59 protein-coding genes, 1 tRNA gene, 1 other RNA gene and 1 riboswitch (2 of these 62 running past the window's edge) are annotated in these 57,671 nt (G+C 34.6%); of the genes, 21 read left to right on the top strand and 40 right to left on the bottom strand.

Annotated features, from left to right (window positions below; genetic code table 11):
* The 6 genes in view from NF27_RS01655 to NF27_RS01675 are tightly spaced (at most 39 nt apart) and all read left to right on the top strand, a layout consistent with a single transcriptional unit that may run on beyond the window.
* On the top strand, positions 1–162 hold the 3' portion of the coding sequence (locus tag NF27_RS01655; protein WP_039455126.1) for an aspartate kinase. 1,056 nt of this gene lie to the left of the window's left edge; the window shows 162 of its 1,218 coding nt (coding positions 1,057–1,218); its start codon lies off the left edge, out of view; it ends in the stop codon at positions 160–162.
* A 7-nt stretch (positions 163–169) separates the two neighbouring features.
* Complete coding sequence (locus NF27_RS12260) at positions 170–340, top strand: hypothetical protein (RefSeq protein WP_161791764.1); 171 nt, start codon at positions 170–172, stop codon at positions 338–340.
* Between the two features lie 39 nt (positions 341–379).
* Positions 380–802 carry a nucleoside-diphosphate kinase gene (gene ndk, locus NF27_RS01660; RefSeq protein ID WP_039455128.1) on the top strand — a complete coding sequence of 141 codons (423 nt, stop codon included), beginning with the start codon at positions 380–382 and terminating at the stop codon, positions 800–802.
* Positions 803–828: 26 nt separating this feature from the next.
* Entirely contained in the window at positions 829–1,740 is a 912-nt protein-coding gene (locus NF27_RS01665; protein ID WP_039455129.1) for a DMT family transporter, read from the top strand.
* Complete coding sequence (locus tag NF27_RS10980; protein ID WP_053332480.1) at positions 1,737–2,483, top strand: prepilin peptidase; 747 nt, start codon at positions 1,737–1,739, stop codon at positions 2,481–2,483. Before NF27_RS01665 ends, NF27_RS10980 begins: the two co-directional genes overlap by 4 nt.
* On the top strand, positions 2,468–3,118 hold the full coding sequence (locus NF27_RS01675) for a M15 family metallopeptidase (protein ID WP_039455131.1): 651 nt from the start codon (positions 2,468–2,470) through the stop codon (positions 3,116–3,118). Before NF27_RS10980 ends, NF27_RS01675 begins: the two co-directional genes overlap by 16 nt.
* Positions 3,119–3,131: 13 nt before the next feature.
* On the opposite strand, the gene recG is transcribed toward NF27_RS01675, so the two are convergent.
* Entirely contained in the window at positions 3,132–5,219 is a 2,088-nt protein-coding gene (gene recG / locus NF27_RS01680) for an ATP-dependent DNA helicase RecG (RefSeq protein WP_039455132.1), read from the bottom strand.
* A gap of 1 nt (position 5,220) precedes the next feature.
* Positions 5,221–7,011, bottom strand: coding sequence for an ABC transporter transmembrane domain-containing protein (locus NF27_RS01685; RefSeq protein WP_039455134.1), 1,791 nt, complete (start codon positions 7,009–7,011; stop codon positions 5,221–5,223).
* A 124-nt stretch (positions 7,012–7,135) separates the two neighbouring features.
* Between NF27_RS01685 and NF27_RS01690 the strand changes: the two genes are divergently transcribed.
* The 3 genes from NF27_RS01690 (at position 7,136) to NF27_RS01700 (ending at position 10,835) form a co-directional block, all read left to right on the top strand.
* Entirely contained in the window at positions 7,136–8,566 is a 1,431-nt protein-coding gene (locus NF27_RS01690) for a Do family serine endopeptidase (RefSeq protein WP_039455141.1), read from the top strand.
* 5 nt (positions 8,567–8,571) lie between these two features.
* A complete protein-coding gene (locus NF27_RS01695) occupies positions 8,572–9,732 on the top strand; it encodes a glycosyltransferase family 4 protein (RefSeq protein ID WP_039455327.1) in 1,161 nt (386 codons plus the stop codon).
* Positions 9,733–9,830: 98 nt separating this feature from the next.
* Entirely contained in the window at positions 9,831–10,835 is a 1,005-nt protein-coding gene (locus tag NF27_RS01700; RefSeq protein ID WP_039455143.1) for a class I SAM-dependent methyltransferase, read from the top strand.
* Here the strand turns inward: NF27_RS01700 and NF27_RS01705 are convergent.
* The 3 genes from NF27_RS01705 to NF27_RS01715 form a co-directional block, all read right to left on the bottom strand.
* Positions 10,828–13,839, bottom strand: coding sequence for an efflux RND transporter permease subunit (locus NF27_RS01705; RefSeq protein ID WP_039455145.1), 3,012 nt, complete (start codon positions 13,837–13,839; stop codon positions 10,828–10,830). The genes NF27_RS01700 and NF27_RS01705 overlap by 8 nt on opposite strands.
* Positions 13,836–14,819: an efflux RND transporter periplasmic adaptor subunit gene (locus NF27_RS01710; protein WP_039455150.1), complete on the bottom strand. Its 984-nt coding sequence runs from the start codon at positions 14,817–14,819 to the stop codon at positions 13,836–13,838. Before NF27_RS01710 ends, NF27_RS01705 begins: the two co-directional genes overlap by 4 nt.
* A gap of 90 nt (positions 14,820–14,909) precedes the next feature.
* On the bottom strand, positions 14,910–16,223 hold the full coding sequence (locus tag NF27_RS01715) for an MFS transporter (RefSeq protein ID WP_053332481.1): 1,314 nt from the start codon (positions 16,221–16,223) through the stop codon (positions 14,910–14,912).
* A gap of 163 nt (positions 16,224–16,386) precedes the next feature.
* Here NF27_RS01715 and NF27_RS01720 point away from each other — a divergent pair, with 163 nt between their 5' ends.
* Both NF27_RS01720 and NF27_RS01725 read left to right on the top strand, forming a co-directional pair.
* Complete coding sequence (locus tag NF27_RS01720; protein WP_039455152.1) at positions 16,387–17,088, top strand: CoA transferase subunit A; 702 nt, start codon at positions 16,387–16,389, stop codon at positions 17,086–17,088.
* A 7-nt stretch (positions 17,089–17,095) separates the two neighbouring features.
* Complete coding sequence (locus NF27_RS01725; protein ID WP_039455154.1) at positions 17,096–17,737, top strand: CoA transferase subunit B; 642 nt, start codon at positions 17,096–17,098, stop codon at positions 17,735–17,737.
* A 10-nt stretch (positions 17,738–17,747) separates the two neighbouring features.
* Here the strand turns inward: NF27_RS01725 and NF27_RS01730 are convergent, their stop codons facing one another.
* From NF27_RS01730 to eno, 4 genes are all read right to left on the bottom strand, one after another.
* A complete protein-coding gene (locus NF27_RS01730) occupies positions 17,748–18,599 on the bottom strand; it encodes a hypothetical protein (RefSeq protein WP_039455157.1) in 852 nt (283 codons plus the stop codon).
* Between the two features lie 85 nt (positions 18,600–18,684).
* A complete protein-coding gene (gene acpS / locus NF27_RS01735; RefSeq protein ID WP_039455158.1) occupies positions 18,685–19,041 on the bottom strand; it encodes a holo-ACP synthase in 357 nt (118 codons plus the stop codon).
* Entirely contained in the window at positions 19,042–19,719 is a 678-nt protein-coding gene (locus NF27_RS01740; protein WP_039455159.1) for a hypothetical protein, read from the bottom strand.
* Between the two features lie 144 nt (positions 19,720–19,863).
* A complete protein-coding gene (gene eno / locus NF27_RS01745) occupies positions 19,864–21,099 on the bottom strand; it encodes a phosphopyruvate hydratase (protein ID WP_053332482.1) in 1,236 nt (411 codons plus the stop codon).
* 178 nt (positions 21,100–21,277) lie between these two features.
* Here eno and NF27_RS01750 point away from each other — a divergent pair, with 178 nt between their 5' ends.
* Genes NF27_RS01750 through NF27_RS01760 form a run of 3 tightly spaced genes read left to right on the top strand, consistent with a single transcriptional unit; the run spans position 21,278 to position 24,617 of the window.
* The gene (locus tag NF27_RS01750) at positions 21,278–23,122 is read left to right on the top strand and encodes a type II secretion system protein GspD (protein WP_039455162.1); all 1,845 of its coding nucleotides are present in this window, start codon (positions 21,278–21,280) and stop codon (positions 23,120–23,122) included.
* A 9-nt stretch (positions 23,123–23,131) separates the two neighbouring features.
* Complete coding sequence (locus NF27_RS01755) at positions 23,132–23,914, top strand: hypothetical protein (RefSeq protein ID WP_039455164.1); 783 nt, start codon at positions 23,132–23,134, stop codon at positions 23,912–23,914.
* 1 nt (position 23,915) lies between these two features.
* A complete protein-coding gene (locus NF27_RS01760) occupies positions 23,916–24,617 on the top strand; it encodes a hypothetical protein (protein ID WP_039455166.1) in 702 nt (233 codons plus the stop codon).
* A 52-nt stretch (positions 24,618–24,669) separates the two neighbouring features.
* Here NF27_RS01760 and NF27_RS01765 read toward each other — a convergent pair whose 3' ends face one another.
* The 9 genes from NF27_RS01765 to NF27_RS01805 all read right to left on the bottom strand — a co-directional run bounded on the left by NF27_RS01765 (position 24,670) and on the right by NF27_RS01805 (position 31,901).
* Positions 24,670–25,191: an RDD family protein gene (locus tag NF27_RS01765; protein ID WP_039455167.1), complete on the bottom strand. Its 522-nt coding sequence runs from the start codon at positions 25,189–25,191 to the stop codon at positions 24,670–24,672.
* A 118-nt stretch (positions 25,192–25,309) separates the two neighbouring features.
* Positions 25,310–26,494: a phosphoglycerate kinase gene (locus NF27_RS01770; protein ID WP_039455168.1), complete on the bottom strand. Its 1,185-nt coding sequence runs from the start codon at positions 26,492–26,494 to the stop codon at positions 25,310–25,312.
* Positions 26,491–27,504 carry a type I glyceraldehyde-3-phosphate dehydrogenase gene (gene gap / locus NF27_RS01775; protein ID WP_039455169.1) on the bottom strand — a complete coding sequence of 338 codons (1,014 nt, stop codon included), beginning with the start codon at positions 27,502–27,504 and terminating at the stop codon, positions 26,491–26,493. The genes NF27_RS01770 and gap overlap by 4 nt, the downstream gene beginning before the upstream one ends.
* Before the next feature lie 9 nt (positions 27,505–27,513).
* Entirely contained in the window at positions 27,514–27,888 is a 375-nt protein-coding gene (locus NF27_RS01780; protein WP_039455170.1) for a helix-turn-helix domain-containing protein, read from the bottom strand.
* Positions 27,888–28,331 carry a type II toxin-antitoxin system RatA family toxin gene (locus NF27_RS01785; protein ID WP_039455171.1) on the bottom strand — a complete coding sequence of 148 codons (444 nt, stop codon included), beginning with the start codon at positions 28,329–28,331 and terminating at the stop codon, positions 27,888–27,890. Before NF27_RS01785 ends, NF27_RS01780 begins: the two co-directional genes overlap by 1 nt.
* Before the next feature lie 38 nt (positions 28,332–28,369).
* A complete protein-coding gene (locus NF27_RS01790; RefSeq protein ID WP_053332483.1) occupies positions 28,370–29,863 on the bottom strand; it encodes a glycosyltransferase family 2 protein in 1,494 nt (497 codons plus the stop codon).
* 13 nt (positions 29,864–29,876) lie between these two features.
* Positions 29,877–30,854, bottom strand: a complete 978-nt coding sequence (locus NF27_RS01795) for a hypothetical protein (RefSeq protein WP_039455172.1) — start codon at positions 30,852–30,854, stop codon at positions 29,877–29,879.
* Positions 30,820–31,530 carry a heme ABC transporter permease CcmC gene (gene ccmC, locus NF27_RS01800; protein WP_039455174.1) on the bottom strand — a complete coding sequence of 237 codons (711 nt, stop codon included), beginning with the start codon at positions 31,528–31,530 and terminating at the stop codon, positions 30,820–30,822. Before ccmC ends, NF27_RS01795 begins: the two co-directional genes overlap by 35 nt.
* The gene (locus tag NF27_RS01805) at positions 31,527–31,901 is read right to left on the bottom strand and encodes a hypothetical protein (RefSeq protein WP_039455175.1); all 375 of its coding nucleotides are present in this window, start codon (positions 31,899–31,901) and stop codon (positions 31,527–31,529) included. Before NF27_RS01805 ends, ccmC begins: the two co-directional genes overlap by 4 nt.
* Positions 31,902–32,112: 211 nt before the next feature.
* Here NF27_RS01805 and NF27_RS01810 point away from each other — a divergent pair, with 211 nt between their 5' ends.
* Positions 32,113–33,510, top strand: a complete 1,398-nt coding sequence (locus NF27_RS01810; RefSeq protein ID WP_039455176.1) for a sigma-54-dependent transcriptional regulator — start codon at positions 32,113–32,115, stop codon at positions 33,508–33,510.
* 184 nt (positions 33,511–33,694) lie between these two features.
* Here NF27_RS01810 and NF27_RS01815 read toward each other — a convergent pair whose 3' ends face one another.
* Entirely contained in the window at positions 33,695–34,627 is a 933-nt protein-coding gene (locus tag NF27_RS01815; RefSeq protein ID WP_039455177.1) for a hypothetical protein, read from the bottom strand.
* Positions 34,628–34,746: 119 nt separating this feature from the next.
* Positions 34,747–35,114, bottom strand: an RNA gene (gene rnpB / locus NF27_RS11035) — RNase P RNA component class A.
* Positions 35,115–35,391: 277 nt separating this feature from the next.
* On the opposite strand from rnpB, the gene ftsH reads away from it, so the two are divergent.
* Positions 35,392–37,314 carry an ATP-dependent zinc metalloprotease FtsH gene (gene ftsH, locus NF27_RS01820; protein ID WP_039455331.1) on the top strand — a complete coding sequence of 641 codons (1,923 nt, stop codon included), beginning with the start codon at positions 35,392–35,394 and terminating at the stop codon, positions 37,312–37,314.
* 552 nt (positions 37,315–37,866) lie between these two features.
* Here the strand turns inward: ftsH and NF27_RS11990 are convergent.
* From NF27_RS11990 to ffh, 9 genes are all read right to left on the bottom strand, one after another.
* Positions 37,867–38,091, bottom strand: a complete 225-nt coding sequence (locus NF27_RS11990; protein ID WP_152606815.1) for a hypothetical protein — start codon at positions 38,089–38,091, stop codon at positions 37,867–37,869.
* A 358-nt stretch (positions 38,092–38,449) separates the two neighbouring features.
* The gene (locus NF27_RS01825; protein WP_039455178.1) at positions 38,450–39,055 is read right to left on the bottom strand and encodes a YqgE/AlgH family protein; all 606 of its coding nucleotides are present in this window, start codon (positions 39,053–39,055) and stop codon (positions 38,450–38,452) included.
* Positions 39,046–39,885, bottom strand: coding sequence for an oxygen-dependent coproporphyrinogen oxidase (hemF, locus tag NF27_RS01830; protein ID WP_039455179.1), 840 nt, complete (start codon positions 39,883–39,885; stop codon positions 39,046–39,048). Before hemF ends, NF27_RS01825 begins: the two co-directional genes overlap by 10 nt.
* Position 39,886: 1 nt before the next feature.
* On the bottom strand, positions 39,887–40,831 hold the full coding sequence (trxB, locus tag NF27_RS01835; protein ID WP_039455180.1) for a thioredoxin-disulfide reductase: 945 nt from the start codon (positions 40,829–40,831) through the stop codon (positions 39,887–39,889).
* A gap of 3 nt (positions 40,832–40,834) precedes the next feature.
* Positions 40,835–41,434 (bottom strand): peroxiredoxin, encoded by a 600-nt coding sequence (locus tag NF27_RS01840; RefSeq protein ID WP_039455181.1) that lies wholly within the window; start codon positions 41,432–41,434, stop codon positions 40,835–40,837.
* 86 nt (positions 41,435–41,520) lie between these two features.
* Positions 41,521–42,075 (bottom strand): response regulator transcription factor, encoded by a 555-nt coding sequence (locus tag NF27_RS01845; RefSeq protein ID WP_039455182.1) that lies wholly within the window; start codon positions 42,073–42,075, stop codon positions 41,521–41,523.
* Positions 42,076–42,078: 3 nt separating this feature from the next.
* Positions 42,079–42,525 (bottom strand): outer membrane protein assembly factor BamE, encoded by a 447-nt coding sequence (locus NF27_RS01850; RefSeq protein ID WP_039455183.1) that lies wholly within the window; start codon positions 42,523–42,525, stop codon positions 42,079–42,081.
* Positions 42,515–42,637 carry a hypothetical protein gene (locus NF27_RS13130; RefSeq protein WP_267880531.1) on the bottom strand — a complete coding sequence of 41 codons (123 nt, stop codon included), beginning with the start codon at positions 42,635–42,637 and terminating at the stop codon, positions 42,515–42,517. The genes NF27_RS01850 and NF27_RS13130 overlap by 11 nt, the downstream gene beginning before the upstream one ends.
* A complete protein-coding gene (gene ffh, locus NF27_RS01855) occupies positions 42,630–43,973 on the bottom strand; it encodes a signal recognition particle protein (RefSeq protein ID WP_039455185.1) in 1,344 nt (447 codons plus the stop codon). Before ffh ends, NF27_RS13130 begins: the two co-directional genes overlap by 8 nt.
* Before the next feature lie 84 nt (positions 43,974–44,057).
* On the opposite strand from ffh, the gene hemW reads away from it, so the two are divergent.
* Both hemW and NF27_RS01865 read left to right on the top strand, forming a co-directional pair.
* Complete coding sequence (gene hemW / locus NF27_RS01860; RefSeq protein WP_161791765.1) at positions 44,058–45,176, top strand: radical SAM family heme chaperone HemW; 1,119 nt, start codon at positions 44,058–44,060, stop codon at positions 45,174–45,176.
* Positions 45,177–45,180: 4 nt separating this feature from the next.
* Positions 45,181–45,633 (top strand): 23S rRNA (pseudouridine(1915)-N(3))-methyltransferase RlmH, encoded by a 453-nt coding sequence (locus NF27_RS01865; RefSeq protein ID WP_039455337.1) that lies wholly within the window; start codon positions 45,181–45,183, stop codon positions 45,631–45,633.
* A 70-nt stretch (positions 45,634–45,703) separates the two neighbouring features.
* Here NF27_RS01865 and aspS read toward each other — a convergent pair whose 3' ends face one another.
* The gene (gene aspS, locus NF27_RS01870) at positions 45,704–47,533 is read right to left on the bottom strand and encodes an aspartate--tRNA ligase (RefSeq protein WP_039455187.1); all 1,830 of its coding nucleotides are present in this window, start codon (positions 47,531–47,533) and stop codon (positions 45,704–45,706) included.
* A gap of 139 nt (positions 47,534–47,672) precedes the next feature.
* Here aspS and rpoZ point away from each other — a divergent pair, with 139 nt between their 5' ends.
* Positions 47,673–48,026 (top strand): DNA-directed RNA polymerase subunit omega, encoded by a 354-nt coding sequence (rpoZ, locus tag NF27_RS13215; RefSeq protein ID WP_052646492.1) that lies wholly within the window; start codon positions 47,673–47,675, stop codon positions 48,024–48,026.
* Between the two features lie 112 nt (positions 48,027–48,138).
* Positions 48,139–48,600 carry a cytochrome c maturation protein CcmE gene (gene ccmE, locus NF27_RS01880; protein ID WP_039455189.1) on the top strand — a complete coding sequence of 154 codons (462 nt, stop codon included), beginning with the start codon at positions 48,139–48,141 and terminating at the stop codon, positions 48,598–48,600.
* Positions 48,601–48,916: 316 nt separating this feature from the next.
* Here ccmE and NF27_RS01885 read toward each other — a convergent pair whose 3' ends face one another.
* The 8 genes from NF27_RS01885 to NF27_RS01920 form a co-directional block, all read right to left on the bottom strand.
* Positions 48,917–50,194, bottom strand: a complete 1,278-nt coding sequence (locus NF27_RS01885; RefSeq protein WP_152606816.1) for an ankyrin repeat domain-containing protein — start codon at positions 50,192–50,194, stop codon at positions 48,917–48,919.
* A gap of 125 nt (positions 50,195–50,319) precedes the next feature.
* Entirely contained in the window at positions 50,320–50,592 is a 273-nt protein-coding gene (locus NF27_RS01890; protein ID WP_039455192.1) for a hypothetical protein, read from the bottom strand.
* A 55-nt stretch (positions 50,593–50,647) separates the two neighbouring features.
* Positions 50,648–50,923, bottom strand: a complete 276-nt coding sequence (locus NF27_RS01895) for a hypothetical protein (protein WP_039455193.1) — start codon at positions 50,921–50,923, stop codon at positions 50,648–50,650.
* 391 nt (positions 50,924–51,314) lie between these two features.
* Entirely contained in the window at positions 51,315–52,214 is a 900-nt protein-coding gene (locus NF27_RS01900; protein ID WP_039455194.1) for an ankyrin repeat domain-containing protein, read from the bottom strand.
* Positions 52,215–52,330: 116 nt separating this feature from the next.
* Positions 52,331–52,525 carry a hypothetical protein gene (locus NF27_RS01905; protein WP_039455196.1) on the bottom strand — a complete coding sequence of 65 codons (195 nt, stop codon included), beginning with the start codon at positions 52,523–52,525 and terminating at the stop codon, positions 52,331–52,333.
* A 52-nt stretch (positions 52,526–52,577) separates the two neighbouring features.
* Complete coding sequence (locus NF27_RS11560) at positions 52,578–53,180, bottom strand: hypothetical protein (RefSeq protein ID WP_068981992.1); 603 nt, start codon at positions 53,178–53,180, stop codon at positions 52,578–52,580.
* 27 nt (positions 53,181–53,207) lie between these two features.
* Positions 53,208–53,283, bottom strand: a tRNA-Ala gene (locus tag NF27_RS01915).
* A 63-nt stretch (positions 53,284–53,346) separates the two neighbouring features.
* Positions 53,347–54,747 (bottom strand): sodium:solute symporter family protein, encoded by a 1,401-nt coding sequence (locus tag NF27_RS01920; RefSeq protein ID WP_068981993.1) that lies wholly within the window; start codon positions 54,745–54,747, stop codon positions 53,347–53,349.
* Positions 54,748–54,808: 61 nt separating this feature from the next.
* Positions 54,809–54,906, bottom strand: a riboswitch (TPP riboswitch).
* A gap of 162 nt (positions 54,907–55,068) precedes the next feature.
* Between NF27_RS01920 and NF27_RS01925 the strand changes: the two genes are divergently transcribed.
* Positions 55,069–56,619 (top strand): leucine-rich repeat domain-containing protein, encoded by a 1,551-nt coding sequence (locus tag NF27_RS01925; RefSeq protein WP_039455198.1) that lies wholly within the window; start codon positions 55,069–55,071, stop codon positions 56,617–56,619.
* 106 nt (positions 56,620–56,725) lie between these two features.
* Here the strand turns inward: NF27_RS01925 and NF27_RS10985 are convergent, their stop codons facing one another.
* Together NF27_RS10985 and NF27_RS01935 are read right to left on the bottom strand one after the other, a co-directional pair.
* A complete protein-coding gene (locus tag NF27_RS10985) occupies positions 56,726–57,556 on the bottom strand; it encodes a flagellar hook assembly protein FlgD (RefSeq protein WP_053332487.1) in 831 nt (276 codons plus the stop codon).
* Between the two features lie 13 nt (positions 57,557–57,569).
* Positions 57,570–57,671, bottom strand: the end of a protein-coding gene (locus NF27_RS01935) for a flagellar hook-length control protein FliK (RefSeq protein ID WP_039455200.1). 1,425 nt of this gene lie beyond the right edge of the window; 102 of the gene's 1,527 nt are visible here — the last part of the coding sequence; its start codon lies off the right edge, out of view; its stop codon occupies positions 57,570–57,572.

The raw sequence follows: 57,671 nt of genomic DNA on the forward strand, positions 1-57,671 counted from the left end.
CATTCAGGGGTTGCACAAAAGATGTTTCAAATTTTAGCGGATAGAGGTATAAATATATTAGTAATATCAACTTCTGAAATTAAAATTAGCGTGCTTGTTCATGCTGAATATAAAGAATTGGCAGTAAGGGCTTTACATGCAGGATATGGTTTAGATAAGTGAGGGAAAAATGAAAATTAAACAAATAATTTTTTTAACGATGCTTGGGATGATGATTTCATCTTGTGCGGCGGTAGATCCGACCAGGAATGATTTAAAAAGCCCGTGCGTGGCAAATGACGAGGCCGGAGGTGCAAACCCATGTATCAGGAGAAAACCTCTTGAAAACTTTATAGTATAGCATATAATCACGTTCCTTATTTCAAATTTGAGGAAAATTATGGGTTTAGAAAGAACTTTGTCAATTATTAAGCCTGATGCTACTAGAAGAAACTTAACAGGCGCCATTAATGAGCGCTTTGAAAAATCCGGTTTAAAGATTGTTGCACAAAAAAGATTGCAGCTAACCGAAGAACAAGCTAAGCAATTTTACATTGTACATAAAGATAGGCCTTTTTATGGTGAATTGGTAAGTTTCATGATTTCAGGAGCGGTTGTCGCACAAGTACTGGAAGGGGAAAATGCAGTTGCTAAAAATAGAGAAATAATGGGAGCAACCAATCCTAAAGATGCAGCAGACGGTACAATCAGAAAAGATTTTGCTGAAAGTATCGAAGCGAATTCCGTGCACGGTTCAGATTCTTTAGAAAATGCAAAGAACGAAATCAGTTTCTTTTTCAGCGAAATGGAAATTTGCCGATAATTAATAATTAATACTGGATACATTTTATGAAGGGCTTCCGAATCAGTAATTTTTACAAAGAATGGGGAGCCTTTTTTATTATTTCGTTCTTAGGGTTCGGCACTTCTTTTTTCTGGATCAAGGTCGCATTAAGAGAGTTAACGGCACTTGAGCTTGCTACCTATAGAATTACTATTGCTTCTATTGCCTTATGGTGTATTACTCCCCTATTTAGGGTTAAAATTCCGACTAACATTAAGCTACTGGCTAAGATTACCTTTTTAGGTGTGATCGGAACTTTTTTTCCGTTTATGTTGACTGCTTGGGCAGAAGTCTATATTAGCTCAAGTGTCGCAGGAATTTTAAATTCTTTAACCCCGATATTTACTATAATACTCAGCGTTTTTTTCTTACCAGATAAGGAGCTTAATACTAAGTTGATATTAAGTGTAATACTCGGATTCTTAGGTGCGCTACTTATTTTTGCCGATAAGCTTAATGTTGATAGTGAAATGGAAATGATATTACCTGAGCTTGCTTTAATATTTTGTGCACTTTGCTATGCTACCCAAGCTGTTTATGCAAAAATTCATTTTAAAGAACAAAATTTTATTACACTTGCGGTACTTTCCACTACAACTGCAGCTATTTTATTCTGGATAACTTTATTAATGAGCCAGAAGGAGATAACTTTCCCACAAGAGACCAGTACAATTATTGCAATACTATGGATGGCAATTGTAGCAAGTACTATTTCACTAATTTTACTATATTACTTAATTAAAAGTTGGACGCCTACCAGAGTTTCATTTATAACTTATGCAGTACCTATAATTGCTATGTTTTTAGGTGTAGCTGTGCTTGGCGAACAACTAAAAGCACATATGATTATCGGGGCAATAATTATTATAGCTTCTATTATTTTATCTAATCAAAAACTAAAGCGTAAAGCTAAATGATTCTAAATTGTATATTTGCATTAATTATCGGCGTATTACTAGGTAATTTTGCAAGTACAGTGCTTTTTAGGCTTCCGAGAAAAATCCCTATCCACGGATATAATCCGAAACTCGGTAAAGTACCTCATTGTTCAACTTGCGGGCATACTTTAAAATTTTATGAGTATCTTCCCGTGTTAAGTTGGGTTTCTACACGCGGCAGATGTAACTATTGCGGCGTCAAAATCAACCCCGAATATACAATACTTGAAGTTTTTGTATCTATACTTGCTTTTATTTTATATTTTTTTACTTCAGGATTTTCAGAAGAATATATTTTGTTATTATTTTCCGGAGCCGGACTTATTTTATCATGCTTCTTAATCGATAAAGCAAAAACCGATGCTGATAAAACGCTGTTTATGGTGGGTATCTTAGGCTCTATATTCCGCACATTAAATGAAGCAACTATATTCGGTTGGCTTACTTCGTTCTTATTTGCATACTTTATATATGCATTTATTACTTCTAAGTTGGATGGGAAAAAAGTAGCTGAATATTATTCTTTAAGATTTATTTTATTATCTGGGGTATGGTTAAATATTCCTTACCTGTTAGCTTATCTTCTAATATTATTACCACTTACTGCTATAAAGACAATTTCTCAATATAAAAAAAATACATTTCTTATTGCCTTATTATATATTTTTATATTAATTATGGAATTTGACTACTACCAAAAGGTTATATGCTTTCTGACTTAAAACTTTCTGATAATATCCTTCCTAAAGGCTTCGTCTATCTGTATGAAGTAGATGATACTATTGAGCAATATATCATGTATGCCAAAAGTGATAATTTTACGGGAAGGGTAGTAAAAGGCTATGAAAGAGAAGTAGCTATCTGTACATATCAGGCGGCACTTGCTTTAACAGGGGTTCAAAAGGAATTAAACAAATTTAATTTAGGACTTAAGGTCTATGATATATATCGCCCCGTTCAAGCTTGTTTGGATTTTTATGAATGGTCACAGGATGTAAATGACCAAAAAATGAAAGAAAAATTTTATCCGCAAGTTGATAAAAAGGATTTCTTCGATTTGGGCTATGTAGCCAAATACTCAGGGCACAGCAGGGGAAGTACGGTAGATTTAACAGTAATTACTTTAGATGAAAAAGAAGAATTAGATATGGGAACCAGGGTAGATTTTATCGATGAATTATCCAGTACTCAAAACCCCGACATTTCTTTTGAAGCCAAAAAGAACCGCCTTCTGCTTCGTTCAATAATGGAAAAATACGGTTTTGAAAATTATTCTAAAGAATGGTGGCATTACTCTTTAAAAAATGAACCGTTTCAAAGAAAGCCCGAAGATCATTTCGATTTTCCCGTTAAGTAATAACGTTTATAGGTTAATTATTCTTAATATAATTAACGCTTTTATCCTGCTCATAAAGCTCGAGAAGCAGTTTAAGTTTTTGATTTGCGGGATGTTTAAGATCCGGGTCATCTTCAGCTATTTTTCGTGCTAATGCATTAGCTTCAGGAATTAAATTATAGTGATAGTTTAAATTACAGGTTCTAAATGAAGGTAAGCCGCTTTGCTTAGTACCTAAAATTTCCCCGCTGCCTCGAATTTTTAAATCTTCCTCGGCAATTACAAAGCCGTCATTAGATCCTTTCATAATATTAAGCCGTTGTTTAGCGGTTTGGGTTGCCGGATGTTTGTATACTAAAATACAATGGGATTTCTTATTTCCTCTGCCGACCCTCCCTCTTAACTGATGTAATTGTGATAAGCCGAATCTTTCGGCATTTTCTATCACCATGATAGTTGCATCACTAACATCAACGCCTACTTCAATCACGGTAGTTGCAACTAATACGCTAATTTTACCCTCTAAAAACTCAAGCATAGTTTTATCACGTTCTACACCATGCATCTTACCGTGAATAATTCCTGTTCTCGTAGGCAATAATTCATTCAACATAGAAAACCTATCTTCTATATAAGAAAGATCTAAAGACTCGGATTCTTCAATAAGGGGACATATCCAATATATCTTTTCTCCGCTCTCTACCGCACCTTTTATGCGCTCTAAAAGTTCCGGTATTTTATTTGATGAGATTACTGAAGTTTGAATAAGCTCCCGCATAGCGGGTTTATCTTTAATTATTGAGAGATCGAGATCACCGTAATTAACCATGCATAATGTGCGCGGGATGGGAGTCGCCGACATCATTAAAAAATCCGGTGCTATACCTTTTTTACTTAAAGAAGCTCTTTGTTCTACTCCGAACCTATGCTGCTCATCTATTACTGCGAGGCCTAGAGCAGCAAATTGTACATTTTCCTGAAATAATGCATGAGTTCCGATGACAATATGAGCTTTATGGTTTGCAATATTTTCTAAAATTTCTTTACGCTTGGATAGGGGCATTTTACTGATTAATAATTCAACTTTTAATTCGAGCTTCTCGCAAAGTTCAGTCAATTTTGCAAAATGCTGTTTGGCCAGAACTTCGGTAGGGGCCATAAGTGCGGCTTGCTTACCGCCTTCTACGCAATTAAGCATTGCACATAGGGCGACTAAGGTTTTTCCACACCCGACATCACCTAGAACTAAACGTGCCATTCGGTACGGCGATTTTTGGTCACTTTCGATTTCACTTATCGCTTGTTTTTGTCCATCCGTGAGGTCAAAGGGAAGCTGTTCGTAAAGCTTATTAGTCAGTACTCCATGAAAGTTTAATTCCGGCTTACTTTGCTTTTGGTAATGCTTTCTTGCCAGGCTTAATGCAAGCTGAGTAGCAAGTAGTTCATCAAAAGCTAAACGTTGCTTATATTTACTATCTCCGCTAACTTCATCAATGTGCTCGGGATGATGTGCATGTTGTAATGAACTAAGCCAAGAAATCCATCCGTGTTTATCAAGTAAACCCTGAGGCAGCCACTCGGGAAGGGTAGGAATAAATTTTAGGGTATTTTGTATTGTTAAATTTAAGAATCTTGAGTTAAGACCATATGTAGAATGGTAAACCGGTTCTAAAATTTTTACTCTATCTACCTCCGTCGGGTTAGCTACTATATCGGGGTGAACCATTTGCAGCTCTCCACTATTGTACTCGACTTTGCCGCTAACCAAAATTGTTCTACCGATCCTAAAGGTCTCTTTTAGGTGATTCAGGTTGGCATTAAAGTAAATGACGGTAAGCTTGCCGGTCTCATTTGAGCAAATAACTTTCTGAGGAGTTCTTTTGTTACGTGAGATATTAAATTTATGTTCTTCAACCGTGACTACCTCTGTAATTATAGTGCCGTTTAAAACCTCAGATAGGGCGGGAGAATAACGTCTATCAATTATTTGATAAGGAAAATAAAAAATTAAATCACGAATATTTTGAAGTCCCAATCTATGGTAAGCCTCAGCTCTCTTAGAACCAATGTTTTTAAGTTTCCTTACTTCCCAAAACAAGTTTAACAGTAAAGGGTTAGGCATTTTACTCCGTGTTTGTCAGTTGTATTCTTACCAGCCTGTTATATTCTCCGTTAGCAGTGATGAGCTCGTCATGAGTTCCATGCTCAACAAGTTTGCCTTCCTTAAGTACATATATTGTGTTTGCATTTCTTACTGTTGAAAGCCTATGAGCAATGATAATAGTAGTTCTGTTTTGCATAATATTTTCTAAAGCTTGCTGAACTAATTTCTCATTTTTACTGTCAAGCGAGGAAGTTGCTTCATCAAGCAGCAATACTTTCGGGTTTTTAAGGAAAGCTCTGGCTATAGCAATCCGTTGTTTTTGACCGCCTGAAAGCCTCACGCCTTTCTCGCCTAAATAAGTATCAAATCCGTTGGGAAGCTTTTCTATAAATTCTAATGCAGCCGCAGCTTTACTTGCATTTATGACTTCTTCATAGGAGGCTTTAGGGTTGCCGTAAAGTATATTTTCGTATGCTGAGGTAGAAAAAATTAAAGGATCCTGAGAAACATAAGCGAATTGTAATCTTAGGTTCTCAAGTTGAATATCTTTTATATCAGTGCCATCGAGCAGAATTTTACCTCTCTCAGTGTCATAGAACCTGAGCAATAACTGAAATATAGTTGACTTGCCTGCACCGGATTCACCGACGATTGCGGTTACCTTATTTGGGGCTATTGTAAGTGAAATATTCTCTAAGCTTGCTTTGCTTTTTTTAGAAGGATAATAAAACGTAAGGTCTTCAACTTTAATTGCTCCGGTAAAGTTGCTTAAAAGAATTGCATCTTTAGAGCTAACTATTTCAGGAGCAATGCCTAAAAATTCTACTAAGCGTTCGGTAGCGCCGGCTGCTTTTTGTAAATCTCCCATAGTTTCCGCTAAAGCACCGAATGCACCGGCTGCAACTACAGCTAAAAATATAAAAGAGGAAAGTTCTCCGGGGGTGAGCGTCCCATCAAGAACCTGGTGTCCGCCTACCCATAGAATCAATCCGATTGAACCGAATACTAAGCTGATAACGATTGAAATAAGGAATGCTCTGCTTTTTATCCGCTTTAAGGAGGTATCTATAACTTCACCTAGCTTGTTCCTAAAGATTATTTTTTCTTCATCTTCATGGGTATAAGCCTGTATAGTTTTTATGCCGGTTATCGTCTCTTCGGTATGAGCTGAGACTTCCGCAACTTTATCTTGAGAAAGCTTAGAATAAATGCGCATTTTCTTACCGAAAAATACTATCGGTAAAATAACGAGCGGAATAACTAACCCCATCATTCCGGCAAGTTTAGGGCTCGTGGTAATTAATAAAATCACCCCACCGATCAGCATCAAAAAATTACGCATTGCCATTGATAAACTGGTTCCGATTACTGTTTGAAGCAGGGTGGTATCAGTAGTCATACGAGATAGAATTTCTCCTGACTTATTGCTTTCATAAAAACTTGGTGATAATCTTAGGATTTGATGGTAAATATCACGCCTGATATCAGCGATCGCTTTTTCCCCGACTAAGGTGATGAGGTAGTACCTCGCAGCAGTGGAAAATGCAAGTACCAGTATTGTACAAATCAAATAAATTAAGGCTCTGTCCAACATGGCAGGGTTGTGTTGACTTAAACCTGAATCAATGACATATTGTAAGCTTCTACCTATAATTAATACTGATGATGAGGTGAAGATTAAGGCTATTATCATTAAAAATACTTGGTACTTATAGGGCTTAATATATTTAATTAAATATTTTAGGCTTTTAATATTTTTTGATTTAGGCTCTGATGAAAAAGCAGAATTTAAACTATTTTTTTTGGACATATTTTTTAATTTATAAAAGGTATATCTTACCTATTAAACTAAAATACGCTTTTGAAAAAGATAAAGTTTTGTTATAAATTAATTTTTAGGTAAACTTAAAACAAAAGGATAATTTTTTATTATGATGAGATATATTGCGTTTATATTTATAATAGTTTTAAGTGTAGGTGAAATTGTTGCGGCTGCGCAGCCGCCTGCTTCTTTTGCCGATATCGTTGAAAAGGCAATACCTGCGGTTGTAAATATCTCCACAACTCAAAAAGTTGATATGAGAAATAAAAATTTTTCTTTAAATGATCTTCCTGATAATCCGCAGGATTTATTCGAATTCTTTGAAGCTGATCCTAATTCGCGCAAAACTAGAAAAATAAGATCTTTAGGATCTGGTTTTATCATTGATCCGCAAGGTTATATTGTAACCAATTATCATAATATAGCAGATGCTGATGAAATTGAAGTAATGCTCGGCGATGAAAGTCCTGAAAGATATAAAGCTAAGGTTCTAGGGAAAGATCCGAAAACAGATTTAGCTTTACTTAAGATTAATGCTAAAGATCCTCTTCCGTTTGTGAAATTCGGTAATTCGAATGAATCAAAAGTCGGGGATTATGTTATAGCAATCGGTAATCCTTTCGGTTTAGGCGGAACCGTGACCGCTGGAATTATTTCGGCTAAAGCCAGATATTTAAATAATTCGCAGTATGATGATCTTATCCAAACCGATGCCTCAATAAACCGTGGCAACTCGGGTGGACCTATGTTTAATATGAAAGGTGAAGTAATCGGGGTTAATACTCTCATCCTTTCTACAACAACAGGGGGTAATATAGGGATTGGCTTTGCTATGCCTTCTGCAATTGTTGAGCCAATAATTGATCAGCTGAGAAATAAAGGCGAAATAAGCCGCGGTTGGCTTGGGGTTTTAATCCAACCGGTTGATGAGTATGTTGCTAAATCAATGGGGTTACAAAAAATTAAAGGGGCATTGGTTGCTGAAGTTGTTAAAGATAGCCCCGCAGATAAAGCCGGAGTCAAGGTCGGGGATATTATTTCAAGATTTGACGGTAAAGAAGTAAAAAATATTCATAAACTGCCCAGAATGGTTTCCGAGACCCAGATTAATAAACGGGTTAGTATTCAGGTATTCAGAAACGGTAAATATGAAGTACTTAATACCGTTATTGAAAAACCTGCAAACGACTCATTTGGTGAGGAAACTGAAGATACCGAGGCTAATCAGGGAAGTCCTGAAAAAATCGGTCAGGTTATCCTTGGCATAAGAGTTGCCGATCTGAACAATGCTTTGAGGAGCAAGTTTAAAATCGAGCCAACCCTAAGCGGAATTATAGTATTGGGAGTCAATCGTAATTCCCCTGCAATCGAAAGCGGAATTAGTGCCGGAGATCTTATTCAACAGATAGGTAATAAGAAGATTACTACCATCAAAGACTTTGAAAATGAAATAAATAATATTAAGTCTTTAGGTCATAAAAAGGCAATGATATTAATTAATAAAGGCAATGGAACCAGATTTATCTTAATTGACTTAGAGTGATACAAATGGAGAACATTCCCAGGGTGCTGCAAATTTTACCGAATCTTATTTCAGGGGGAGTAGAGCGCGGCACCTTGGAAATAGCAAGTGCTTTAATTAAGAATAATTACCAAGCTTTCGTTTGCTCATGGGGTGGAGGAAAGATGATAAATGACTTAAAGCACATGGGAGCTAAGCATATAAGTTTACCTGTCCATAGTAAAAATCCGCTTAATATAATATTAAATATTTTTAGACTCAAAAAAATTATTAAGGAAAATGCTATTAACATAGTGCATGCAAGATCAAGGGCTCCGGCATGGAGTTGTTATTTTGCCTGTAAGTTGACCGGAGCTAAATTTGTCACCACTTTCCATGGTACGTATACTGCTGATAACTATATTAAAAAATATTATAACTCAATAATGCTTAAGGGCGATAAAGTTATAGCAATTTCTAAATTTATTTATAATCATATACTTAAAACTTATAGTATTTTAAACGATAAATTGATTGTTATAAATAGGGGTGTAGATCAAGCATATTTTTCTCCTTCTCTTGTTAATGAGCAGAGACTATTTTCTTTAAAACAAAATTTAAAACTGAGTAATAATTTTTTAAAAAATAAAAAGATTATTATTATGCCGGCAAGGTTTACTCGTTGGAAAGGGCATTTATATTTACTTAAAATTTTTAAGCTACTCCTGGAAGAAAATTTTTTATGTTTAATGGTGGGTGCGTCTGAAAGCAGACATAAGGAATATTTAAAAGAGGTCAGATTATGTATTAGTAAATATGGCTTAAAAGATAAGGTTATAATTACCGGTGAAGTTAAAGATATGCCTGCACTTTACATGTTAGCGGATTTTGTAATATCTGCCTCCTTAAAACCTGAAGCATTCGGCAGGACTATCATTGAAGCTCAAAGTATGGGTAAAATTATCATTGCAACCAAAGAAGGCGGCGCAACTGAAGAGAGTATTGTTGATAAATCCACCGGGTTTCATATTCCAAATGATAATGAAAAAGAAGCAAGCAAAGTAGTTTTATCTGCGCTAAAGCTAACTCAAGATAAATATAATGAAATAACTTCTAAGGCTTTACATGATGTAAAGAAAAATTTTTCTTTACAGACTATGTGCGACAAGACCTTGGAAGTTTACCAAACTTTACTCGCTAAGCAATAGCTTAGGAATGTTTTTAATATTTAATCAATTTATATATTGAAATAACTAATTTAAAATTTTAAGATAATGTTAAAATTATTTTAAATTATCTTAAATATATGAATAGAGCATATAATTTAAAACATAATAACCACAAATATAAAAAGCTAGAACTTACTTGCAACTTATGTAACTCATCTGATCATGAATTAATAACAAGTAAAGATTATGAGGATTATAAAAGTTTTAAAGTATTGTGCCGTGAATGCGGGTTAATTTATAGTAACCCCGTCCCTACCCTTGAAGGGCTAGAACTTTACTATGAGCAAAAAAGTGAAAGGTATTCCGGTGAAATTTTTATCCCGAAACTAAGAAGAATTTATCGCTCAGCTTTAAGAGCAATTTATCGCTATAACCGAATAAAACATTATTTAAAAAAAGGCATAAATGTCTTAGATAGCAGCGCATGCATCGGGGAATTTGTTTATTTACTCGAGCAGAAAGGAAGCCATGCCATCGGTGTTGAACATAACAATTATCTTATTCAATATGCTAGAAATGAGCTTAAAATTAATATAGAAAGGCATTTTTTAGATAATATTAAAATGCCTGAGGAAACTTTTGACATAATAACTGCATATCACATTTTGAATTTATGTCTTAATCCTTTAGAAGTACTAAAAAAATATTGGAGTTTCTTAAAAACGGATGGAATTTTAAACCTTGAGGTACCTAATATTGATGCAAGGCATATTGCCCCATACCATAGATTTCGGTTTAAATATTTTTATAATTTTAATCTCCACACGATAAAAATGTTAGCAAGGAGAGCAGGATTTGAGGTGGTAAATACAATAATTATCCCCAAGAGCATGCATATAAATATGATACTTAAGAAAGGTGAACCTTATCAAGATGAGGTTAGTGATGCTCAGAATTATGTGATGGTCAGGAATTCTATTATAGGGTATAAAAGCTTAAATTTTCTGGTTTCACCGTTGCCTTATTTAAAAGCAATGGACAATATAAAAAAATATATGGTTTTAAACAAAGCGGTTAAAGAATACTCTTCCGGTAAAGAAATACTGGATGATTGCTTTGCTAAAATACCTGAATTTAAGTAATGGTTAAGCTTTTTTTATTTAATGATTTAAAAACAATATACATAAAAGGAATTATAATTAAGGTAAATATTGTTCCTATGGTTAAGCCGCCAACAAGAACATAACCGATTGCATTTCTTGCTTCAGCGCCTGCTCCAAAGGATAAAATTAACGGGACTGAACCGAAAACCATCGCAAAAGTTGTCATCATTATAGGTCTTAAGCGTAGTTTTGAAGCTTCAATTACTGCTTCCATACAGGAAGCATTCTTCTCTTTTACAATGTTATTGGCAAACTCAACAATCATAATACCGTGTTTTGAAATTAACCCGATAAGAGTAATAATCCCGATTTGACTGAAAATATTTATACTATTGCCGCTAAGCTTAGTAAATAATAGTGCACCAAAGCAACCGAGGGGTACGGTAAAGATGATAATCAAGGGATCGATAAAGCTTTCAAATTGAATTGCCAAAACCGCATAAATAAAAAATATGGCAAGCGCTATAAGGAATAACATTTGTAAATAAGTATGCCGGAATTTTTCCAGCTTTTCACCTAAATCAATAATAATGCCCGGCTCATTAATATTATGTATAAAGTTATTAATTTCTTTATATGCTTGGTCAAAATTAACCTCAGGCTTTAATTCGATATTGATTTTAGCCGCACGCATTTGATTATGATGCCTTAACTCATTTGCTTTAGCGCTTAACTTAAGCTCGGAAAAACCTCCGAGAGAAACCGGTATATTATTATTAAATATATAAATTTCATTAATATTTTTAGGTTTATAATTTAAGGATAAATTAACATTGTAAGAGATACCGTCTTTTAAAAAGTTTTGAACATATTTACTGTCAAAAGAAACAGCTAATAAATCAGATATGTGTTGGGGTAAAATATTAAGTTGAGAAAATTTATATTTATTAAATTTTAAATCATAGCCTATATTATTTAATTCCAGGTTATGAGTTACTTCTTTAAAAAGAGGGATCTTCTTTAAGGTATTAACCATGTCATCAAGTGTTTTGATTAGTTCCCGGTAGCTAAGCGTTGTTTTAACAATAAAATTTATCTCTCCGCGATTATCAGATTCCATGCCCGGTAAGTTACTATCTTCGCTCCAAATGGAGGTTTGCACCGAAGGTATTAATTTTGCTTTTTCCTGATATTCTTCTTTTACTTCTTTTGCGGAACGCTTCCGCTTCGACCAATCGTTGAGCACATTTACAATTTGGCTGCCATGCTTAGAAATAAAAGCAACTTTCTTATTTATTTCACTAATACTATCTGAAGCTCTTTCTACACGTATGCTATAATCATCAAACTCATTCAAAGAAATGCCGGATAATTTTTGTATGAATGCTCCCACTATTCCTCGATCTTCCTTAGGTGCCATTTCTTTCGGAATAAAGTTATATATGATTGCACTTCCTACTATTAATAGAGCAAGTGTAGTTGATAATAATATTTTCTTAGGTAAAATTTTTGATAATAGAGTTTGGTATTTAGTTTCAATTTGATAAATCAGGAGATCAATTTTCGGTAGAATATTGTGGTTGCCGGGTTTTAAAATTTTTGCTGCCAGCATAGGAGAAAGAGTAAGTGCAACTATTCCGGAAACCACAACGCTTCCTGCAAGCGCTACTGCAAATTCAATAAATAGCTTTCCGATACTTCCCTGCATAAAGGCAAGCGGTATAAATACGCTACTTAAAGTAAAAGTCATTGCAACAACAGCAAACCCGATCTCTTTACTTCCCTCTTTAGCAGCTTGGAGAGGAGATTTGCCCATCTCAATATATTTATATATATTTTCTAAGATTACAATTGCATCATCCACTACTAAGCCAATAGAAAGCACCATTGCAAGTAAAGTTAAAGTGTTCAAAGAAAACCCCAACATATCCAAAATAGCAACACATCCTGCCATGCATATCGGGATGGTAATAAGCGGAATTAATGCTGCTCTTATATTTCTCAGGAAAAGGAATATAATAAGCACAACAAGAATAACTGCTTCTATAATAGAGCTTTTTACATTGTTTAAGGAAAAGCGAACAAAATCACTTTTATCATATTCCGAAGTTATTATATAATCGGCGGGGAGAGTTTGCCGGATCTTTTCTAATTTTTTAGTTAGCTGCTCGGAAACTTTAAGAGGATTGGAATTTATAGTTTTCTTAACTGCTATCATAATTCCGGGCTTGCCGTTTATTCTAATCCTAAAGTCTTCATTTCCTTTTAACTTTATGTCTGCAATGTCTTTTAGGGTAATGGTAGTTGAGCCCTGATTTTTAATAACTATATTGCTGAAATCTTGCTCATTAAGGCATGAAATATCTAATGTAATAGGAATCGAATCATTAATTTTTCCGGCCGGAAGGTTGGTCGCATATAATTTCAGCTTATCAAGTATATCAGATACATTAATTTTATATAAATATAATTTATTACGGTTTAGGGTAATTTGCATTGAATAGGAAGCACCCCAAATTTGAGCATCAGCTACGCCCGGAATGCCGATTAAATTATTTTGTATGTTGAGAAAAGCAAAATGTATTAGTTCTTCCGAGCTCTTATTGGGGTTAGTAATTGAGATATAATAAAAAGGATCGTCATCGTCGTTATTTTCATAAATTTGAGGTTCTTTTATATCTTTAGGTAACATGCTTCGCATGGTTGCAACTTTCTCTCTAACATCGGAAAGGGCTTTGCTGAACTCAACTTCTTCGGAGAATTTTAGAGAGATTTTAGCTTCTCCATAAGTAGAAGATGATTTAATCTTAGTTAAGCCGTTAATACCTGCGAGTTCATTTTCCGCAGTAAAAGCTATCTCCGATTCAACTACTTCAGCACTTGCATTAGGGTAAGGAATTCTAATAGTTATTTCAGGAGTGGTTATATCGGGATATTCACGTAGGCTGATGTTTTTAAAGGCCAATAACCCGATAATTACAATTAAGATATTTATAATTGTAGCAAAAACAGGTCTCTTAATAAAAAAAACCGGTAGTTTCATTTGCTGTACACTTCAACAGGGTTGCCGTCTTGGATATTGCTTTGACCGTATAAGATAACACTATCCCCTTCCTCCAGACCCTCAATTATTTCTACCATCTTATCAGTTTGTTCTCCAATTTTTACTTCAAAAGATAAAGCTTTACCTTCCTTAATTTTAAATAGATGACTTTTTCCTTCTTTCATAAAAATAGCGCTTTTTGGTATAACTAAGGCTGCTTCTTTTTTATTCATTATAATAAAAACTTCAACAATATTACCGATCATAAAATTTAAATGATTATCTCCCTCGTCTAAATCAATTTTAGCATCAACCATTCGAGTTTCTTTATTTACAATATATTCAATTGAGCTAATTTTAAATTTTTTACCCAATACTAAAACTTCAGTATTAGTACTAATTTTAGCTGCTAAATTTTCAGGAATATTTAATTCAATCTGCATTTGATTAGGGTTATAAAAAGCCACTATCTCACTTCCTGCTTTTAAGTGAGAGCCTTGTTTAGCTTTAAATATTCCAAGTTTGCCATCAAAGGGAGCTCTGAGGTAGCTATCCTCTAGTTGTTTTTTAGCTTTAGTTAAATTTTGCCTTTCAAGGTGCCATTTTTGCTTTTTATCTTCAAACTCTTCTCGTTTTAAATAACCTTGAGTATGAAGTTTTAAAGCACGATCATATTGTTCCCTAGCTATTTTCTCCGATTGAGTTGCAAGCTGGTAATTATTTGAAGTATCCTCATTTTCTAATTCGGCGATTATAGTACCCCTTTTAGCGGTAGCGCCGTCACTCAAGTATATCTCGGTTAAAATTCCGTTATACTTAGCGGTAAATACCGTCTCCTGCTTTGAAGTTATAGTGCCGATCAGGTTAACTTGCGAGGTAAAAACTTGCTTTTTTGCAATTATGGTTTCGACCAGCTTTGCTTCTTGCGCATATAAATTGAAAGGAAGTAAAGCGCATAACAATAATATAATTCTTAACATTATAAGTCTTACTTTATCTATTAACAGAACATTATAACCAATAAAAAGAAATTTAAAATTAAAAAGTTTTAATTTGTTTTAAGTTCACTTTTATAAAGAGCTTTGCTGGTTTTCCGTATTTATTGAAAATTCTAATTCTTTAAGCCTACGCAGGAAAAAATATTTCTTAAATTTATCCTTTTTAGTTAAGTAAAGAGTAGTAAGGAATAGTGCACACACCCCATCCAGAAAGAATGCTCCGGCGTATATTATTTGAGTTTTCTCAACTAAATATAAACATACCATCGTGCTTGTGCCGCCGAATATAGCTATCCCTATATTAAGGCTAAATGCAATACCGGAATATCTTTGCTCAGGCGGGAATAGATTTATCATTACCGGGTAAAGCGGTGCATAGTTCATTGCGACTAAAGTTGAAAGGGCAAGAATACCGAGTAGGGTAGTAATCATGATCCCACTTGCAATCATTTGATAAATAGGGATGGAAAACAGCATCATTAATACACATGAATATGCCATAGTTTTTCCGTAACCGAACCTATCGGAAAAAACTCCCATAAGCGGCAATAGTACAACTAAACTTAAGTTTGCAAATGCACTGTAATATAATGCTGTATTGGTATCATACCCCACAATCTTATGAAGAAAAATATTCAAAAAAGTCATCACTGAATAAGCGGCAGTGCTGGTTATTGCACCTAAGGCTATAGTAAAAATAACGTTTTTTAAGTTAGTATTCAGCGCAGCCTTGATTGGAAGTTCTACTACTTTATTTTCACTAATAATTTTTTCAAATGCCGGAGTTTCTTCAACCTTAAGCCTAATATATAAACCTGCGATTCCAAGCACGCCGCCGAGTATAAATGCGTATCTCCATGCAGAGCTTTCTACGCCGAATATATTATTAAGTACAATTCCGGTTACTATAGCAAGTAATATACCTAAAGTTAGGGCAGCATTGACGATCCCGCCGATTAAACCCGGTTTAATCTTATTTAAGTGTTCCATAATGAAAATGGAAGCGCCTGCACCCTCACCACCAACGCATATGCCTTGTACTAGTCTACATAATATTAGCAGTATCGGTGCCAGTATACCTATAGTTTGATAATCAGGCATTAAACCGATTAAGAAAGTTGCAACTGCCATTATTACAACCGATACTGTAAGAGCAGTTCTTCTGCCGAGCTTATCTCCAATATGCCCGAAAATAAGGCCTCCCAGGGGGCGCATTAAAAAACCGACGGCAAATATTCCAAGACTTGAAAGTATTTGAATTAAAGGGGAGCTATTCGGAAAAAATAATTCTCCGATTTTAACACTGAAAACTGCATAAATGGTAAAGTCGTAAAATTCCAATATATGCCCTATGGTAGCTGCAGCTACTATATTAAACGCCCTCATTCTTTGTTCCCCTTAACTTATTTTATTTTATGTTAATCAACTGTGTTTTATAAAACAATATAATTAATTAACTAATTTATTATATTACCGTAGACTGGCATAAAATTTGACATATTTGTAAAACATTATATAGACTTAATATAAAGGAACTTAAATCTTTAATATGAATAAAGTATATAAGAATATAAGCGCAGCTCTGGAAGGTATCGTCTTTGACGGGATGACTATCATGGTCGGCGGTTTCGGGTTGTGCGGAATACCGGAAAATGCAATCCGAGTAATTAAGGAAATGGATGTCAAAAATTTAACCATTATCAGTAATAATTGCGGGGTAGATGATTTCGGTTTAGGTATTTTACTGGAAAAGAATCAAGTGAAGAAGTTAATTGCTTCATATGTTGCCGGGAATAAAAAAATACAGCAAAAATATATTGCAGGAGAACTGGAATTAGAGCTTACACCCCAAGGAACTTTAGCGGAAAGAATTAGGGCAGGGGGTGCCGGTATACCGGCATTTTATACGAGAACAGGTGTAGGTACCGTTGTTGCGGAAGGCAAGGAAACACGGGAATTTGACGGTAAAAAATATATAATGGAAAGAGGGATAACCGCAGATTTAGCCCTTATTAAAGCTCATACCGGTGATACTGAAGGTAATCTCGTTTATAGGAAAACTACCAGAAATTTCCACCCCATGATGGCTACAGCCGCTAAATATACGGTTGCAGAGGTTGAACAATTGGTTGAGGTAGGAAAAATTGATCCTGATCATATTCATACACCCGGTATATATGTAAAAAGGATTGTAAAAGAAAAATTTGAAAAACGCATAGAGAGTTTAACTTTAAGTGAAAAAGTAAGTTGAGGGTATAATGGCTTGGACTGATGAAGATATTTGTAAAATCGTAGCAAATTCAGAATTGAAGGATGGCTATTATGTAAACTTAGGTATTGGACTTCCAACTCTAGTTGCTAATTATATTCCTCGCGATATGCAGATAACTTTGCAAAGCGAAAACGGTATTCTCGGTATGGGACCATTTCCGACCAAGGAAACGGTTGATGCCGACCTTATAAATGCCGGGAAGCAAACAATCACCGAGCTGCCACAAAGTTCATACTTTAGTAGTGCGGAATCATTTGCGATGATTAGGGGAGGGCATATAAATGTTGCAATACTTGGAGCATTGCAAGTCTCGGAAGCTGGAGATTTAGCTAACTGGATTATTCCTAATCAAACCGTAAAAGGTATGGGTGGAGCAATGGATCTAGTTGCCGGAGTGCAAAGAATTATTGTGATTATGGATCATGTAACAAAGACCGGTGAACCTAAACTGCTTAAGCAATGTACATTTCCGCTTACGGGTATAAGTTGTGTGGATAAGGTGGTGACTAACTTTGGAGTTTTCGAGTTTGAAGAGCAGCAAATGTATCTTACCTTAATAGCACCAGGTGTTACCTTAGAAGAAATAAAAGCTAAAACCGAAGCTAAATTTACTGTAAGGTTACGCTAATATCTTCTTTTTAAAAAGGATTTGTAATTCTTATACTTTTAATTCTATTTAGAGAATAATTATAAAGATTTGAAAAAAATTGAGATATGGATAGAGAAGATTTGGCAGGAGCAAGCTTGATTTTTTTAGCTAAAAATACTTCGATAATTTGATTAACTTTTCCTCCGATTAAGTCTTCACTACATTTTGGGGTGTTATCTAAAAGTAACTTTATCTTTTTTTTATTCGGAATTATTTTGCCTTCACTGTCCAGGCCGAGTTTTGACATTATGTGCTTGTGGCTGCTTCCTTGCAGTCTTACCTTGTATTTAACCTGAGCATCACGAGCAGCTATTTGCAAAATTAAATTACCGAAACCTTTAGAGAACTTTTCGTTATATTCTAAATATAATCCGTTTAAGACAGATGCTATAGCGCCTGTAACGTAATTAAATATAGAGCCGTCATCCAGTGAAAGTTTTATCTTTTCAAAATTAGCATCTAATATAGTTTTAAAATGTGCTAATATTGCATTAGGTACGGTTTTAGGAATATGCGGAGCCGGAAAGGTAGAGTGTTGCTCGTCAAATATAACTTTATAATTATAGCGTTTAGCTTCTTCGGACATTAATGCTTTTAAGCGCTCATTGCTATGAAGCGGGAATTTTTCAAATATTTCAACCTCTTTAATAATACCTTCAATTAATAAATGCAAAGCCTTATCGCTCATTAAATCGGTAACTGACATAGCAAATGTATAAAAATTATATAAGGGAATGCTTTTGCAAAGGTTATTAAACTTTTCAAATTCTTTTTCCTTTAGTTCACCTTTAATAGCTTTTACAATTAAACTGTAACTCTCCGTTTCGCTATAATTTTTCATTTTGCTATAATAAGTATTGAGCTAATTTAAAAATATAGCAGATATAGATTAACAATTAGTTAATTTTTATAGGATATAAAAGTTGTTATACAATAATTACAAAGGCTTGTGCGTATTCTTTTTCATCGGAAAGGGATAAATGCACTTTAAAATTTAAGTCATTTCTTAAAAAATTAACTAAAGGAGCGCCCTTTTCATCATTTAATATCTCACATTCCTTAAAGCTGAGCGCAGAGCCTATACCTGTCTTTAAAGCTTTGGATATCGCCTCTTTAGCTGCAAATCTTTTGGCAAGATATGCATAATACCCATATTTTCTTTTATTCGCACACTCAAGTTCAGAGAGGGTAAAAATACGGCCAAGGAATTTATCACCCCATGTATCGACTAACTTTTTTATCCTATTTATTGAAACTATATCGCAACCGATGCCTTTAATCATTTATCTGGAATTAGTAGAATGTTGCGTGGATTGATTAGCTTTAGAATCTTTATATATTTCCATATGGCTTTTCTTATAGTCTCTTGATGCTAATGCTTCCCTATTTGATAAAGGCTCAGTAAGTAGCTTGTTATCATTAGCAAGGTGGATGTCACTAATGTTGAAATCTACATTAGGGGTTGTATTGGAATTAACATTTGCTGCTGATGATAAATGGTTAGTAGGGATAATAGAGAGTAGTTTAGCAGTTGCTTCTCTAATCGAATTTTCCTGTTGCGACATTTTTATTGATCGCAATAATGCCTGGCGGTTAAAATCAATTGAACAGTCTTTATTCGGAGATTCTAAATGAATTTCAATTTCGCCGTCAGTTATACTGAAATATAATTTCCCTAGATTAAACCTATTTTCAAAAAATTTATTAGAATAATTATAAGCATTTTGGAGAACTTTGGTTACTTCTTCTAATTTATTTATACTCTCATCATTTAAGTGTTTATGTTCAAAAAAGAAAACAGACCCTTTATAGTATTCAACTTTTATTTCTCCCAGTTCATTAACTAATAACTTTTGAGAGTCATAGAAAGGCTTTAAGTCAATTCGAGAAATGAAATACTTCGCCATTTCTTCAATGGGGACATTTTCAAATACGTTATCCTGATTAAATAAAATTGCCATAAATACTTAACTTCCGAAATTTTAATATAGTTTAATGTAGTGTCGGTTGTTTTCAAATATTATATATTATATAGCTTATAATATACTAATCAATCTAAAACCATTTATATACTATGAAATTTTTAGGAAGTTTTATATATATTTTTACTGTTTGTTAACATATTCTTCAATTCTAAGTAATTCATTATATTTTGCCACCCTATCCGTTCTGCATAATGAACCGGTTTTGATTTGGCCGGCATTTATGGCGACTGCAAGGTGAGAAATGGTAGTATCCTCGGTTTCTCCGGATCTATGCGAAATGATGGCATTATAGTTATTTTTTTGGGCAAGTTTAATAGTTTCCAAAGTTTCAGTTAAAGTTCCGATTTGGTTTAACTTTATAAGTATTGCATTAGCAATTTTACCTTCGATACCTTTTGCAAATATTTTTTTATTAGTCACAAAAATATCATCACCGACAATTTGAACTTTAGAACCCAGAGCATGGGTGATATTTTGCCATCCCTCATAATCAAATTCTGACATCGGGTCTTCAATAGAAATAATAGGGTACTGGTTAACTAAGTGTTCAAAATATTTTACCAGCTGCTCAGAGTTTAATATTTTATTTTCTCCTTTTAGATGGTATGAGTTATTATCATAAAATTCGCTTGCCGCTACATCTAGTCCAAGGCTTATATCTTCTCCCGGTCTATATCCGGCTTTTTCGATCGCTGCCAATATTAAATTTAAGCACTCTTGAGCCGAACCCAAAGCAGGTGCAAAACCTCCTTCATCCCCGACATTGGTGTTATATCCCTTGTTACTTAAAATCTTTTTAAGAGTATGAAATACTTCAGCTCCCATTCTTAGCGCATCACTAAAGCGGCTATATTTAAGAGGGATGATCATAAATTCTTGAATATCAAGAGCGTTATCCGCATGGGCGCCGCCGTTTATAATATTCATCATCGGTCTTGGTATGCTTATTTCTTTACCCGCTAAACTTTGGAATAATTGTTGATCGTTTGCTGCTGCATGAGCTTTAGCATAACTCAAAGAGACTGAAAGAATTGCATTGGCCCCGAGCTTAGATTTATTCTCCGTGCCGTCCAGTTCAATTAAAAATTGATCTAAATCAGCTTGGGAGGCAAATTCTCTGCCGATAATTTTTTTAGCTATTATGGAATTTACGTTATCAACCGCCTTTAATACTCCTTTACCTAAGTACCTGTTGCCTCCGTCCCTAAGTTCTAATGCTTCTTTAGAACCGGTGGAAGCACCGCTAGGCGAAGAAGCTCTGCCTAAACTGCCCTCATTTAAAATGATATCGGTTTCAATAGTCGGATTTCCTCTGCTATCCAGGATTTCTCTAGCTCTAACTGATCTTATTTTCATAACTATCTTTCATGATCTTTTGTAAAAAAGATAGCATTTAAATAGCTGTAGTCAAGGCAAAGCAGATTAAGAGAAAGTTAATTTTTAATTTTTTTACTTGAAGCTTAACGATTTTCAAAATACCTTTATTAAGTATAAGGGAATATACATTGCTATATAAGGGAATAAAGGGGAAAAAATGATTAAGCTCCAGAGGAACAATACAAATAAGGTATTTAAATACTTACTACTTACATCACTTTTTTTGACGCCTTCCTGCTCAAATAAAGAGTTTAATCATACATTTAAAACTAACCTTAAAGACCCTCTCGATAGGGAAGTTAATCTATCCAGAGAAGAATTTAAAGAGGTTTTAAGGCCTTACAAAGATTCATCTAAACTAGTCCCGAGCGTACTTAAAGAAGATGAGGAAGACCTTAATTACTCGCCTGTAATACTTGCGCCTGAAGATCCTTCAATCAGCAGTGCTAAGCTGGTTACTATGTCAATTACCGAAGATGTCCCGATTAAAGATGTATTAATGGAACTTGCAAGGCTTTCAGACCTGGAACTTGCACTGGATCCGAATATTGAAGGAGGTATTATTTTAAAGGTGAAAGATAGACCGGTTAAAGATGTGATCGAAATAGTAGCTGACCAAGCGGCACTCAGATATTCAATAGAAAACGGAATATTAAGGATACAAAAAGACGGAGCATATTTGGTTAGCTATAAAGTTGATTATATAAATCTAACCAGGTCAAGCAAAGGTTCTTTTACCTCAAAAACAAATTTACTTTCCGACAGCAGCAGCTCGAGCGGTTCAGGCAGCTCGAGTGGTTCAAGTGGTTCAAGCGGGTCGAGCGGCGATTCAGCTATTAACTCCGGCTCTTCACACGAAATTTCTACTGATTATGACGGAGATAATTGGAAGTCGATTGAAGATAACGTTAATAAAATTATTTTATTAAGAGACCAGGAGCTATATAAAGGTGTGGACGGTAAAATAGCTGAAGTTACCGGTAATACAAACAGCCAACCTGTTAGCTACTATACGATTAATAAACAGGCAGGAATTATAAATGTGATGGCTGACAGCAAAAAACACAAATCAATTAAAAAGTATTTGGATTCCGTGAAAGCCAGCCTTTCCGCACAAGTGCTGATTGAAGCAAAAATAGTGGAAGTGAGTCTTGATGAGCAATATGCTGCCGGGATCGATTGGGCTAGTTTACAAGGAAAAGATTTTAGAGGGACTTTCAGCTATGCTCCTGATATTGGTACTAATTTCTTTAGCGGATTAGTGGGTAGCTCACAAATCGAACATAGAAATAAGATAGGAGGTGTAGATCACACTTTAAAATTATTGGAAGGGTTCGGCACGGTAAGAACGTTATCCAACCCGAGAATTAATGCGATTAATAACCAACAAGCCGTACTAAGTTTTGCGATTAATAAGCCTTATTTTACTGTGAGCGGAACATTAGAACAAACCCAAACTACTAATGGTACAACAAGTTCCACTCCGCCGACAATCACCAGCACCTTACACTCGGTTCCGATCGGTATAATATTAACATTGCAGCCGTCAATTGATTTGGAAACTCAAGAAGTCACTATGAATATCAGGCCGACTCTTACTACCGATACCGGTGATAATATTAAAGATCCCGCAGTACAGATACTTGCGCTAAGTGCCGGCGGCACAGGAAGTACACTAGCAGATATACTAACGAGTAGCTCTATACCTACTATCCAGGTAAAAGAGCTTGATACTATTTTAAAAGCAAGAAGCGGAGAAGTCATGGTTATCGGTGGGCTGATTAAGCATAATGATCAAAATACCGATGCCGGTCTGCCGCTTTTAAATAAAATCCCTATTTTAGGTAATTTAACTAAGCAAGTTACTAAAAAAGTATCTGTACAGGAAACTGTTATTTTATTACAGGCAACTATTGTCAATAACGGTAATAGTAGTTATCATCCACAAGATAAGAAAGTTTATGAAACTTTTACACAAGATACCAGGCCTTTAACATTTTAAAAAATAGATATGAAAAGCATAATTAAATATACACTTCTTACTGCCTTACGTGATTGGCTCTTTTTGGGTGTCTTCCTGCTGGTAATGCTTGCAACCACACTTTCCGCATTTTTAGGCGGTACTGCAATTGCCGAGCAAGGAATGATGTCAGCAGCTTATATTGGGGGTATAACCAGGATTATAATTATAATCGGTTTAACTTTGTTTGTTTGTTTCCATGTAAGAAGATCATTTGAAAACAAAGAAGTTGAACTTATTTTAACTCGTCCGATTTCAAGAACTAAATTTATTATTTCTTATTTTGTCGGTTTTATGGTTTTAACATTAATAACTATAGTTCCTATAGTGCTTATGCTTTATATCTTAAGCCTAGCCGGGCTGATTACCTTAAATCTGAAAGGGTTGTTAATATGGGGAGTAAGTTTTTATCTGGAGGCTTCAGTTGCTTTGGCCCTGGCATTTTTTGCAGCAGTAGTTTTATCCAGTGCTGTTTTTTCGGTGTTATTCTGTTTTGCTTTTTATTTTTTATCTCGTATATTCGGCTTTTTCCTGATTTCAATAAACAATCCTCATTCAGTGGCAAAAGGCTCAAAACTTTCCGGTGTTATGGAGCAAATTCTAAACACTATCGGAATTGTAATACCAAGGTTTGATATGTTGACTAAGAGTGAGTGGCTGATATACGGGATTAATGATGCTAAGCAAATCTCCTTATTTATATCTGCAGTATTATTATATATCCCTTTTATTTTACTAATGGCATTATTTGATTTTTCAAAGAAACAATTTTAACATGAAGAAAAATTTTTATATCGGCATATTGATTGTAATCTTACTTGGTGTTCAAGTTGGGTTTTGGGCTAAGACTCATAAGATTACGCCTCTCTTAGGTATAGTGCCGAAAGTTCCGAGCATTTGCGATGCTAAAATTTCCGCTCTTGGCGATGAGCAGTTTTATTTCCGCTTTCTTGCACTTTATATACAAAATGCCGGGGATACGTTCGGCAGATTTACCGCGCTTAAAGATTATGATTATAAAGCACTATCCGAGTGGTTTATGCTCCTTGATAAACTTGATAGTAAGTCAAACTTCGTTCCTGCAATTGCAAGCTATTATTATAGTAATACTCAGCGCGTAGAGGATAATAGGTATATAGTTGATTATTTGGAGAGTAATTATGATTACAACCCTACTGAAAAGTGGTGGTGGCTTTCTCAGGCAGTAATCATTTCCAATAATAAATTAAAAGACAAGCCGCTCGCGTTAAGGCTTGCATATAAACTTTCTTCAACTCCGAATGATAAAATGCCGAGTTGGGCACAGCAAATGCCGGCTTTCATTTTAGAGCAAATGGGTGAATTCGAGCAGGCATTAATAATAATTAAAGATCTGGCTGAAAAGCATGATAACTACTCCGAAGGTGAGATGAACTTCATGAACTATTTCATAAGAGATAGGCTAGGCTTCTTAAATGAGCGGATAGGGAAGAGGTGACTGAGTAATAACTGATCAGCTATTACTTGCTAATTAAACTTTCGCGCTAATACTAAAGTTTCCCACCTACCACGTATGTTTTAAAAATTATATCATGCAAAGCAACTTTCTTAGGAGTAAATGCTGGCATAATAAAACCTATGCAAACAATTGCATGTATCACGATTATTATGTGTATATAGAGAATTACCTCATCAAAGGATGTAAATAATATGATAAATAACATAAATGGGGTAATATAAGGAAAAATACTCCTACCCAGCATTTTAGTTTTGGTAAGTTTTGTGCCATCCTGGTTAATAACGTATATACCTGTTATCCTTTTTCCTAAAGTTCCCTGCCATCTTGATGTAATAGGGTTGATGCTATATATGAGATAAGTTATTAGGAAAATTAAAGGATAATACACTAATAAATAAAATCCTGCTATAATACCAATAAATAATTGAGGTTTTAGGATATATTCAATGAACCATAAAGTTACTGGCAAGCTAATAATACCTACAATAGTATAATCTATAATTAAGGCAGTAAATCTTCTGCCCAAACCTGCATATTTATAATTAATTTCCATATATACTGATCTTATTTAAACTTTATTATTATTATATTCAAACTTAGTTAATAAGTTATTAATCGATTAGGATAATATAAGAAAAAAAATTAGGTGTATCGTTCGGATTTTTAGAGTGTTACTGATAAGGTACCTTGAGTGCATCGATTCCCGGTAAACTTCCGCTTTCCAAATATTCTAAAAATGCTCCCCCTGCAGTAGAAATATAACTCATCGAGCTTGCAGTGCCGGACTTCTCAACTGCTGCAACCACGTCACCTCCGCCGACAATACTTTTAAGTTTATTAGCTTTAGTAAGCTTTGCTATAAACCTTGCAATAAAGAAGGTTGAAGTTGAAAACTTCTCATCCTCAAATAACCCGAGCGGACCGTTCCATAGTACAACTTTAGAAGAGGAGAGAATATTACATATATCTATGACTGAGGTTGTACCGATGTCAAATATCTGCGATGAGGGTTTTAGTTGATCAGTATCTAATACCTCTATTTCAGACGATACTGCATCTTTAACCACATAATCATCAGGTATAAAAATTTTTGCTTTATAAGTTTTATTGAAAAAATCTCGTGCTTCATTTATGAAATCCTCTTCGAAGTATGATTTTCCAACCTCACCGCCTTGCGCCTTAATAAATGTATTAGCCATTGCGCCGGCAATAATTAGGTAATCTACTTTATCAGCTAGGAAGCTAAGGATTTTAAACTTAGTAGATACTTTTTTGCCGCCTACTATAGCAACACTCGGTGCGGCTTTAGAATTTAATACAAGGTTTAAGTTACTAATCTCCTCTTCCATCAACAATCCGGCATATGAAGGAAGAAAACGGGTAATACCCGTTATTGACGCATGAGCACGGTGTGAGCAGGAAAAAGCGTCATTTACGTATAGGTCGGCAAGAGAAGCCAGTTTTTCGGCGAACTTAATATCATTATTTTCTTCCTCATTGTAAAACCTTAGGTTTTCCAGAAGTAATATATCTTCTGCCGCCGAACGGTTAATCTCATTTTCTACTTTATTGCCTATGCAGTCATCAATAGATTTTATTTTACAACTTATATGCTTTTCCAAAGCAGGTACAATATTTTTTAAAGACATTTCAGGAATAAACTTTCCTTCAGGCCTTGCAAAGTGCGAGGCAAGTATAATAATTGCACCCTTAGAACGTAAAAAATTAATCGTCGGAATAAGTCGGATGATTCTGGTATCATCTATAACTTTGTTGCCAACGATGGGAACATTTAAATCAGCCCTTAAAAAAACTTTTTTACCTGAGAGATCAAGATTATCACGAATATTTTTCATTTAAGGGATCCAAATAAAGCTGCAACATCCAGCATACGGTTTGAGAAGCCCCATTCATTATCATACCAGGAAGCAACCCGACAAAAATTGTTGTTAACCACTTTAGTTTGTGTTAAGTCAAATATTGAACTTTTGGTATTATGGTTAAAATCCACTGAAACTAGTTCTTCGGCGGTGTAATCTAGAACTAATCCGATATGCCCTTTACAAGCTTCCTTAATAGTCTCATTTATTTCATTCGCGGATGTATTATTGCGTGAAACAAACTTAAGATCAACCATTGAGACATTAGGAGTCGGTACCCTAATTGCAGTTCCATCAAGTTTACCGTTTAGTTCAGGTAGAACTAAACCTAAAGCCTTAGCAGCACCGGTTGAAGTCGGAATCATGGAAAGTGCACAAGCTCTTGCTCTTCGTTTATCTTTATGGATACTGTCTAAAACATTTTGATCGTTGGTATAAGAATGAATAGTGGTCATGAACCCGCTTTCTATACCGATAAAGTCATTAAGTACCTTAGCCACGGGAGCTAAGCAGTTTGTTGTGCATGAGCCGATAGAGATCACCTTATCATGGCTTGTTAAAATATGTTCATTAACCCCATATACTATTGTTTTATCAGCATCATCGCAAGGAGCGGATACTATAACTTTTTTAGCTCCCGAAGCAATATGCTTGGCTGCAGCTTCCCGCTTAGTGAATACTCCTGAGCACTCCATAACGATATCAACATTATATTTATCCCAAACAATTTTTGCCGGATCCGTTTCTAATAAAATAGGAATTTCTCTGTGCCCGATTTTAATAACAGTATCACTAATTTTTTCAACATTTCTAAGTGGGCCGTGGGTTGAATCGTATTTAAGTAAATGCAAATGCAAATCAATATCGCCCATCCCGGCATTGATTGCAACTATCTCGATATCTTTTCTTTCATCGGCAACCAGTGCTCTTAATATGCACCTTCCTATCCTTCCGAAACCATTGATTGCAATCCTTGTTTGTGTCATACTAACCCCTTAAAAAATAAAATATGAAATGAAAAAAATAAATATACTTAAAATTATACTAATAAATAACGTTGAGTAAGAAGGAGCCAAATATTCAGTGGAAATTACTTCCTGAGGTTTCAATTTTAGGTTTTCATTTACCGGCTGAAGATACTCTTTTAACTCTAAAAGATTATTTATTTTTAATAATTGTGAATAAGACTTAAAATATCCTATGAAATATGCATGGGAAGGAAATTTATTTATCTCTCCTTGTTCGATCGCCTTAATGTAAGAAATCTTAATTTTTAACTTGTTGGCTATTTCTTGATAGGAAATGTTCATTTCTATGCGCTTGAGGCGTAGCTCTTCACAAAATTTTGCTAATTCATTGTTCTCAAACATTATTTCCCATAAAGTTCATTAGCTCTTGATACAAAAGCAGCTAACATTTTTTCACATGCCTTATTAAAAAATATACCAATAATTTTTTGAAGTACAGTGGATTTAAAGCAAAAATCTATATTAAATTTAATTAAAGTTCCTTTACCCTTACTGCTTAATTCCCAAGTAGTGTTAAGATATTTAAACGGGCCTGATATTGTGCTTACTTCAATCTTTGCTCTACTCTTTTTAGGAGGAGCAAGTTTTACCTCACTTCTATAGCGTTCGGTCAAGTATTTGAAGCTAATTGATAGATCTGCTATAATTGTGTTATCAAACTTATCAATAACTTTGGCCTCACCGCACCAAGGTAAGAACTCAGGGTAACTTTCAATATCGGTAATTAAAGAATAAATTTGTTTAACGGAATGATCCGATAAGTATTCTTGGCTATGAATAGACATAAAAATTTATTTTTATAAGCTAGATATAATAGAACTTTTTAAAAATTCAACTCTTGGTTTTTTATAATAGTCACTCCATGCTTTGTTTTTTCCCAAAAGTGCAACTTGGTAAAAATCTGATACACAGCCAGCAAGCTCGCAATCGGCAGTAACAAAATATATAACGGATAAGACCACCAACAGCTTATAACTTTAAATTGAGCATTAGATTGCTTTATTTCAAAAGCGCTCCACATTATGCTTAATATACCCGTAATTAAAGATATTATATTTAAATACTTAAGAAAAATAATTTCAGAGGAATTGAGCGGAATTATATTCAAACTAACCAAGTACATAACAATAAATGCAAGGGGTACTAATATATATAAAAAGTTACAAACTCCGAACATTAGGTTAAATGTTATAAAACCTTTTAAACCTAAAGTTCGAAAGAGCTGAGATGGGTTTCTCATATGGACAAAATAAGTTTGAATAAAACCTTTTATCCATCTTGAACGCTGTTTTAGCCAAGCTTTGAGAGTTATTGTTGCTTCTTCCTCCGTGAGAGTAGGTATCATCTTTACCTTAAAACCTGCTCTTGCACATTTTATTCCGAGGTCGGCATCTTCGGTAACATTATAAGAATCCCAGCCGCCTAATTGTCTCAAATTGTTAGTTTTAAAGTGATTGCTGGTGCCGCCGAGAGGGATAGGTAGATTTAAGTGATCAAAAGCAGGTAATATCCTTTGAAATAAAATAGCATACTCTAAACTAAACATTTGAGTTAGCCAATTTTCCTTTAAATTATAATAGCTTAAAACCCCTTGGCAGCATACTAGATTAGAGCTATTGTTTTTAAAATTAGCTACAGCTTTTTTTAATTGTAAAGTTTCCGGTTTATCTTCCGCATCAAAGATTACTAAATATTCTCCTGTTATATGTTTAAGAGCATAATTACAAGCTTTCGGTTTGGTTTGAGGATAAGAATAAGGAACAATTAGGGGGGTAAAATAATTTTTAAGCTTAATTTGTTTTAAAGCCGTTTGAGTTTGTATATCGGTTTCTTCGAGTATAAGTAATATTTGTAATTTATCTTTCGGGTAGTCTAAATTTTCTAAATTATGTACTAATTGACTTATTACTTCCGATTCTTTAAAAAGCGGAACCAAAATAGTATACCTCGGTAATTCCTGCTCATTTAAGTTAAGTGTATTTAAACTAATAGGTATATTTTTTTTGCCGATTAAAATAATATAAACACGTAAAATAAGAATAAGAAAATATAGCAAATTGATTGCTAATAAAAAATAATAAGTAACCATACTTAAGTTGAAAATGCAAAAGACTATAAGTGTTGCAAGAGTTACTGAGAAAAAGATTTTTTGTTTAAGAGAAAGGAAGATTTCAGCACTTTCCTCTTTGTTTATCAACTCTTCTAAAATATTACCGCCGACAAAATTATAATCAAATACAGCAATGGCAGCATCTTTTAACATAGGTTGATCGCTATCAATATTATCATATTGATAATCGTGGGAGGTATTTTGCATTAATTAAACTATTCTAAAAATTTTGATTAAATGAAACTACTAAGCTTGAGTTGTTATTATTCTTTCCATTAAAAGGATCAATAAACAAATCAAATTGAATTTCTTTCTTTTTAGAAATTAAACAAGCAACCCCAAGTTGTATTTTGTTGATATTCTTGGATTCCGTATATGTTAGGAACTTTTTTATTCTAGAGTTATAAAAATTTTTATATTTTTGTAATATATCTAAATTTTCTAATAGATAGTCAGAGTTATTTAAGTAGGGTTTGAGCTGGTAATTTAGATTGTTAAATGTATTATAAGATGCAGCAGTAAATGTCCATGTGTCGTTTGCTTTGAACCCGAATTTAATCACCAAGTCTGTCTCTATGCTTTTTTGCCTGGGATGGTATTTGCTTTCTATGCTCACTTCTTGGTAATTATTCTTAAATGTTTCATTGAGATAGAAACTTCTGCCGTAAGCAATACCTGTAGTTATGTGCCAATTCTTTGTATTAAACCTATCCCCCATGTTTGATATAATGTACTCTCCGGGGTTAACCATTGCGAAAACACTTGCAACTTCATCTCCTGAATTAAAAAACTTTTTATTTAACCCAAATTTTGTGCTCATCTTTTGGTAACTTAAAGCAAATTTTTTTTCATATTTTTTGTTTTGAGAATCTACTTCTAACTTTATAGTATCTCGAATATCACTGATATTAAGTTTAGCTTCTAAAGTAAAATTATTCTTCAAGCCGTACTCTACATAGTTTTCAAGAATTTTTTCTTTAGTCTTTATATTTATTTTTAATTGATTGGAAAGGTCAATTTGTTCAGTAGTAGAACTTAACGTAGCAACATTTAAAATAACTTTTTGAGCTGTGTATACATCATCTTTTGCTTGAGGCCATGCCTTGGCATAAGCATAGTTTGGTCCTAAGCTTAAAAGTATTATCCAAAAATAAAAGGTTGTTTTATTTAGAGGAAAGTTTTTTAAGCTTACGAGCATACAGTTCTGATTTAATTTCTATAATAACCATAAGAAAGGCAAAAGCTAAAAAGCCTAGGAAAATTGTAAGTAACGGATAAAGCATACTTTCATGGATGGTCGGGCTACCGAATCTTATGACACTTGCGCCTTGATGCAGTGTGTTCCATAAATAAACTGAGAATTTTATAATCGGGATATTAATTAGTCCGATTAATGCAAATACCGCGCTGACCTTAGCTGCTCGCTGCTCATTTTCAAATGCATCCCTAATTAATATATAAGTTATATAAATAAAAAATAATATAAGCATTGAAGTGAGTCTCGCATCCCAAACCCACCAAGTTCCCCAAGCAGGTTTCCCCCATATTGAACCGGTAAGAAGGGTAATAAGAGTCATAAAACTTCCGACTCCGGCGAATGATTTAGAAATGATGTCATAAAACGGGTTGTGAAAAATAAGAAATAACATGCCGAACATAGAAAGACAGGCATAAAGCATAAGTGATAACCATGCGGCCGGAACGTGTATATACATAATTTTAACCAGTTCCTTCTGTAAATAATCATCCGGGACAAATTTGAAAACCAGAAATAGTGCACAGGATGTCGTGCTGATAAAAATTATAGCAAGTGAGTAAATTAATACCTTGAAATGCTGCTCAAATTTGCTTGGATTAAGCCAAAGTAAATTCACTTTCCAACCTGATAAATTTTAATTTTATTTTCTTTATTTGATTCCATATCTGAGATATTTATAGATATTTTTTCAATATCAGCTCCCTTGCTTAAGAAGCTTTTTCTAATTTCCATAGCTCGTTTTAATGCGATTATTCTTAATTGAGGGAGTGGAGCATAATCTTTATAAGCACTGGCTTCTACCAATATATTAAAATTAGAATTTTTTTGCATATTGTTAGTAATTTCTGCAATTGAATCATTGTGCTCAATGGGTAGCTTTACCTCTAAGTTATTATATTCAATTTCAATTAATAATTTATCACTTGCATATAAGGTATAGGGAATAAATATTATGGTAGCTAATAAAAGCCTAGTTATAAAGTGCATATAAGTATTTTATTAAGATAAATTTTGTTAATAAAACTAGGGCTTATTTATAAAATAAAGATAAATACTTGTCTATCACATTTATAAATATTCTTTTTTTATAAATTTAAATTTAACCATAATATCTAAATTCGGTTTAGTTTAATTCAGAACTTGATATTAGAATAACAAGTTTGTAGTATATCAGCTAATAATTGACTAAGAGAAATTTGTGGCTCATATCTTAATTGTTGATGATGAAGCGGATATTAGAGAGTTAGTTGCTGATATTTTAAAAGATGAAGGATATCATCCGCTTTGTGCATCTTCAGCAAGTGAAACTATTCAATGTTTTGAAAATAATGAGCTCCCGTCGGCGGTTGTCCTTGATATTTGGCTTGAAGGAAGTGAAATGGATGGGATCGGCATATTAAAATATATTAAAAGTAATCATCCTACTATCCCTGTAATTATGATTAGCGGTCATGGCAATATTGAAACCGCAGTGCAAACTATTAGGCATGGGGCTTATGATTTTATCGAAAAGCCGTTTAAGGCTGAAAAATTAATTATAATGGTAAATAGAGCAATTGAAGCTTCACGACTAGCTCAAGAAAATAAAGTTTTAAAATCCCAGGAAAAACTTGTCGGGGAACTAATCGGAACTTCTAAAGCAATTCAGCAGCTGAAGACCGCGGCATTAATGGCAGCGCCGTCAAACAGCAGAATTATAATTACGGGTGAGCCGGGAAGCGGGAAAGAAGTTTTAGCGCGTCTTATTCATGATAGTTCAAAAAGAGCTAAGAAACCTTTTTGTATTTTGCATGCTTCAAATCTTTCCGAAGAACAGCTCGAAGTTGAGTTATTCGGTACGGAAAATAAAAATATGAAGAAAGCGGGTTTACTTGAAAAAGCCGACCATGGTACGCTTTATATTGATGAAATATCGGAAATGCCGGTTGCTACCCAAGGTAAGTTACTCAAATTTTTACAAACTCAAACTTTTCAAAAAATAGGAGGCAGTAAAGATCTTAAGCCTGATGTAAGGATTATAGCTGCTTCAAGCAAAAATTTAGAAGAAGAGATATCATCCGGAAAATTTAATCAAAGTTTATATTATAGATTGAATGTTGTGCCTCTTAAGGTTCCTCCTCTTACTGAACGTAAAGAAGATATTAAACATATTGCGGAACATTTCCTAAAAAGCTTTTCACAAAGCTTAGGAGTTCCCTATAAAACTCTTACCCAAGAAGCACTTACTCTTATGAGTGCATATGATTGGCCGGGGAATTTAAGGCAGTTAAGTAATGTTGTAGAGTGGCTCTATATCATGACTCCTGACAATGTAAAAGAGATTACAGCTGATATATTGCCTCAAGAAGTTGTGCAGGCGGTAAATGGTAAGCATAAAAACTTAAATCCCGTTAACAGTGATATTCTTTCTAAAGAGCTTAAGAAAGCGCGAGAGCTGTTTGAGAAAGAGTATCTATATGCGCAGCTGAACAGGTTCTCGTGGAATATATCTAAAACTGCGGATTTTATCGGGATGGATAGAACAGCGCTTCATAGAAAAATTAAATCTCTGAATATAAAAATGTCACTTCCTGTTGAAGATGAAAGTGAGGAATAACTGACTTCCGAAAGTATATAATAAATTAAGCTATAGATTTGGTAACAAATATTTTTAGCCTCTTGGTTATATAAAAACAGTATAATCATTTAATAATTGTTATGAGCGCTACCCCTCTAGAGGGGAGGCAGAGGGGCGCTTTTTTTATTTGTCGGGTTTATTTTCAGATATACGTGTGTAATAATTACAGTTCTTCAGGAAGAAACATTGAACCTTCGCTTTCAAAGCTAAGATTATTAAATATTATACTGCAGTCGCGATTAGCAAAGGGATAATGAATGTTTTCAGGATTAATAACAATTGATAACAACATTTCCGTATTGCATTTTTGAATCTCATTAATTTTGCTTTCAAATATTAACTTGGTAGACTCTTCATCAGCGTTTTTTGTAAGGAATGATTCTTCAGCATCTACATAAAATGTATTGTTACAAATCTCGGGAATTTCGACATTTAAGGATGTAGCCCAATCATATAAAACAGAATATAACTTGGTTATTAATTCTATAATTAAATTATAATTATTTATAGTATTTGATTCGATATTTTGGGGCATACTTCTAAGTACCGTATTTAGCTCAAGCATGATATCTCCAGTTTGTACAGAAAGACAATAGTTTGAATTTATTCCCAATAGCTCTTTTTCATTGGTTTTGCATATTAATTTCAATTTATCCTTAATATTACCAAAAAGAAATAAAGCATCTATAATGTCATCTTTTGGATCCGGATTTATAATTTTATTTGCATGTTGAAAGCCAAAAAAAATAGATAAATAATTAAGAATATCTATTTGTTCATCTGCTTTATTATCTGTATTGATTGTTGCGCTCTTAACTAAATTTTCGTACTCTTTATCATGTTCTAGATTAAAACAATCGTATAATTTCTCAGCAAACTCAGCAGTAGTAATTTTTTTTTCATCCTTTTTTAATACAAAAGCCTGGGTTTTATAGTTATGTCTCGGATTTGCTCCTACTAGCTGGCTGCAAACATCATGTAACATGCCTATTGCATAATAATTTGTTAAAAAATTTGAAGCAGAAGTATTTAATCCGATAAGGGTTTCCCATCCGTCATTTTCTAAAGGTATTGTATTTTCTAAATTTGACTCCATTTATACTTTACACCCGCTAAATATTATATTTTTACCTACTTTAATAATATTTTAAATAATAGCAAGATTAAGTTTATTAAAGTATGTATAATTTATTTTCTAGGTATTAAATTGCGAATATTGAAAGATAGCCTGTAAGCCGGGTTCTGTAAAAAGGATAAAATCCTTTTTGATGGCTATTCATCTTGGTTGAATGTTACCATTCAGCTCATGCGACCTACCCGTGCAAAAAAGTGGAACATACTTATAATCGCACCTATATGGTCTTGCTTTTGATCGGGTTTGCCATGCAACTTTTATTACTAAAAGCCCGGTGAGCTCTTACCCCACCATTTCACCCTTACCGATAAAAAATTACCGGCGGTATATTTTCTGTGGCACTTTCCATGAGGTCACCCTCTCCGGGCGTTACCCGGGATCATTGTTCCATAAAGCCCGGACTTTCCTCTGAAAATTTTTAAATTTCAGCAGCCATCCGGCTATCTTTCATAGAATACTATACTCATAAATTATTTATTTTCATCCTTTTATTTATATAACAATTATGAATATGCATATAGGTATTTAACACGGAGATAATATTTTAAGGTAAAATTTAAGAGCAGACTTGAAATCCAACTAACTTACCCTATATTCTATTTAAAAGACTCTTATTTATTAATGCTTCATAAATTTGTTATGCTGGTCAGCCAAAACACATTTTGATATATTAATAAATCAAATATACTTAGATAATTAAATTGGATTAACAGATGAATAAATTTATGAAGGGAAATACAGGAAAAAACTTCGCTGCTTGGGCAGCAATTATTTTGCTAACGGTATTTGTGTATGAATTAATAGGTGAATTTGCCTTTTCTTCTACAAAGATTCCTTTTTCCGATTTTCTGAATAATGTAAAGAGCGGCAATGTTGCCGAAGTTACGATACGAGGAAGCTCTATTGAAGGAAAGCTGAGTGACGGTAAGGTTTTTAATACGCTGGTGCCAATATATTATCCCCGAGTTATTGATGAATTAACTGCAAGAAATATTAAAATTGACGTGGTTCCGACCGAATCTTCAATTAATAGCTTATTCGGAATATTGCTATCATGGTTCCCGGTTCTACTTTTGCTGGGAGTATGGATTTACTTTATGCGCAATATGCAAAGCGGTACAGGTAAGGCAATGGGCTTCGGTAAATCGAAAGCAAAGCTTATGATGGATTCAAAAAATAAAGTTACTTTTGCGGAAGTTGCAGGAGTGGATGAGGCTAAAGAAGAATTACAAGAGATAGTAGAATTTTTAAAGTTTCCTGCAAAGTTCCAAAGGTTGGGCGGAAAGATTCCTAAGGGTTGTTTATTAATCGGTTCACCCGGAACCGGTAAAACTTTGCTTGCCAAAGCAATAGCCGGAGAAGCGGGGGTACCGTTTTTTAGTATTTCAGGGTCTGATTTTGTTGAAATGTTTGTCGGGGTTGGAGCGAGCCGAGTTAGAGATATGTTTAAGCAGGCTCACCAACATGCGCCCTGCATAGTATTTATTGACGAGATTGATGCGATGGGGCGCCAAAGAGGAGCTGGTCTTGGAGGCGGCAATGATGAAAGAGAACAGACTCTTAATCAGTTGCTGGTAGAAATGGACGGTTTTAAAGAAAATGAAGGAGTAATAGTTATTGCGGCAACCAACCGCCCGGATGTACTTGATCCGGCACTGCTTAGACCGGGTAGATTCGATAGACAAATTACTGTTCCAGTTCCTGATATAAACGGTAGGGAACAAATTATAAAGGTGCACATTAAAAAAGTACCGGCAGCACCTGACGTTAATATTAGAACAATTGCTCGCGGTACGCCAGGGTTTGCAGGCGCGGATTTGGCAAATATTGTAAACGAAGCGGCAATTCTTGCAGCACGAAAAAATATGAACGTAGTTACCATGCATGAATTTGAAGAAGCAAGAGATAAAGTTATGATGGGTGTTGAGAGAAAATCCATCGTGATGAGAGAGGAAGAAAGAAAGTTAACCGCCTATCATGAAGGCGGACATGCACTCGTTACCGTTTACAGTGAAGCTTCCGATCCAATTCATAAAGCAACTATTATTCCAAGAGGCAGAGCTTTAGGCTTAGTAATGCGCCTTCCCGAAGAAGACAGATTTTCAGCGACAAGAGAAAAGCTGCTTGCTGATATTGTTGTTTCTATGGGCGGAAGAGTTGCCGAGGAGATAATATTCGGTAAAGATAAAATTACCAGCGGTGCTTCAAGTGATATTAAGAGTGCTACTTCAATTGCACGTAAAATGGTTACTCAATGGGGCTTAAGTGATGAAATCGGCCCGGTGTTAGTTGGGGATGACCGTGATGAGGTGTTTTTAGGACAATCTTTAGGCCATCAAACCCATATTTCCAATGAGTTGGCTTGTAAGATTGATGCTGAGATTAAGAGAATTATAACCGAATGTTATAATCAGGCTCATCATATTTTAACTAAGCATCTTGATCAGCTTCACCTGCTTGCAGCAAAACTGTTAGAATATGAAACTCTGACCGGTGAAGAAATTAAGGATCTTATTGCAGGTAAAGATATTAAAATTAATGATTCAACCGATTCTAAAAATGATTCAGGTTCTAAACCTCAGAAAAGCTCATCAGTACCTTCAACTAACCATAAAGGTAAGATTGATGATAAACCGATTGAAGCATAAATATTAAAATACATTTAAGTAGCTTGGAATTTAGTTATATAAATCCAGGCTACTTCTTTTTTAATAAATAGTAATATTACTACACAATAACTAGGCTTTTTTAAGCTAAGAACAAGGATTATATAAAATTAAAAATTTAAGGAGATATCTTCATGTATTCCGGGGAACAGAAATAAATTTATCTATACCGTTCTATATGCCATTTGATTTATTTGTACTTTGTAAAAGTACTGAATACTACCTAATATCAATAGGCTAATATGCAAAAATTATTGATAATTAGTATAGGGCTGAGAATTAAACTAAAAAAGGCTGAAGCAAGAATGAAAGATAGGGCTTTTAAGTTTTTATCTTTTTAGTAAATTGAAAAACACTCTTATTGTCTTTATTGCTTATGAAGTTTTTTGGGTATTCCTAACCAAGTATAGATAGCAGTAAGTCTTTGTTGAAAAGCATAAAGATAGAGTTGGCAACCATATCAAGAGCCTTACTATATCGCTTAGTTTTCCGATTAAACTTAGCTAGATAGTGCCTATCAGCGAATTAAATGATTCAACTAAAGATGGTCTCAGCTTTAGTCATATAGTGCTTTTGAGATATATTATACTTACCGTAAACATGATAATAATCACTACAAGACGTTTCAATTTTATATGCCAAATCTAATCTCAAGGCTAAAGGTAAATATGTAGAAAAATCCCTCGACTCGGTTACTTCAAAGTCAATAACTTTATTTCTGAAGCTATTAACAGCAAGCCATACATAGATTTTTGGCAATAGGAAAATAATTCATCTAACTCAATTATTTGTATCTCTCTAGCATCTTGTGGTATTTTAACCTCATTCAAGCGGCTCCTCAGTATCTTAGAGAATTTGTGTATCCATTTTATTATCAGAGCGGGTTAGGTACTCCTTCTATTCTTTCTATCGACATGATTCTTGCACCCTCTAAATACCACTTAACTCTTAAGCGCTGCTCATTAGTATATCTTTCCCTCAAGTCTCCTTCTCTGTAATTTTTACCGCAACTCTTACCTTTGTACCTTTGCTTACCACCAATGTTTCCGTTCTTTACTCTTTCAATATTCGTCGGGTAAAATAATTTTGTAAATTTAGCTTTTAAAGTTATTTTAAATTAAGCATTGCCTGTATAATTAACCAGTTGCAGGAAGCTTCGTACCCCGAGTGATTCAACCATTTTCGACCATTTATTTTTAACTTTTTGGGAAAATAAGATGTCTAAATTTGCGGGTGCAATTAGCCAGGAATTTTCTTCGATTTCCTGTTCAAGCTGATTAGGTTCCCAGGCAGCAAAACCTTTAGCTAATAAAAATTTATCTTTATTATTGCCTGAGGCGTAGTCTTGCAGGAATTGTTTACATTCAGTGTATATTGTAACAGCAGGAAAATATTCAAAGTTTTTTTCCTGTTCTTTTGTAATGCTTAAGATTATTAACCTATCTTGGTCAATTGGTCCCCCGAACATAATAGAGACTTTTTTATTTTTAAGCGCAGGTTTCACATAAGCGTTACCTACATAATCCTTAATATAAAAATTACCGATCTTATTATTAATAATTATTCCAAGTGCACCCTTATCATCATGAGCGCATATGTAAATAAGCGATCTTTCAAAGCAACTTCCGTCCAAGCTTTTTGAAGCTACTAAAAGTTTACCTTCAAGGGACTCAAAAGGTCTTAATTCGTCGTCAGAAAATTCCAGTTCCATATTTAAACCCATTTTACTTCCGGTGGTAATGACATTAAAATTGCTTCTATATTTCCGTCAGTCATGAGGCCGAACTTAGTGCCTCGATCATAAATTAAATTAAATTCAACATATCTACCGCGTTTTATTAATTGCTCTTCTTTCTGTGCGGCTGTCCATTCTCTTAATGCATTTTGTCTAACAATCGGCATATATGCATTTATAAAAGCTTTCCCGACTTCTTTTGTAAAGTTAAAATCATTGTCCCAGTCACCGGTATTTAAATAATCGAAAAATATGCCGCCGACACCTCGCGTCTCCTTCCTATGTTTTATATGAAAATACTCATCACATTCTTTCTTGAATTTCGGGTAGTAGTCACTATCGAATTTATCACAAGCTTTCTTAAGCTCTAAATGAAAAGATTCAGTTTGTTTACTATCAGGAAAAGTAGGAGTAAGATCAGCTCCGCCACCGAACCAAGCCTTAGTGGTTACAACCATTCGAGTATTCATGTGAACAGCGGGTATTAAAGGAGATTTCATATGTGCAACTAATGAAATGCCGCTAGCCCAAAAGCCGGGGTTGCTTTCAGCCCCGGGAATTTCTTTAGCAAACTTTTCCGGAAACTCCCCGTAAACAGTAGAAATATTAACCCCTACTTTTTCAAAAATATCACCTTTCATTACGGATATAACTCCGCCGCCACCACCGTTTCTATCCCATTGCTTTCTTTCAAATTCAGCACTACTACTACCAAATTCACTTTCAATTTGTTCGAAAGCTAAACAAATTTCATCTCGCAAAGATTTAAACCATTTAGAAGCAAGGTCTTTTTTCTCTTCTAAATTGTGATAGCTCATATTAAAGCCCCTGTTCGTTTAAATATTTATTTGCTTCTAATGCAGCCATGCATCCGGTTCCCGCAGCAGTTACGGCTTGTCTGTAAATTTTATCCTGCACGTCGCCTGCGGCAAACACTCCGGGTATATTAGTCGTAGTGCTATCAGGAGCGGTTAGTATATAACCTTCACTATCAATTTCTAAGTGGTCTTTAAACATTGAGGTGTTTGGTACGTGTCCGATTGCTATAAATACTCCATCAACTTTAAATTCACTTAGCTCATTAGTTTTAACATTTTTTATTCTAATCCCCGTTACACCTAACGGCTCATCGGTACCTAAAACCTCATCAACTATGCTGTCCCAAATCACAGAAATCTTGGGGTGAGAAAATAACCTGCTTTGCATTATTTTTTCAGCTCTCAACTCATTTCTTCTATGAATAAGCGTAACTTTTGTTGCATGATTAGTAAGGTATAAAGCTTCTTCAACTGCCGTATTACCACCGCCCACTACAACCACTTCTTTGTTTCTGTAAAAGAAACCGTCACATGTAGCGCACCCCGAAACTCCGAACCCTTGAAATTTCTTTTCACTAGATAATCCTAGCCACCTGGCTTGAGCACCGGTAGAAATAATAACCGTATCAGCGGTATAAACTCTACCTGTATCACCAACTGCTTTGAAAGGTTTTGAACTCAGGTCGATTTGATTAATATGATCATTGATTATATTGGTGCCGACATGCTTTGCCTGCAGTTCCATTTGCTCAACCAACCATGGACCTTGAATGGTATTTGCGAAACCGGGATAGTTTTCCACATCGGTTGTAATAGTAAGCTGACCACCCGGCTGAAATCCACTGACCAATACAGGGTCAAGCGAAGAGCGTGCCGCATATATTGCTGCTGTATAACCGGCGGGGCCGGAACCGATAATTAATACTTTTGTATGTAATGTTTCCATTAATTAAATCTTTCCTGCATTGCTTTTTAAATAAGCTGCAACGCCTTCCTGAGTTGGCTTCATAGCTTCTTTTCCTTGTTTCCAGTTAGCCGGGCAAACTTCGCCGTGTTTTTCGGAATATTGAAGAGCGTCAACCATTCTGATTGCTTCCTCTATATTTCTACCCAATGGAAGATCATTAATAATTTGATGGCGAACAATGCCTTGCTTATCAATTAAGAAAGTTCCTCTTAAAGCTACACCTGCGTCACTAAGAACATCATAATCGGCTGCAATTTTATGAGTGAGATCGGAAACCAGCGGAAATGTAACTTGTCCGATCCCGCCCTTATCAGTTGGAGTGTTTCTATAGGCAAGGTGAGTAAATTGTGAGTCAATACTGATTCCGATTACTTTAGCATCTCTTTTTTCAAATTCTTCCGATTTGCTGCTGAATGCAAGAATTTCCGAAGGACAAACAAAGGTGAAATCAAGCGGATAGAAGAATATTACACCATACTTGCCTTTAAGATATTCCTTTAAATTAAGTTCTTTTATAGAGTTATCGGGAAATACTGCTTGAGCAGTAAAATTAGGAGCTTCTTTACGAACTAGAACTGCCATTTTTTAGTGCCTCAAAAATTTATTAGTTATGTATTAGAAGCCAGTATAGAACAAAAATTACAAATCTCAAGCGTTGCAGCTTATAATTAAATTTCAATATACAAAAATTTATTTTTATAAGTTAAAAAGTCAGGGAAGCTGCTTTCAATCAATTTTTGTTTTAAACGTGAAAGATGCACCTCAACCGTTGAGGTTTCGGTTCCCGTAGAATATTCCCAAATTTCTTTTAATAACTCTGATTTTGGTATTCCTCTTGGGTAATTATTAACCAGGTATAAAATTAATTTTGCTTCTTTCTCAGTTAAAATTATTATATTTCCTTCTAATTCGAGCGTTCTTTTGCTAGGAAAAAATTTAACTTTATTTATGGCATAAATTTTTTGGTTAAGTTTATCTATAATAAGTTCAACTAAAGATATAAGCTTGAAAGGTTTGCTTAAATCCGCTTTAAATTTTGCACTAATAACAATTTGATTATCCTTAACCGTTTGAGGTATAACCTCATTAAAAATACATAGATCTGGATGGCCGGAAATAATACCGGATTCTTCAAAAAACTCTATATTAAAGGATTTTAGAGAAGGGACTTGCTCTAAAGCACATTTAAGAAGAGTAGTCCCGCCTATAATTGCAATTCGCATTAACTAAAACTGTTTCGGGCTTTTAGGTTTATTAAATTTACCTACATTACTGAATATTTGCTCAAGAGGAGTCATGGTATTACCTTTAAGCTCAGTTGTACCGCTGGCGTAATTAATATTGCGTGCCTCATTTAGAGTGTAGCTTTTAATATTCTTAATAACTTTTTGTCGGTTAAATGTAATCTCAAGCACATCTTGTGCTACCGTGTGAGGATGAAAGAATGCCTCACTTTGTTGCTGCATGGATATATAGTAATAAGTTTTATCCCCGAAATCCGAAGTAGTGGTTGGAGAGCCAAGTAATTCTCTGGTTTCTTCTTCATTAGTTTGACCGATTTTTAATGAGCTGATTTCCTTTTCATCAAAGCTATAACCATGAAAATGTTCATGCTTGGCGCAAGCAGATAATAAACAAACAGTCGCTATCAATAATATATTTCTAATTTGCATTTTGTTTTACTTCCTTTTGTTTTTTTTGTGCTTTTCTTCTTAATAAATTTTGTCTTAAAGCTTCAGAAAGCTTCTTAACATCTTTTTTAGGAGGCTTTTTTTCTTTAGACATTCATCATTTTACCTAATTTTGCAAGCTGTTTGTGATCCATTTTACCGACTTTCTTAACCATATTACTCATTTCCAAGTGTTGTTTGAGTAAGCGGTTAATATCCTGTACTTTAGTTCCCGAGCCGTTTGCAATCCTAACTTTTCTGGAAGCATTTATAATTTTCGGGTCACTTCTTTCCGCTCTGCTCATTGAATTAATAATTGCTTCCTGCTTAGTAAACATTTTATCATCGATTGCCATGCTACCTATTTGGTTTTTTAATTTGCCGAGTCCCGGAATCATAGAAAGCATTGAACCGATACCTCCCATTTTCTTTAAGTTTTTAAACTGGGCAAGCATATCATTTAAATCAAATTGGCCTTTTTGTACTCTCTTTGCTAAAGTTTTTGCTTCTTCTTCACTTACCATTTCTGCAGCTTTTTCAACAAGTGAAACTATATCACCCATTCCTAAAATTTTGGAAGCTGCTCTTTGCGGGTGAAATTCTTCTAAATCACTTAATTTTTCGCCGATCCCTATGAACTTAATAGGTTGCTTGGTTACACATCTCATGCTTAAGGTTGCTCCGCCTCTGGCATCCCCATCTACCCGAGTTAGGATGACTCCGGTAATCCCTACTTTTGTATTAAATTCCTTGCCAATATTAACTGCATCCTGACCAGTTAAGGAATCGACTACTAAGATAGTTTCAACCGGGCTTGTCAGGTCTTTAACTTTGTTCAACTCTTCCATCAGTTCAGGGTCGGTATGTAACCTTCCGGCCGTATCTAATATCAGAATATCAAATCCGTTGGTTTTAGCCTCTTCTAAAGCTCGTTTAGATATCTTCTCAGGCATTTCGTTTGCCACTATCGGAAGGGTGGTGATATCAATTTGTTTGCCCAGTACTTCAAGTTGAGCTTGGGCTGCGGGGCGATAAACGTCAAGTGAAGCAAGTAAAACTTTCTTCTTATGTTTCTTTCTAAGTAATAAAGCAAGTTTTGCAGCAGAGGTGGTTTTACCGGAACCTTGCAAGCCGACCAGCATGATGACAACCGGAGGTGTAGCCGCAAGATTTAAAGCCTGATGGTCACTGCCTAAAATCTCGGTCAACTCATCGTTTACAATTTTTATTACCATCTGTGCGGGTGAAATGCTTTTAACTATTTCACTACCTACTGCTTTAGCTTTTACTTTATCAATAAATTCCTTAACTGCCGGAAGTGCAACATCCGCTTCGAGTAAAGCAATCCTAATTTCACGCATTGCCTCGCTGACATCGGATTCATTAAGTAAACCCTTGCGTTTAAGTTTATCAAAGATTTTAGTTAAATTATTACTAAGGGAAGAGAACATAAGTATTTATTGCTATTTTTAGAAGTATATGATAGTGATTACTCATCTTATTTTCAATTATTTTTATTAAATAAAGAATCTATTTTGTCCGATTTCCTTTCCATATACGTCCATTGGCCGTTTTGTAAGTCAAAGTGCCCTTACTGTGATTTTAATAGTCATGTAAGAAACGCAGTTGATTTGAATCAATTTATTGATGCCTACTTAATTGAACTTGATAGTTATCAACATGTGCTGAACGGCAAAATTATAAAAAGTATTTTCTTCGGCGGGGGGACTCCTTCACTGGCTCCGCCCGTATTTTTTGAAAAAGTGATTAATAAAATTTCAAAATACTCAACACTTGCTCCTCAAATAGAGGTAACTTTAGAGGCTAACCCTACTTCTTCGGAAGCTAAAAAATTTTATGATTACTCAAGAGCAGGAGTAAATAGGGTATCAATCGGAATACAAAGCTTTAATCAAAAATATTTAAAGTTTTTAGGCAGAGAACACTCGGCTGATGAAGCAAGAGAAGCAATTTTCTATGCTGCAAAGTATTTTTCCCGGTACAGTTTCGACTTAATTTATGCGCTTCCCGAGCAAAGTTTGAAAAGTTGGGAAGAGGAACTTAGCGTTGCAATAAAATATACTAATAAGCATATGTCAGTTTATCAATTAACTATAGAAAAAGGTACCCAGTTTTACGGAGATTATAAAAAGAAGAAATTTACTATGCCGAATCAGAATATAGCTGCAGATTTCTACTATATTACTCAAAATATTTTAAGTAAGTACGGTATGCCGCAATATGAAATATCTAATCATGCGGCAGCGGGAGAGGAATCAATACATAATATGACTTACTGGGAGTACGGTGATTATTTGGGTATCGGGGCTGGGGCACACGGGCGATATACTTTTAATAGCATAAAGTATGCAACCGTTAATACTCATTTGCCGGAAAAATGGCTTAAGCAAATTGAAGAAAGAGGTAATGCTCTACAGCATAAAGAAGAGCTATCAGAGGATGAGCAAAATGAGGAAAAAATAATTATGGGGTTAAGGTTAAGTAAGGGGGTAGATAAAAAGCTGTTATTTAATAAGAGAAAATATAAGCAGCTTTTAGAGGACGGGTACTTAGATGAGGGGGAGAATTTAGTGCGTGCAACTGAAAAGGGAAGGTTGGTTTTAAATAGGTTAATAAGCGAATTGATTGTGTAAGGCAATGGAAATAGTAATTAAAGCCTTAGGAAAAGAGAAATCTCAAGAAATTAAACAGCTGACCCAAGAATACTTAATGAGAACCAGGTGGCAGATTTCTATTCAAGAGTATGAGCTAAATAAAAATTTAAGTGAAAATGAACAAAAGCTACAAGAAGGAAAATGGCTAATTAGCAATATTCCTGATAATACTTTTATTTATGTTTTGGATGAGAAGGGTAAGCAGTATACAAGTCATGAATTTTCCTCGGCCTTAGTTAAAAATCAGAGTATTTATAAAAACATTTATTTTCTGATCGGTGGTGCTTTCGGTTTAAGTGAAGAGGTAAAGCAAAAAGCTAATACACTGATTGCATTCGGTAAAATGACCTTCCCTCATAAGCTGGTAAGATTAATGCTGGTAGAGCAGCTTTATAGAGCTTATTCAATAGTTAACGGCCATCCCTATCACAAGTGATTAATAATAAAAAAGCTCCCGAAAATTATACTTTTAGGAGCCTTCTACTTAAACTTATTTTTTTAAAATCTTATTTGCTTTCGCTTACTTTAAGCTTTGGAGAAAGCATAATATGCAGCTCTTTCAGTTGCCTTTCACTTACCGTATTAGGTGCGTTCATCAATAAATCCTGAGCGCTTTGATTTAACGGGAAGGCGATAACTTCTCTAATATTAGGTTCATTAGCAAGAAGCATTACAATCCTATCAACTCCGGGAGCTAAACCACCGTGAGGAGGAGCACCGTATTTAAACGCCTTGATCATACCGCCGAATTTGTTATCAACCTCTTCTTTCGAATAGCCTGCAATTTCAAAAGCTTTATACATGAGGTCAGTTTTATGATTTCTGATTCCTCCGCTTGAAAGTTCGATACCGTTACATACTATATCATATTGGAAAGCTTTAATTGCCAGTTTCTTTTCAGTAGTATCAGCTGCATTTAATGCTTCTAAACCACCTTGCGGCATGGAAAACGGGTTATGAGTAAAATCAATTTTTTTCTCATCTTCATTCCATTCATAAAACGGGAAATCTGTAACCCAACAGAATTTATAAATATTTTTTTCAATTATGTTTAGTTCTTCGCCAAGCTTTGTTCTTACCCTACCTGCTATTTTTGCGGCAGTAGAGGCTTCTTCACAAGCAAAGAATACCGAATCCCCGTTTTCAAGTTTTGCAATATCTTTTAGAGAAGCTAACCTATCCTGATCCAAGAATTTTGCAATCGGGCCTTTAGCGCTGCCGTCTTGAGCAAAAGTTATATAACCTAGGCCTGTAGCTCCCAGTTCGGTTTGTGCAAATGATATCATTTTATCGAAAAAGCTTCTCGGCTGTTCGGAAGTCTTCGGTGCAGGTATAGCACGAACAAGTGAGCCTTTTTTAATTCCCTCTCTAAATATAGTAAATTCCGAATCGGTAAATACGGAAGTAGCATCTACAATTTCGATATTGATTCTTAGATCAGGTTTATCACTACCGTATTTAAGCATTGAGTCATGATAGGTAATCCTTGGGAACGGAGCGGGGGTAACCTCAAATTCTGAAAATTTTTTAAATGTGCTGTAAAGCACCGGTTCAATGGTATTAAATACATCTTCCTGGGTAACGAATGACATTTCGATATCAAGCTGATAAAACTCGCCTCCCGAACGATCGGCTCTTGCATCTTCATCCCTAAAGCAAGGAGCGATTTGGAAATATTTATCGAATCCTGAAATCATAAGTAATTGCTTGAACTGTTGTGGTGCTTGGGGGAGCGCATAAAATTTACCTGGATGGAGTCTGCTCGGCACTAAAAAGTCTCTGGCGCCTTCAGGTGAGCTTGCAGTTAGGATCGGAGTCTGAAATTCTATAAATCCTTGCTCAGTCATTTTTTTACGTAAATGTGCAACAACATTATTTCTGAGCATAATATTTTTATGCAATTTTTCCTTTCTTAAATCCAAAAATCTATATTTAAGCCTTAAATCTTCCGGGAATGGGAGCTCGCTATTTACATTAAGCGGAAGCATCTCAGCAATCGATTCACTGGTGAAATCTTCAATTATAACTTCAATTTCACCGGTGGAAAGCTCATTATTCATAGTCTCTGCCGATCTTCCGACCACAACGCCGGTTACAGTTAAGACACTTTCAAAACTTAGTGAGGTGAGTTCCTCGTATTTTTCTTTACTTATTCTGATTAAATCCTGATCCTGATCGGATGAAACCACTTGAGTTATTCCGTAATGGTCTCTTAAGTCTATGAAATAAATACCGCCGTGATCGCGTTTTCTGTGCAGCCATCCTGAAAGTTTAACTTTTTGGCCGATATGAGATTTATTTAATTCCCCGCAGGTATGGGTTCTATACTTATGCATAATATTCTCAGTAATATTTTATGTTGAGATGTTATAACTTAATACAAACTTTTATGCAAACATTGTAAGTGTGTATTGCAAAAGTTGCATTTGAAAATATTTTAATTATACTGGGTGCAAATTTTTGTTAAGAGTTATTATGGCGCGCGTAACTATTGAAGATTGCATTGAACGGATTAAGAGCAGGTTTGAACTGGTTGTTCTTGCGGCACAAAGAGCTAAGGAAATATCATCGGGAGCCAGGCTTCTTATCGAGCGAGATAATGATAAAGATGCAGTAGTGGCTTTAAGGGAGATTGCAAGTGATGCTATCGATGCTGAGACTTTAAGGGAATCCGTGATCAAAAAGTACTTAACCAGGTCTGTGGTTGAAGAAGAAGATCTACCTGATAGCGATGATAATTTAGAAATCCAACAGGATATGGCTAAGTTTACTTTCCAAGCTAAAGATGTAAAAGGGATGTCTTATGAAGATGAAGACTTGGATGAATAAATATTTTAAATGTTTTATGTTTTAATTTCTTATTCCGTCACTTTTGCTTTACTGCTAATCCTAGCGGGAGCAGTATATTTTAAGTATAAACGTTTAAAGTATTTATATCACAATGCCGTTAATAAAAAGAAATAAGGCATGGAAGCGACGTGCATATATAATAGCAATTTTTGTGCTGTTTTTTGCCGTGGCGATTGCTATAACTTTAAAAGTCTTTAATGATAATATTGTATTTTTTTTGAATCCGACTGAGCTTAAGGAAAGAGAAGCCGAATTTAGAGGCAAAGAGTTTAGGGTAGGGGGATTGGTTGTCGCAGGCAGCATTAAATATCTTAAAGATAAGGAAATATTGCAGTTTAGGATTACTGATTTAAATGAAGAGCTTACTGTTCAATATAGGGGCATAATCCCAAATTTATTTACTGAAAACCAAGGAACGGTGGCATTAGGTAAACTTGTTGATAATAAAGTATTTATTGCCAGGGAACTGCTTGCTAAGCATGATGAAAATTATATGCCCAAAGAAATTGCCGATTCCTTAAAAAAATCAGAGCACTGGAAAAGTAAAAAATAAAGTTACTACATTGCTTTTTTTACTACTTTTGTAGAAGATAATATCAATCAGTTTATTATTATATATTGCCATATTAATTAATATATATTTAATTTTAGAAAAGTTTTTATGGTTGTGCCTTAATTAATATTGAATTTTACCTGTATTTTATAGTAATAATAATGCTGTACCAAAATAACATGTGATTAAGAATTAAAAATATTGGATGGCTGGATAAGGGTTTGGCACTGAATTTACTGAATATACTCTGTAATCTTTCTTTGTTTCTAAGAAAGGTGAAGTGTATTATATTCCACTCTCTTATGCCAAGTTCAGGTTAACTTATCTTTATCTGTTCTCCTTCACTTCTAATTGCATATTTTTCTACATAGGATTGAGGAATAGTATCTATTACCTTATTAACCCCTTCTATTATCGCATGCCTAACTTTATCATTACTTTTATTAACTAATCGTACTAAGGTTTTATACATTGCCTTCATAAGTTCGGCTCTTAACTCAGGGAATACATAGTCGTCAAACTTCTCTAATCTTGTCCCAAGTATAGGTGAAATAAGGTTAGTCATTTCCTCTATCTTAATTCTCATTTGCCTTTTATTATATTCTTCACAAGGCTTTCCTTTAACCCAGTTAATTATCTGTTCCAGTGCAAATGATGTCCAGCTGATTATCTTCTCTGTAAATGTGCCCTGAGGCTTAGCATCATCATTATATGCCTTAACTGCCGTGGTTGCCATAAACCTTGAAGTTTTTTGTATGTGATTTTGAATAACTGCCTTTCTTAATTCTTCCATGTAATCAATTTTAGGGGAGTGTTCTTTAATAAATCTAGGGTAACCTTCCAGCAATATTTCTTTTGCGCATCTTTGCTTTAATATCTCTAAAGCTTTAACGTCTTTTAAAAGGGCGCTAGTAATTTTTGGGAATTCCGATTCGCTTACTAATGAAGAGGTAGCTATATTTGTTATATATAACTGTAGCTCGGCAGGCATATTGCTTAGCATAACGCTTTGATTAATCTCAATCCCAACTAAACTTCTGCCGAAGTTATCTACATAATCATAAAGTAAATTAAATTTATTTTTACTTTCTAGTTCTAATGATTCCAGGCATTTTTTCAATTCATAAGCATTTGCGGACAAAAAACCTTTAATACCATGTGCAAGAAGTAATAAAGGAATACTAATATCAGGGAATTCCAACCTAGCATCTTTAGAATAAAAGAGATCAGGCTTTCTTTCTAAAAGCCAATATTTTATTTTTACCCTTTCATCTTGAGAATAATTATTAACATATGTATATGCATTTTTTTCATATTTACTAATCGAATTAATGAAATTTGGATTCTTTTCATAAAGCCATTTCATTACTTTGAAATGTGATCTTTGGGTAGCAACTAGAAATGCATTCTCTCCAGTCTCGTCAACTGAATCGATGAAACACGGTTTCTTTTCATACAACCATTGTACCACCTCTAATGAGCCACTAGAAACAGCTTCTATAAATACATTACTTTTCTTCCGACCAACAGAATTAATAAAATTTGGGTTCTTCCCATACAGCCATTGTACCAACTCAAGGTCGTTATCTTCGATAGCATATTATATACCCACCAGGGGTGCTTACGATAAATAAAATCCGGTTTTCTCTGGTATAACCACTCCCTTACTTCTGGTTGTCTAACTAGGACACGGTGTGAAAGTATACCACTTCCACAATCTTATAGGCTAGGATCTATAGTAATCAATTCATCATTGCTACCAATTTCATCTTCGTTCTCAGACCACCTTGCGAGTTTAAAAGGTGTGTTATTATTACCTTTGTTTATTACCGGAGGTTCTACTATTTTTGGAATGTTAGATTCTAATATAGTTAAATTGGCAGGCATAAATTGGAATTTATATCCTAGTTCAGAAACCAAATTACCGGTTCGAGAGTAAATATTATAGCTACCCTCAGCGCTATTTGCATCGGGAATTGTAAAGCTCGGCATACCGGTAAAGCTACTCTCGGTCGTATCTCCGTCAATAAAGCCGCTAATGTAATAATTAAAGCTTTTCGGTAGAGGTTTCTCCTCTGGTTATTTTTAGGTTATCCGTGCTTATTGTTAAGCTTGGGGCTATGCTATACAGTAAGCCGTTACCGCTTGTTGCTGCAACTGAAACCGGAGTGTGGCTTGTGTAGCTGCGATTATATCGTTTGAAATCGGCGGATAACCCGTTAAGATGGTTATTTGCAGGGGTAGTTGAATAAATCCTAGCTTTAAGTTTAGAATGAAATATACTTGTAAAATATCTAAGGATATCTCTATTATTACTCAACATTGATTAATGTGCATATAGTATCTACCTTCATACAACATAGGTAACCTGAGTTAAATATAAGGAACTAGCTGTAACGCATACTATAAAGGGTTGCGAGAAAGAATTAAGAGGAAATAATCAGTTATTATATATAAAATACGTTTGAAACTATAGAATTTCCTTTGCCTCGCTCAGCTAGTTTTATATGGCGCCGCAAGTTTTTATATTACAGGAATTTATTAAAATAATTATGAGCCCAAAGTTGTTTCTTACGTAGAATTCAGATTAAGGAATAAACATATGCAAAAAAAACTGTTCTTATTGATTTAAAAAACAGTCTTTATTTTTTTATTAATAACATTTATAAAACCGAAACACCTACCACACCTGCAAGGCATTTATATAAATACCCTTAAAACCCCCTTACCACCGGTTTCTGTTCTTCTCTATTATCAGCTGAATTTCTCAAGTCTTTACCGAGCCTAGGTCTTTTAACCTTAGGATCAGCCCAACATTTTTTCTCTTTGTTTTCTGAAGGTTTTTCAGGTGAAGATTCATCCGCGGGTTTTACAAGTCCAGTATTTCTGGAATCCTCTATAGCTCCTGTAAACCCATGTTCACGTTTTCTAGAACCCCCTACAGCTCCTACTCTTTCTCCGGGGCTATATCCATTTCTTTTAGCTTCAACTTCCCTTTCAGCTGCTTCAAATTCTTTTATTTTTTCGGGATATAGTTTTCTGTATAGTTCTTTCGCAGAATAACTCCTTGTAACTACTTCCTCACCATCTACAATATCTCTTAATTCAAAAGTACGCATATCAGGATCAGCACCAAATTCAAGTAAGCATTTATAAATCTTCACTTCACCTGTTCTGGCAGCTAGATGTAAAACTGTACTACCTTCTTCTGCTCTTCTTGCATGAATATTAGCACCACGTCCCATAAGTAAAGGGATAAGTTCAAGACAATGCATAGTTAAAATAGAGTTATGTAACGGAGTCTCCCCTTCTTTATCAGTTAAATTGACCTCAGCCCCCCTTGCTAGAAGCAGCTTTGCTATTTCCATATACCCATTACGGGCAGCTACATGTAAAGCAGTAGTACCAAAGTAATCTTGGGAATTGACATCTAATTTTTCATGTTTCAGTAGGAACTCAACCACATTAGTATACCTATAGTTAGTTGCGTAATAAAGTAGTCCGGCTTCGCTTCCATCTTTCTCATTAATATCTCCCCCCTGTTCTAAAAATGATTCAAGATGCTCTATTGACTTTTTTCCATAAATATCTAATATTCGTAAACTCTTTTTCATTTTTTGCCTTTTTTGTATTTTAAAAAATTATAATTTACTATTTTAAATAAATCAATAATTTGTATAATTAACGTTTAATGAATGGTAATAAAAGTTATATTGCAAAACTACTTCTTTTATCCAAGAGATCTACCGTCGTCTTTTTGCTTACCTTTATCCGTTCTAGATCGTTTAATTTGAGCAACGTGGCCTTCTTCGTTCTTTGTATGGTTGGCTGGCCTACCTATTCTATCTGTTCTCTCATCATTTAATTTTTCCCTTTCATCATCTCCACCCTTTCTTTTTTTATGTAATATAGATATGTCTCTCAAGTAGTATTTTTATTTTGAAATAATCTTTTCAAAGCCCTCTAGGAACAGGTTGTTAACCTCTATCAGCCAAATTTCTAGCGTCTTCACTATATTTAGGTCTTTCAGTTTCAGGATCAACCTTACATTTTTTCCTTTTATTTTTGTTTTCAGCTGATGAGTCATCCGCTCCTTTTTCAAGTGCAGGGTTTCTAGAATCTTGTACAATTTGTCTAAAACTACGTTTTTTAGAGCCCTCTACAGCTTCCTCTTTTTCTTCAATTTTATAACTTTTTTCTTCTACTTCCTTAGATACTAATCGTGTTTTAGCCATTTGCCTTGTAAACTGATCAGGAAATGGTTCATTGGTAAGCTCATTGAGAGGAATTGCGCTATCTAGAGTATATTGTATGGAAGGAAAGCCGGGATCTATCAACCATTCTAGGAGATCGGAGTGAAAGTTTAGAGTTATATCAGCATTTAATAATTGTTGTAAAAATTCTCTGAAAGGGAAATAGCTTTCTTTAGATGATTTATTACTATTAAAATTTAATATTATTTCACGAGGATACTCTTCAAGTCCTTCTTCAGCACCAATACGAACATTAACGAAGCCATACTTTTTTGCTTCCTCTTGAATTCTATTCCTGCAGCTTATTAGCTTTTCTACATTTAACATATTCTTTCTCTTTATTCTTATTTTACCTGGTGGAGCCAGGCGGGATCGAACCGCCAACCTCTTGAATGCCATCCAAGCGCTCTACCAACTGAGCTATGGCCCCTATTTTAAAAGAGATATGGTCAGAAGTATTAGCATAACTTTTAATAAATGAGAATAGTATTTTTTAAAAGACTTTGCATATAAGTTTTTTTATACATCTCTCATATAAAAAAATAAAGTTATAAACTGTTAAGGTAGCAATAAGCCCAAAGTAAAATGCTTCTATTTTTATATTATTGAAAAAGACATCCTTTATTAGCATTATGCTCATACTTAAAAAAGCAGTAAATATAAATGCATTATCCGAGATTTTAGTTTTGATGAAATAACTCCAAATAATCGGGATAATTAAAAGAGCGCCAAAATATCCTTCCAAAGTTATCCAAACATCTTCAATTACATTATCAAATTGAAGTGCAATAATTATGGTGAGGAAGCCAATTGATAACACACTTAGCGTTCTATATCCGACTGAGGCGGTATATTTCTTAGGTCTAAGGTCATAAGAAAAAAGTGTGCTACCGGCAAAAATAAATGAATCCAATGTTGATATAACCGTTGCCGTGATTCCTGCAAGAAAAATACCCCGAAAGCCGGAAGGGAGAATTTGTAAGCCGAATAACAGGTAGGCATTTAACGAATTAGCATCAGGCATATGCACTTTGGCGTACATCCCGCCCAATGTAGTGCAGATATCAAAAATTATCCAAAAAACTGTGGAAATAATTATTCCCTTTTTAGCTATGAGTGGGCTGCCTGCCGCCATACATCTTTGGTAAAAAACCGGGCTTATCAGGGTAGCTGAAAATGCGATAAATAACCATAATATAATAGTGCTGAATTCATGCTTGCCGGAAAGAGTAAAATAATGGGGAGGTAAATTTTCTACTAACACCAGCGGATTGCCTATGCTGTAAAATGAAAATATTACTACCGTTATTACCCCTAAGTACATACAGCAAAACTGCAGGAAATCCGAGTATACCACTGACCTGAAATCGCTTATGCAGGTATATAACACGACTACCGAAGTACCCGCTACAATTGAAAGTGGAAGCGATAAATCGAACATCGTTTGAATAAAAGCGCCAAGGCTTAGGGCATAAGTTATCGGTAATGCTTTAAAAATAAGCAGTATTGCAGCAAGCTTAGCAGATTTTTCGCCGTAAGTTTTTTTGATTAAATCAGGAAAAGTAAGGGCATTTTTTTGATGTATTTTTTTAACCAGAAAATAGGCGAAAATAATATAAGCAATATACCAAAACAGCCCTTGGGTAATGAAATTATATATCCCGTGCTCAAAAGCAATCTGCGTTACCCCGAATACCCCACCGTACCAGGAGGAGACCAGGGTTGCAACAAACAACGGTAGGGTCAGTTTCCTACCCATCAGGATATAATCCTTGTCGCTTGCTTTAGAATTCAAATTTTTGAGCCGGCGTACGATAATCACCCCTATTGAGAGAGTAATCCAAATAGCGAAAACACTTAAGTCAAGGAGAGATAGGTTGTTCATAATTTGCATATCTTAGCCTTTAAATTAAATAGCCGAATATGCAGCAAGAGAGAGTGCAGATGTAAAATAGATTAATAGTTTTACACACTCCCTCCGCCAGCACTATCCGGATCAGGTTATAAGGGTTTTTCTCAGCTATTATTATTAATAGCACCCCTGGTGATTTATATTGGAAATTTATATAAAAAAATTAGGTATATGCAAGCATAAAATTCTTATGAAAAATATTTTATAAATATTAAGTTTAAAGTTTATATAATTGCTTAAGGTAAATATTGACGGAGTAGCGAGCACTGTTAATGTTGTTTGAAAATAAAATGAAGAGAAAAAATGCGCGTTTCCGAGATGAGCATTATAGGGAAAGATATGAGAATCAATACAGAAGTAATAATTTCAAATAGCAATGAGCATTCTGTCTCTCTACATTTTAGAGGCAAAATAATAGGGGATGAAGAAATTTCGAAAATAATAGAATTTGTAAAAGATCATGAGCCAATTACTTCGCTTGTATTATCATGCAATATGCTAGGGGTTAAAGAGGGTAATCTTATAGTGGAAATATTAAAGAAAAACCAGTCTATTATTTATCTTGGGCTTATGTTTAATCTGTTAGGGAATAAGGGAGTGGAAATATTAGCAGACGGGTTGAGAATTAATAATACCGTTAAGCGTTTCACATTTCGTAAAGATAGAAAAGAACCTGAGGAAATGGAAGCAATTAATAATATTTTAAAAGAAAATAATTCCATTACTACTACTGATTTTTTATATAATGAAACAAACAACGATGGGTTGGAAGCAATCATTGATATGTTAAAAGAAAATAATTCTATTACTGATGTTGATTTTCAATGTAATGAAATAGACAATGAGGGAATGGAAGCAATCACCGAGATGTTAAAGAATAATAGTTCTATTACTAACCTTGATCTTAGTTATAATAAAATTAAATGTGAAGGCGCAATAAAATTAGCAAATTTATTAGCAACCAATAGTTCCATTAAACAACTTAATCTTTCAGGTAATGAAATCAAATCCTCAGGTATAACGGCCTTAATAAATGCACTTAAAATTAATAATTCAATTTCAATTTTTCATTTTAATAGAATTGAAATTAGAGATCAGGAAGCATTCATAATAGCAGATATGTTAAAAGTTAATACCTCAATTGTCTCAATTATGCTTGCATGCCATGAAATAGGAAATGAAGGAATAAAAGCAATAGCAGAAGTATTACAGGGAAGCAAAAATATTACTCAAATTTGGTTATTAAGCGATTCATTAAAAATTGACGGCATCAGAGAAATAGATAAAGTGTTAGAGAAAAACAGGTTAATCTTAGATTGTTTGGTTGGGTATAATTTATTTGGTCATGAAGAAGGAAAGCAGGCAATAACTTCAATTGAAATGAATATAGATAGAAACCAAAAAGCCTTTGAATCAAAATGCCGGGCTGTTGAGAAAGGAGAGCTGGATAAATTTAACATGCACCATATTAAAACATTTATACTCATGCTAAAATATAAAATTGGAAGCGTGGGAGCTGAGTCTAAACTGTGGTATATAGATATAGAAAATAAAGTAATGAGCTATTACCATGAAAATTTCTTAAGGCTTAACGGGGTGGTTAAGGATATTAATAACGATAATAATATCGATAATCCTGACTATATTGATTTCACGCCGTCATTCCCTACGGAAGTGTGGGCTAAGATAGGTAGTTATGTAGGGATAAGCGGTATAAATCATGCCAATCAAGATAATTCTAAAAATAATGAAGAAAGAGAGCGGGGGGAAGGATTCGCGGCAAGAGAAATGAGGAGAAGAGATAAGGATAGTAAGGAGTTTGAGAATGCAGCGGTAAATAGAGGAAGGGAGTGAAATAACAAAAGAGCTGTATATGAGAAGCCCAGGAGGATTAGAGTTGCCAAGCTGATTTTTTTTGATTACCCGGATTACTGCTTAGAGTAGGTTTTATGCAGAAATATTAACTTATTAAGTTTAAAAAATGTTTAAATAGAGAAGGTTTGTTGTTATTTGCCGCTGAATCCTCATCCTGCCCGGTAGTTTCTTTTACTTTGCTTTCGGTAGACGAACTGCCTCTAGCATTAGGGTTAAAAGTATTATTATCATCTTTAATTGTTCTAATCTTTTCTTTATTGATTTCTTTCCCTTCAATGCTGTATTTGAAATCGTTGTTTTCTGAAACTATCCCGTCAATTTTACCGCTGACGAAAGATTTAATTGAGACCGGGTCATCATTAGCATCAAGTGCGGTAATTAAAAAATTATAATTACCCTCAGGTAATTTATTTCCATTGCTGTCTTCGCCGTTCCATTGGAAGGTATGGTTACCTATATTAGTTTTTAATAGATCTTTATATACTACGGCACCGGCTTGATTTTTAATTTCAACACCTACTGATTTAAGGTTTGAGTTTAGAGTATAACTAAATTCCCCGCTGCCGTTTGATAATTTGAACAAATTGCCTTCGTATGAAGCAACCTTACCGATATTCGCTGAAGGTTGAGCTATTTGCTGATCATGGAGAACATCATAAATTTTTTCCAGCAATCTATTTGATTCCAGTTGTTGCTCAACCGCATTCATAGTAAAGATTTGTGCGGTCATCTGATTAGTATCCATAGGACTAGTCGGATCTTGATTCTGTAGTTGAACTGCAAGCAATTTAAAAAAGGTTTTTTTCTGCTGAGCAATTTTCTGTTCCGCAAGCTCGGCTTTACTTAAGTCTTCATTGCCGGGCTCCCTTCTTTTAAGATCGGAAATATTGGTTGATAGGGATGCTGATGTTACCATTTTTTTCTCTCCGCTATGCTAAAATATTAATGTTGTCTTCTTCATGCTCAGTACTTATCAAAAATTCAGATTCTTGGCTTTCAAGGGAATTAAGGTTTTCCTGTTCAAATTTAAA

Origin of the sequence: Candidatus Jidaibacter acanthamoeba, assembly GCF_000815465.1 — a bacterium.
Classification (GTDB): domain Bacteria; phylum Pseudomonadota; class Alphaproteobacteria; order Rickettsiales; family Midichloriaceae; genus Jidaibacter; species Jidaibacter acanthamoebae.

What these genes read in the sequence shown, in the direction of transcription:
- NF27_RS12260 (WP_161791764.1), top strand. Translation starts at nt 170, where the DNA reads ATGAAAATTAAACAAATAATTTTTTTAACGATGCTTGGGATGATGATT.
- ndk (WP_039455128.1), top strand. Translation starts at nt 380, where the DNA reads ATGGGTTTAGAAAGAACTTTGTCAATTATTAAGCCTGATGCTACTAGA.
- NF27_RS01665 (WP_039455129.1), top strand. Translation starts at nt 829, where the DNA reads ATGAAGGGCTTCCGAATCAGTAATTTTTACAAAGAATGGGGAGCCTTT.
- NF27_RS10980 (WP_053332480.1), top strand. Translation starts at nt 1,737, where the DNA reads ATGATTCTAAATTGTATATTTGCATTAATTATCGGCGTATTACTAGGT.
- NF27_RS01675 (WP_039455131.1), top strand. Translation starts at nt 2,468, where the DNA reads ATGCTTTCTGACTTAAAACTTTCTGATAATATCCTTCCTAAAGGCTTC.
- recG (WP_039455132.1), bottom strand. Translation starts at nt 5,219, where the DNA reads ATGCCTAACCCTTTACTGTTAAACTTGTTTTGGGAAGTAAGGAAACTT.
- NF27_RS01685 (WP_039455134.1), bottom strand. Translation starts at nt 7,011, where the DNA reads ATGTCCAAAAAAAATAGTTTAAATTCTGCTTTTTCATCAGAGCCTAAA.
- NF27_RS01690 (WP_039455141.1), top strand. Translation starts at nt 7,136, where the DNA reads ATGAGATATATTGCGTTTATATTTATAATAGTTTTAAGTGTAGGTGAA.
- NF27_RS01695 (WP_039455327.1), top strand. Translation starts at nt 8,572, where the DNA reads ATGGAGAACATTCCCAGGGTGCTGCAAATTTTACCGAATCTTATTTCA.
- NF27_RS01700 (WP_039455143.1), top strand. Translation starts at nt 9,831, where the DNA reads ATGAATAGAGCATATAATTTAAAACATAATAACCACAAATATAAAAAG.
- NF27_RS01705 (WP_039455145.1), bottom strand. Translation starts at nt 13,839, where the DNA reads ATGAAACTACCGGTTTTTTTTATTAAGAGACCTGTTTTTGCTACAATT.
- NF27_RS01710 (WP_039455150.1), bottom strand. Translation starts at nt 14,819, where the DNA reads ATGTTAAGAATTATATTATTGTTATGCGCTTTACTTCCTTTCAATTTA.
- NF27_RS01715 (WP_053332481.1), bottom strand. Translation starts at nt 16,223, where the DNA reads ATGAGGGCGTTTAATATAGTAGCTGCAGCTACCATAGGGCATATATTG.
- NF27_RS01720 (WP_039455152.1), top strand. Translation starts at nt 16,387, where the DNA reads ATGAATAAAGTATATAAGAATATAAGCGCAGCTCTGGAAGGTATCGTC.
- NF27_RS01725 (WP_039455154.1), top strand. Translation starts at nt 17,096, where the DNA reads ATGGCTTGGACTGATGAAGATATTTGTAAAATCGTAGCAAATTCAGAA.
- NF27_RS01730 (WP_039455157.1), bottom strand. Translation starts at nt 18,599, where the DNA reads ATGAAAAATTATAGCGAAACGGAGAGTTACAGTTTAATTGTAAAAGCT.
- acpS (WP_039455158.1), bottom strand. Translation starts at nt 19,041, where the DNA reads ATGATTAAAGGCATCGGTTGCGATATAGTTTCAATAAATAGGATAAAA.
- NF27_RS01740 (WP_039455159.1), bottom strand. Translation starts at nt 19,719, where the DNA reads ATGGCAATTTTATTTAATCAGGATAACGTATTTGAAAATGTCCCCATT.
- eno (WP_053332482.1), bottom strand. Translation starts at nt 21,099, where the DNA reads ATGAAAATAAGATCAGTTAGAGCTAGAGAAATCCTGGATAGCAGAGGA.
- NF27_RS01750 (WP_039455162.1), top strand. Translation starts at nt 21,278, where the DNA reads ATGATTAAGCTCCAGAGGAACAATACAAATAAGGTATTTAAATACTTA.
- NF27_RS01755 (WP_039455164.1), top strand. Translation starts at nt 23,132, where the DNA reads ATGAAAAGCATAATTAAATATACACTTCTTACTGCCTTACGTGATTGG.
- NF27_RS01760 (WP_039455166.1), top strand. Translation starts at nt 23,916, where the DNA reads ATGAAGAAAAATTTTTATATCGGCATATTGATTGTAATCTTACTTGGT.
- NF27_RS01765 (WP_039455167.1), bottom strand. Translation starts at nt 25,191, where the DNA reads ATGGAAATTAATTATAAATATGCAGGTTTGGGCAGAAGATTTACTGCC.
- NF27_RS01770 (WP_039455168.1), bottom strand. Translation starts at nt 26,494, where the DNA reads ATGAAAAATATTCGTGATAATCTTGATCTCTCAGGTAAAAAAGTTTTT.
- gap (WP_039455169.1), bottom strand. Translation starts at nt 27,504, where the DNA reads ATGACACAAACAAGGATTGCAATCAATGGTTTCGGAAGGATAGGAAGG.
- NF27_RS01780 (WP_039455170.1), bottom strand. Translation starts at nt 27,888, where the DNA reads ATGTTTGAGAACAATGAATTAGCAAAATTTTGTGAAGAGCTACGCCTC.
- NF27_RS01785 (WP_039455171.1), bottom strand. Translation starts at nt 28,331, where the DNA reads ATGTCTATTCATAGCCAAGAATACTTATCGGATCATTCCGTTAAACAA.
- NF27_RS01790 (WP_053332483.1), bottom strand. Translation starts at nt 29,863, where the DNA reads ATGCAAAATACCTCCCACGATTATCAATATGATAATATTGATAGCGAT.
- NF27_RS01795 (WP_039455172.1), bottom strand. Translation starts at nt 30,854, where the DNA reads ATGCTCGTAAGCTTAAAAAACTTTCCTCTAAATAAAACAACCTTTTAT.
- NF27_RS01805 (WP_039455175.1), bottom strand. Translation starts at nt 31,901, where the DNA reads ATGCACTTTATAACTAGGCTTTTATTAGCTACCATAATATTTATTCCC.
- NF27_RS01815 (WP_039455177.1), bottom strand. Translation starts at nt 34,627, where the DNA reads ATGGAGTCAAATTTAGAAAATACAATACCTTTAGAAAATGACGGATGG.
- ftsH (WP_039455331.1), top strand. Translation starts at nt 35,392, where the DNA reads ATGAAGGGAAATACAGGAAAAAACTTCGCTGCTTGGGCAGCAATTATT.
- NF27_RS01825 (WP_039455178.1), bottom strand. Translation starts at nt 39,055, where the DNA reads ATGGGTTTAAATATGGAACTGGAATTTTCTGACGACGAATTAAGACCT.
- hemF (WP_039455179.1), bottom strand. Translation starts at nt 39,885, where the DNA reads ATGAGCTATCACAATTTAGAAGAGAAAAAAGACCTTGCTTCTAAATGG.
- trxB (WP_039455180.1), bottom strand. Translation starts at nt 40,831, where the DNA reads ATGGAAACATTACATACAAAAGTATTAATTATCGGTTCCGGCCCCGCC.
- NF27_RS01840 (WP_039455181.1), bottom strand. Translation starts at nt 41,434, where the DNA reads ATGGCAGTTCTAGTTCGTAAAGAAGCTCCTAATTTTACTGCTCAAGCA.
- NF27_RS01845 (WP_039455182.1), bottom strand. Translation starts at nt 42,075, where the DNA reads ATGCGAATTGCAATTATAGGCGGGACTACTCTTCTTAAATGTGCTTTA.
- NF27_RS01850 (WP_039455183.1), bottom strand. Translation starts at nt 42,525, where the DNA reads ATGCAAATTAGAAATATATTATTGATAGCGACTGTTTGTTTATTATCT.
- NF27_RS13130 (WP_267880531.1), bottom strand. Translation starts at nt 42,637, where the DNA reads ATGTCTAAAGAAAAAAAGCCTCCTAAAAAAGATGTTAAGAAGCTTTCT.
- ffh (WP_039455185.1), bottom strand. Translation starts at nt 43,973, where the DNA reads ATGTTCTCTTCCCTTAGTAATAATTTAACTAAAATCTTTGATAAACTT.
- NF27_RS01865 (WP_039455337.1), top strand. Translation starts at nt 45,181, where the DNA reads ATGGAAATAGTAATTAAAGCCTTAGGAAAAGAGAAATCTCAAGAAATT.
- aspS (WP_039455187.1), bottom strand. Translation starts at nt 47,533, where the DNA reads ATGCATAAGTATAGAACCCATACCTGCGGGGAATTAAATAAATCTCAT.
- rpoZ (WP_052646492.1), top strand. Translation starts at nt 47,673, where the DNA reads ATGGCGCGCGTAACTATTGAAGATTGCATTGAACGGATTAAGAGCAGG.
- ccmE (WP_039455189.1), top strand. Translation starts at nt 48,139, where the DNA reads ATGCCGTTAATAAAAAGAAATAAGGCATGGAAGCGACGTGCATATATA.
- NF27_RS01890 (WP_039455192.1), bottom strand. Translation starts at nt 50,592, where the DNA reads ATGCCGAGCTTTACAATTCCCGATGCAAATAGCGCTGAGGGTAGCTAT.
- NF27_RS01895 (WP_039455193.1), bottom strand. Translation starts at nt 50,923, where the DNA reads ATGTTGAGTAATAATAGAGATATCCTTAGATATTTTACAAGTATATTT.
- NF27_RS01900 (WP_039455194.1), bottom strand. Translation starts at nt 52,214, where the DNA reads ATGAAAAAGAGTTTACGAATATTAGATATTTATGGAAAAAAGTCAATA.
- NF27_RS11560 (WP_068981992.1), bottom strand. Translation starts at nt 53,180, where the DNA reads ATGTTAAATGTAGAAAAGCTAATAAGCTGCAGGAATAGAATTCAAGAG.
- NF27_RS01920 (WP_068981993.1), bottom strand. Translation starts at nt 54,747, where the DNA reads ATGCAAATTATGAACAACCTATCTCTCCTTGACTTAAGTGTTTTCGCT.
- NF27_RS01925 (WP_039455198.1), top strand. Translation starts at nt 55,069, where the DNA reads ATGCGCGTTTCCGAGATGAGCATTATAGGGAAAGATATGAGAATCAAT.
- NF27_RS10985 (WP_053332487.1), bottom strand. Translation starts at nt 57,556, where the DNA reads ATGGTAACATCAGCATCCCTATCAACCAATATTTCCGATCTTAAAAGA.